55 protein-coding genes (2 of these 55 only partly in view) are annotated in these 55916 nt (G+C 61.2%); 39 read left to right on the top strand and 16 right to left on the bottom strand.

What is annotated here, in order from left to right; translation table 11 throughout:
* Positions 1–109 carry the 3' portion of an antibiotic biosynthesis monooxygenase family protein gene (locus ACZZ0Q_RS10115; RefSeq protein WP_122495584.1) on the top strand. It extends 242 nt beyond the left edge of the window, so the window shows 109 of its 351 coding nt (coding positions 243–351); its start codon lies beyond the left edge, outside the window; its stop codon occupies positions 107–109.
* Here the strand turns inward: ACZZ0Q_RS10115 and ACZZ0Q_RS10120 are convergent.
* Positions 88–1029 carry a LysR family transcriptional regulator gene (locus tag ACZZ0Q_RS10120; protein ID WP_463539107.1) on the bottom strand — a complete coding sequence of 314 codons (942 nt, stop codon included), beginning with the start codon at positions 1027–1029 and terminating at the stop codon, positions 88–90. The two genes, ACZZ0Q_RS10115 and ACZZ0Q_RS10120, sit on opposite strands and share 22 nt — an antisense overlap.
* 382 nt (positions 1030–1411) lie before the next feature.
* Between ACZZ0Q_RS10120 and ACZZ0Q_RS10125 the strand changes: the two genes are divergently transcribed.
* The 13 genes from ACZZ0Q_RS10125 (at position 1412) to ACZZ0Q_RS10185 (ending at position 18372) form a co-directional block, all read left to right on the top strand.
* Positions 1412–3823, top strand: coding sequence for a TonB-dependent receptor (locus ACZZ0Q_RS10125; protein WP_463560527.1), 2412 nt, complete (start codon positions 1412–1414; stop codon positions 3821–3823).
* A 47-nt stretch (positions 3824–3870) separates the two neighbouring features.
* The gene (locus ACZZ0Q_RS10130) at positions 3871–4779 is read left to right on the top strand and encodes a TauD/TfdA dioxygenase family protein (RefSeq protein WP_463560529.1); all 909 of its coding nucleotides are present in this window, start codon (positions 3871–3873) and stop codon (positions 4777–4779) included.
* A gap of 55 nt (positions 4780–4834) precedes the next feature.
* Positions 4835–5728, top strand: a complete 894-nt coding sequence (locus tag ACZZ0Q_RS10135) for a TauD/TfdA dioxygenase family protein (RefSeq protein ID WP_463560531.1) — start codon at positions 4835–4837, stop codon at positions 5726–5728.
* Between the two features lie 636 nt (positions 5729–6364).
* On the top strand, positions 6365–7756 hold the full coding sequence (locus tag ACZZ0Q_RS10140; RefSeq protein ID WP_463560533.1) for a diaminobutyrate--2-oxoglutarate transaminase: 1392 nt from the start codon (positions 6365–6367) through the stop codon (positions 7754–7756).
* On the top strand, positions 7753–8751 hold the full coding sequence (locus ACZZ0Q_RS10145) for a TauD/TfdA family dioxygenase (protein WP_463539106.1): 999 nt from the start codon (positions 7753–7755) through the stop codon (positions 8749–8751). The genes ACZZ0Q_RS10140 and ACZZ0Q_RS10145 overlap by 4 nt, the downstream gene beginning before the upstream one ends.
* A 186-nt stretch (positions 8752–8937) precedes the next feature.
* Positions 8938–9909: a serine O-acetyltransferase EpsC gene (gene epsC / locus ACZZ0Q_RS10150; RefSeq protein ID WP_463539105.1), complete on the top strand. Its 972-nt coding sequence runs from the start codon at positions 8938–8940 to the stop codon at positions 9907–9909.
* Between the two features lie 369 nt (positions 9910–10278).
* On the top strand, positions 10279–11547 hold the full coding sequence (locus tag ACZZ0Q_RS10155) for a D-mannose isomerase (protein WP_463539104.1): 1269 nt from the start codon (positions 10279–10281) through the stop codon (positions 11545–11547).
* 126 nt (positions 11548–11673) lie between these two features.
* Entirely contained in the window at positions 11674–12966 is a 1293-nt protein-coding gene (locus ACZZ0Q_RS10160) for an ABC transporter substrate-binding protein (protein WP_463560535.1), read from the top strand.
* A gap of 132 nt (positions 12967–13098) precedes the next feature.
* Positions 13099–14007: a carbohydrate ABC transporter permease gene (locus ACZZ0Q_RS10165; RefSeq protein ID WP_122495602.1), complete on the top strand. Its 909-nt coding sequence runs from the start codon at positions 13099–13101 to the stop codon at positions 14005–14007.
* Between the two features lie 19 nt (positions 14008–14026).
* Positions 14027–14872 carry a carbohydrate ABC transporter permease gene (locus ACZZ0Q_RS10170; protein WP_463542197.1) on the top strand — a complete coding sequence of 282 codons (846 nt, stop codon included), beginning with the start codon at positions 14027–14029 and terminating at the stop codon, positions 14870–14872.
* A gap of 3 nt (positions 14873–14875) precedes the next feature.
* Entirely contained in the window at positions 14876–16039 is a 1164-nt protein-coding gene (locus tag ACZZ0Q_RS10175; protein WP_463382901.1) for an ABC transporter ATP-binding protein, read from the top strand.
* A 178-nt stretch (positions 16040–16217) separates the two neighbouring features.
* Positions 16218–17438 (top strand): carbohydrate porin, encoded by a 1221-nt coding sequence (locus ACZZ0Q_RS10180; RefSeq protein WP_463561011.1) that lies wholly within the window; start codon positions 16218–16220, stop codon positions 17436–17438.
* Positions 17439–17523: 85 nt separating this feature from the next.
* A complete protein-coding gene (locus ACZZ0Q_RS10185; RefSeq protein ID WP_463542196.1) occupies positions 17524–18372 on the top strand; it encodes a D-hexose-6-phosphate mutarotase in 849 nt (282 codons plus the stop codon).
* Positions 18373–18469: 97 nt separating this feature from the next.
* Here ACZZ0Q_RS10185 and ACZZ0Q_RS10190 read toward each other — a convergent pair whose 3' ends face one another.
* Positions 18470–19330: a MurR/RpiR family transcriptional regulator gene (locus ACZZ0Q_RS10190; protein ID WP_271194876.1), complete on the bottom strand. Its 861-nt coding sequence runs from the start codon at positions 19328–19330 to the stop codon at positions 18470–18472.
* 209 nt (positions 19331–19539) lie between these two features.
* Here ACZZ0Q_RS10190 and zwf point away from each other — a divergent pair, with 209 nt between their 5' ends.
* The 3 genes from zwf to ACZZ0Q_RS10205 are packed head-to-tail and all read left to right on the top strand — an operon-like array spanning position 19540 to position 22385.
* Positions 19540–21009, top strand: coding sequence for a glucose-6-phosphate dehydrogenase (gene zwf / locus ACZZ0Q_RS10195; protein WP_463539103.1), 1470 nt, complete (start codon positions 19540–19542; stop codon positions 21007–21009).
* Positions 20996–21712, top strand: coding sequence for a 6-phosphogluconolactonase (gene pgl / locus ACZZ0Q_RS10200; protein WP_463539102.1), 717 nt, complete (start codon positions 20996–20998; stop codon positions 21710–21712). The genes zwf and pgl overlap by 14 nt, the downstream gene beginning before the upstream one ends.
* A 1-nt stretch (position 21713) precedes the next feature.
* The gene (locus tag ACZZ0Q_RS10205) at positions 21714–22385 is read left to right on the top strand and encodes a bifunctional 4-hydroxy-2-oxoglutarate aldolase/2-dehydro-3-deoxy-phosphogluconate aldolase (protein ID WP_463539101.1); all 672 of its coding nucleotides are present in this window, start codon (positions 21714–21716) and stop codon (positions 22383–22385) included.
* A gap of 83 nt (positions 22386–22468) precedes the next feature.
* On the opposite strand, the gene ACZZ0Q_RS10210 is transcribed toward ACZZ0Q_RS10205, so the two are convergent.
* The 6 genes from ACZZ0Q_RS10210 to ACZZ0Q_RS10235 all read right to left on the bottom strand — a co-directional run bounded on the left by ACZZ0Q_RS10210 (position 22469) and on the right by ACZZ0Q_RS10235 (position 26962).
* The gene (locus tag ACZZ0Q_RS10210) at positions 22469–23812 is read right to left on the bottom strand and encodes a sensor histidine kinase (RefSeq protein WP_463539100.1); all 1344 of its coding nucleotides are present in this window, start codon (positions 23810–23812) and stop codon (positions 22469–22471) included.
* 427 nt (positions 23813–24239) lie between these two features.
* The gene (locus ACZZ0Q_RS10215) at positions 24240–24677 is read right to left on the bottom strand and encodes a Spy/CpxP family protein refolding chaperone (protein WP_463539099.1); all 438 of its coding nucleotides are present in this window, start codon (positions 24675–24677) and stop codon (positions 24240–24242) included.
* 219 nt (positions 24678–24896) lie between these two features.
* Entirely contained in the window at positions 24897–25574 is a 678-nt protein-coding gene (locus ACZZ0Q_RS10220) for a response regulator transcription factor (protein WP_122453640.1), read from the bottom strand.
* A gap of 28 nt (positions 25575–25602) precedes the next feature.
* On the bottom strand, positions 25603–26016 hold the full coding sequence (locus ACZZ0Q_RS10225) for a hypothetical protein (protein WP_463539098.1): 414 nt from the start codon (positions 26014–26016) through the stop codon (positions 25603–25605).
* Positions 26017–26058: 42 nt separating this feature from the next.
* On the bottom strand, positions 26059–26358 hold the full coding sequence (locus ACZZ0Q_RS10230) for a YciI family protein (protein WP_122453642.1): 300 nt from the start codon (positions 26356–26358) through the stop codon (positions 26059–26061).
* A 1-nt stretch (position 26359) separates the two neighbouring features.
* Positions 26360–26962 (bottom strand): septation protein A, encoded by a 603-nt coding sequence (locus tag ACZZ0Q_RS10235; RefSeq protein WP_463539097.1) that lies wholly within the window; start codon positions 26960–26962, stop codon positions 26360–26362.
* 164 nt (positions 26963–27126) lie between these two features.
* Here ACZZ0Q_RS10235 and ACZZ0Q_RS10240 point away from each other — a divergent pair, with 164 nt between their 5' ends.
* The 6 genes from ACZZ0Q_RS10240 to ACZZ0Q_RS10265 all read left to right on the top strand — a co-directional run bounded on the left by ACZZ0Q_RS10240 (position 27127) and on the right by ACZZ0Q_RS10265 (position 31933).
* Positions 27127–27990 (top strand): PHP domain-containing protein, encoded by an 864-nt coding sequence (locus ACZZ0Q_RS10240; protein ID WP_463539096.1) that lies wholly within the window; start codon positions 27127–27129, stop codon positions 27988–27990.
* Positions 27991–28018: 28 nt separating this feature from the next.
* Entirely contained in the window at positions 28019–28648 is a 630-nt protein-coding gene (locus ACZZ0Q_RS10245; protein ID WP_463539095.1) for an L-threonylcarbamoyladenylate synthase, read from the top strand.
* A gap of 20 nt (positions 28649–28668) precedes the next feature.
* Positions 28669–29898 carry a tryptophan--tRNA ligase gene (locus tag ACZZ0Q_RS10250; RefSeq protein WP_463539094.1) on the top strand — a complete coding sequence of 410 codons (1230 nt, stop codon included), beginning with the start codon at positions 28669–28671 and terminating at the stop codon, positions 29896–29898.
* A 157-nt stretch (positions 29899–30055) separates the two neighbouring features.
* Entirely contained in the window at positions 30056–30754 is a 699-nt protein-coding gene (locus ACZZ0Q_RS10255; RefSeq protein ID WP_163016684.1) for a segregation and condensation protein A, read from the top strand.
* A gap of 13 nt (positions 30755–30767) precedes the next feature.
* Positions 30768–31727: an SMC-Scp complex subunit ScpB gene (scpB, locus tag ACZZ0Q_RS10260; protein WP_463539093.1), complete on the top strand. Its 960-nt coding sequence runs from the start codon at positions 30768–30770 to the stop codon at positions 31725–31727.
* Between the two features lie 11 nt (positions 31728–31738).
* On the top strand, positions 31739–31933 hold the full coding sequence (locus ACZZ0Q_RS10265; RefSeq protein WP_463539092.1) for a DUF1289 domain-containing protein: 195 nt from the start codon (positions 31739–31741) through the stop codon (positions 31931–31933).
* A 151-nt stretch (positions 31934–32084) separates the two neighbouring features.
* Here ACZZ0Q_RS10265 and ACZZ0Q_RS10270 read toward each other — a convergent pair whose 3' ends face one another.
* Both ACZZ0Q_RS10270 and ACZZ0Q_RS10275 read right to left on the bottom strand, forming a co-directional pair.
* A complete protein-coding gene (locus ACZZ0Q_RS10270) occupies positions 32085–32708 on the bottom strand; it encodes a hypothetical protein (protein ID WP_463539091.1) in 624 nt (207 codons plus the stop codon).
* 255 nt (positions 32709–32963) lie between these two features.
* Positions 32964–33164: a hypothetical protein gene (locus ACZZ0Q_RS10275; protein WP_463539090.1), complete on the bottom strand. Its 201-nt coding sequence runs from the start codon at positions 33162–33164 to the stop codon at positions 32964–32966.
* Positions 33165–33329: 165 nt separating this feature from the next.
* Here ACZZ0Q_RS10275 and ACZZ0Q_RS10280 point away from each other — a divergent pair, with 165 nt between their 5' ends.
* The 7 genes from ACZZ0Q_RS10280 (at position 33330) to ACZZ0Q_RS10310 (ending at position 40228) form a co-directional block, all read left to right on the top strand.
* Positions 33330–33836: a PaaI family thioesterase gene (locus tag ACZZ0Q_RS10280; protein ID WP_122453830.1), complete on the top strand. Its 507-nt coding sequence runs from the start codon at positions 33330–33332 to the stop codon at positions 33834–33836.
* The gene (locus tag ACZZ0Q_RS10285; protein WP_463539089.1) at positions 33833–34294 is read left to right on the top strand and encodes a PaaI family thioesterase; all 462 of its coding nucleotides are present in this window, start codon (positions 33833–33835) and stop codon (positions 34292–34294) included. Before ACZZ0Q_RS10280 ends, ACZZ0Q_RS10285 begins: the two co-directional genes overlap by 4 nt.
* 54 nt (positions 34295–34348) lie before the next feature.
* Positions 34349–35608 (top strand): MFS transporter, encoded by a 1260-nt coding sequence (locus ACZZ0Q_RS10290; protein ID WP_463539088.1) that lies wholly within the window; start codon positions 34349–34351, stop codon positions 35606–35608.
* 345 nt (positions 35609–35953) lie between these two features.
* Positions 35954–37852, top strand: coding sequence for a molecular chaperone HtpG (gene htpG / locus ACZZ0Q_RS10295; RefSeq protein WP_463539087.1), 1899 nt, complete (start codon positions 35954–35956; stop codon positions 37850–37852).
* A 201-nt stretch (positions 37853–38053) separates the two neighbouring features.
* On the top strand, positions 38054–38776 hold the full coding sequence (locus ACZZ0Q_RS10300; protein WP_463539086.1) for a dienelactone hydrolase family protein: 723 nt from the start codon (positions 38054–38056) through the stop codon (positions 38774–38776).
* Between the two features lie 112 nt (positions 38777–38888).
* On the top strand, positions 38889–39035 hold the full coding sequence (locus tag ACZZ0Q_RS10305) for a hypothetical protein (RefSeq protein ID WP_163016638.1): 147 nt from the start codon (positions 38889–38891) through the stop codon (positions 39033–39035).
* Positions 39036–39139: 104 nt separating this feature from the next.
* A complete protein-coding gene (locus ACZZ0Q_RS10310; RefSeq protein ID WP_463542195.1) occupies positions 39140–40228 on the top strand; it encodes an ABC transporter substrate-binding protein in 1089 nt (362 codons plus the stop codon).
* An 8-nt stretch (positions 40229–40236) separates the two neighbouring features.
* On the opposite strand, the gene ACZZ0Q_RS10315 is transcribed toward ACZZ0Q_RS10310, so the two are convergent.
* Positions 40237–40458: a DUF2970 domain-containing protein gene (locus ACZZ0Q_RS10315; RefSeq protein ID WP_463539085.1), complete on the bottom strand. Its 222-nt coding sequence runs from the start codon at positions 40456–40458 to the stop codon at positions 40237–40239.
* 138 nt (positions 40459–40596) lie between these two features.
* On the opposite strand from ACZZ0Q_RS10315, the gene ACZZ0Q_RS10320 reads away from it, so the two are divergent.
* A complete protein-coding gene (locus ACZZ0Q_RS10320) occupies positions 40597–40899 on the top strand; it encodes a DUF1883 domain-containing protein (protein ID WP_122453656.1) in 303 nt (100 codons plus the stop codon).
* 47 nt (positions 40900–40946) lie between these two features.
* Here the strand turns inward: ACZZ0Q_RS10320 and ACZZ0Q_RS10325 are convergent, their stop codons facing one another.
* The gene (locus ACZZ0Q_RS10325) at positions 40947–42401 is read right to left on the bottom strand and encodes a TrkH family potassium uptake protein (RefSeq protein WP_122495642.1); all 1455 of its coding nucleotides are present in this window, start codon (positions 42399–42401) and stop codon (positions 40947–40949) included.
* Between the two features lie 173 nt (positions 42402–42574).
* Here ACZZ0Q_RS10325 and ACZZ0Q_RS10330 point away from each other — a divergent pair, with 173 nt between their 5' ends.
* Complete coding sequence (locus ACZZ0Q_RS10330; protein WP_122495644.1) at positions 42575–43123, top strand: nitroreductase family protein; 549 nt, start codon at positions 42575–42577, stop codon at positions 43121–43123.
* A 138-nt stretch (positions 43124–43261) separates the two neighbouring features.
* The gene (gene rluB / locus ACZZ0Q_RS10335) at positions 43262–44488 is read left to right on the top strand and encodes a 23S rRNA pseudouridine(2605) synthase RluB (protein ID WP_463539084.1); all 1227 of its coding nucleotides are present in this window, start codon (positions 43262–43264) and stop codon (positions 44486–44488) included.
* Positions 44489–44702: 214 nt separating this feature from the next.
* Here rluB and fabB read toward each other — a convergent pair whose 3' ends face one another.
* From fabB to ACZZ0Q_RS10350, 3 genes are all read right to left on the bottom strand, one after another.
* On the bottom strand, positions 44703–45923 hold the full coding sequence (gene fabB / locus ACZZ0Q_RS10340) for a beta-ketoacyl-ACP synthase I (protein WP_463382883.1): 1221 nt from the start codon (positions 45921–45923) through the stop codon (positions 44703–44705).
* Between the two features lie 11 nt (positions 45924–45934).
* Positions 45935–46450, bottom strand: coding sequence for a 3-hydroxyacyl-[acyl-carrier-protein] dehydratase FabA (fabA, locus tag ACZZ0Q_RS10345; protein WP_122453141.1), 516 nt, complete (start codon positions 46448–46450; stop codon positions 45935–45937).
* Between the two features lie 306 nt (positions 46451–46756).
* On the bottom strand, positions 46757–48688 hold the full coding sequence (locus tag ACZZ0Q_RS10350; RefSeq protein ID WP_463560537.1) for a response regulator: 1932 nt from the start codon (positions 48686–48688) through the stop codon (positions 46757–46759).
* Between the two features lie 275 nt (positions 48689–48963).
* On the opposite strand from ACZZ0Q_RS10350, the gene ACZZ0Q_RS10355 reads away from it, so the two are divergent.
* From ACZZ0Q_RS10355 to sixA, 3 genes are read left to right on the top strand one after another with little or no spacing between them, the layout of a single operon-like run.
* Complete coding sequence (locus ACZZ0Q_RS10355) at positions 48964–50001, top strand: NAD(P)H-dependent glycerol-3-phosphate dehydrogenase (protein ID WP_463539083.1); 1038 nt, start codon at positions 48964–48966, stop codon at positions 49999–50001.
* 22 nt (positions 50002–50023) lie between these two features.
* On the top strand, positions 50024–50374 hold the full coding sequence (locus ACZZ0Q_RS10360; protein ID WP_463539082.1) for a DUF4389 domain-containing protein: 351 nt from the start codon (positions 50024–50026) through the stop codon (positions 50372–50374).
* Positions 50374–50832 (top strand): phosphohistidine phosphatase SixA, encoded by a 459-nt coding sequence (sixA, locus tag ACZZ0Q_RS10365; RefSeq protein WP_463539081.1) that lies wholly within the window; start codon positions 50374–50376, stop codon positions 50830–50832. Before ACZZ0Q_RS10360 ends, sixA begins: the two co-directional genes overlap by 1 nt.
* Positions 50833–50947: 115 nt before the next feature.
* Here the strand turns inward: sixA and ACZZ0Q_RS10370 are convergent, their stop codons facing one another.
* Complete coding sequence (locus tag ACZZ0Q_RS10370) at positions 50948–51700, bottom strand: DUF2242 domain-containing protein (protein WP_463539080.1); 753 nt, start codon at positions 51698–51700, stop codon at positions 50948–50950.
* 283 nt (positions 51701–51983) lie between these two features.
* On the opposite strand from ACZZ0Q_RS10370, the gene ACZZ0Q_RS10375 reads away from it, so the two are divergent.
* The 3 genes from ACZZ0Q_RS10375 to ACZZ0Q_RS10385 all read left to right on the top strand — a co-directional run.
* Positions 51984–53651, top strand: a complete 1668-nt coding sequence (locus ACZZ0Q_RS10375) for an AMP-binding protein (RefSeq protein ID WP_463539079.1) — start codon at positions 51984–51986, stop codon at positions 53649–53651.
* 15 nt (positions 53652–53666) lie between these two features.
* Entirely contained in the window at positions 53667–54110 is a 444-nt protein-coding gene (locus tag ACZZ0Q_RS10380) for a hotdog fold thioesterase (RefSeq protein WP_463539078.1), read from the top strand.
* A gap of 1029 nt (positions 54111–55139) precedes the next feature.
* Positions 55140–55916, top strand: partial view of an alpha/beta fold hydrolase gene (locus tag ACZZ0Q_RS10385; RefSeq protein ID WP_463560539.1) — the 5' portion only. 24 nt of this gene lie beyond the right edge of the window; the window shows 777 of its 801 coding nt (coding positions 1–777); its start codon is at positions 55140–55142; the stop codon falls past the right edge of the window.

Consider the following 55916-nt stretch of genomic DNA (forward strand, 5'->3'; position numbering starts at 1 on the left):
CTTGATCGGTGAGTACCTGGTTCGGGAAATCGACCTGCACACCTTCAGCGGCGCCGTGGCAAATGTGGATGCCATTACCGCCAGCCCTCACGCACAGGCGTTTGCCTGAAAACGCGGCGCCTGGCCCAGCTCGGCGTCAACGTCCACCAGCATGGCGATCATTGCCCGCGCCGCTGCTGAAAGCCGATAACCGGCGCGGCTGACCACGCCGCAGCGTGCTTGCAGGCTGTCGATATCGGTCGGCAGGTTGCGCCAGTACAGGGGCAGCAGTTCGCCCCGTTGCAACTCCTGTTGAAAAGCCTCCTCGGTGCCAATGCCGATGGCATCGGTGTGCCGCACGATCTGCACCAGCGCCGGAATATGCTCGCAGGTGACACTGGGGGCGAAGTCACTGCGCCCGCTCAGGTTGGCGATGAACTTGCGCGCACCGGCGGGAATTTTCGGCGAAGCCAGCGGGTAGTCGAACATGTCATTGGTCGACAGGCTTTCCTTGGCCAGCAACGGATGCCCCGGCCGGCAAAAGAACATGCCCCGGCGCGGGGTAATGGCTTGCGTCTGAAAATTCGGGTCGGCTTCGAACTGGGTGATGTCGGCGATGAAAAATTCAATTTCATCACGCGCCAGGCTGCGCCCGAGTTTCTCCCAGTTATCCACCTCGAACCCCAGGTTCACGCGCGGGTATTGCTGAAGAAACCGCGCCACCGCCGACGGCACCAGCTGCACGGCCGGCGCCGGGCCGCAGCCGAAGCGCAGCTCGCCAGCGTCGAGCTTGGTCATCTGGTCAATTTCACTGCTCAGGTTCGCTGCGCCTTGCACCAGGCGCAGCGCGTGTTGCAGCACCACTTGGCCCTCGGGCGTGGGGCGCAGGTCTTTATTGCCTCGGTCCACCAGGGCGCAGCCGAATTCCTGCTCCAGGCCTTGAATGCTGCGGCTGAACGCCGGTTGCGTAATGCCGATGGCATCGGCTGCGCGCACAAAACTGCGGTGCTCCAGTAGGGCTATGAAATAGCGCAGTTGTCTGAGATCCATATGCTTTCCTGGCATCGAAAAAATAAGTCGAAGGCATTTGCTGCTGTATGGGTGCTGGTTTTAAATGCAGGCTCTTATTCCGTCAACAAAGCATGTTTGTATTGGTTAGAACATAAACGAATATGAATATGGCGACGCGCACAAGGGGAGCCGCATGGCCACACAGCACCGCAATTCGCTTGATCACCGTTCGCGTCTAGCCCGCGACGACCGCGCCGCTCGCCTGTGCATGTGTTGCCAGGCCTGAAGAACCGGCAGACGTAGGCTTCGCGCCCCGCGTACTCGCCCCGACAACCCAGCCAATTTTTCGAGCACCGCGATTGCGCGGTGGGGGATCGTTTTGCCCGCTGTTCGGGCAAACGAGCAAATAAGGATGTGCACGATGCGTTCGACCAGTCACCCGTTTACCCAGCGCCTGGCGCGGCCCCTGAACCTGAGCCGCTTGGCCACGCCGGACTATGTCTTGACCCTGATGTTGGCCCTCAGCAGTGCCGGCGCCTGGGCCAGCGAAACCGTAGACACCGCCGCCAGCGAGGAGGGCGCTGCTGCCACGGCGACTGCCGGCAAAACCGCAAAAAGCGAGACGGCGTTGCAGAAAGTCACCGTCACCGCCCGACGCCGCGAAGAAGACGCGCAAGACGTGCCCACGCCGATCACCACCCTCAGCGGCGCGACTCTGGAAACCCAGCGCATCTACCGCGTGCAGGATCTGCAGCAAGTGCTGCCCAGCGTCAACGTCGCCTTTATTCATGCGCGCCAATCCAGCGTGGCGGTGCGCGGCATCGGCAATAACCCGGCCAGTGACGGCCTGGAAGGCAGCGCCGGCATTTACCTCGACAACGTCTACCTAGGCCGCCCCGGCATGGCCGTGTTCGACATGCTCGACATCGAACAAATCGAACTGCTGCGCGGCCCGCAAGGCACCTTGTTTGGCAAGAACACCACGGCGGGTGTGCTCAATATCAGCACGAAAAAACCCACCTTCAGCCCCGAGCGCACGGTGGAAGTGTCGGGCGGCGAGAACGGCTATTTCCAGGGTAAGGGCACCGTATCCGGCGGCCTGACCGACACCCTGGCCGGGCGCCTCTCGGCCTACCGCACCCGCGACGATGGCTACACCCACAACATTTATAACGGCGACGACCTCAACGGCGGCGAGCGTCAGGGCGTGCGCGGCCAGCTGCTGTTTCAGCCCAATGATGACTTCAGCCTGCGCTGGATCAACGACTATAACGAGGAGGATTCCAGCACCGGCACCATGGTCGTCTACGGCGCACCGGCGCTATACCGCAGCCGCGCGGCGCTGGTCGGCGCCTCGCCGGTGTACGACCGTGATCGCCAGGTGGTGAATATCAATGGTCGGCAAAACGTTAGCGTGCACCAGGGCGGCAGTTCGGTAGAGGCGAACTGGAACCTCAATGGCGGATACACGCTGACCTCGGTAAGTGCCTACCGCTACTGGCACTTCACCCCGGCCAACGACGAAAGCCTCGACGTGTCGGCCATCAACAACACCGGCGTGGAAGTGCACGACCGTCAGTTCTCGCAGGAATTTCGCCTGGCTTCGCCCACCGGTGGCTTCTTCGATTACGTGGTCGGTGCCTACGTTTTCAATTCGAACCTGGGCAACAAAACCTTCACCGACTACGGCCCCGATGCCGACCGTTTCCTGCTACCAAGCCCGCAAAACAGCTTGGGCGCGCTGAACAACGTGTCGACCAAAGCCAACGGCAAAGTGGTCACCGACAGCTACGCGCTGTTCGGCCAAGGCACCTTCCACCTCACCGACCGCCTGGACTTCACCGCCGGGTTACGCGGCACCTATGAAGAGAAACAAGCCAAGGTCGAACGTTTCGCACCAGAGGGCGGGGCGCCTGTTACGGGCGCCGGGCTGACCGTGCGCAACCGTCAATTGGGCGCCTACGACTCTGGCGACCTGAGCCTGCACAACGCGTCGCCATCGGGGCTGCTGAGCCTGAGCTACAAGTTCAGCGACGAAGTGTTGGGCTACGCCAGCCTGTCCCATGGCGAGAAATCCGGCGGTGTGAACCTGGCCGTCGCCAGCGCGCCAACGGCTGGCGCTGACTCCTTGCTGGTCGGCCCTGAGCGCGCCAACGATGCCGAGTTGGGCTTCAAAAGCACATTGCTGGACCGGCGACTGTTGCTGAACGCCAACCTGTTCTGGACCGGCATCCACGGCTACCAGGCCACCACGCTGTATCAACCGGCCGGCAGCACCAACCTCGTACAAGTGCTCGCCAACGCCGGCAGCGTGCGCAGCCGTGGCGTGGAATTCGAAGCCACGGCGCTGCTTACACGCGGCCTGACGGTGAACGTCAACGGCTCGTACAACGACGTCACCTACCTGTCTTTCGAAAACGCCCCGTGCCCTGGCGAAGTGTCCACGGCACCCGGTGCGCCAGCCACCTGCGACCTCACCGGCGAGCCCGTGGTCGGCGCCTCGAAGTGGATCGGCAACATCAACGGCGAATACAAATGGCAAACCGACGGCGGCTTCGAACCGTACGTCAACGCCAGCTATTCGTACCGCTCCGAAGCCGAAGGCACGCTGGACAACTCCGACCTCTCGCGGATCGACGGCTACGGCCTGGTCAACCTTTCAACCGGGGTGCGAACCGACCTCGGCGACGGCCAGCTCGACGCCTCCTTGTGGCTGAAAAACGCCACCGACAAAGAGTATTACCTGAGCGCCTTTGCCTACCTGAACGGCGCCTACACCGCGTCGGTGGGTCAGCCGCGCACAGCCGGCGTGACCCTGCGTTACGACTTTTAACCCCGAGCCTGCCCTTAAAAAACCAAGCCGAAAGCGAGGAACCACCCATGAGCAATGCAGCACTGGCCACTCCCCTGAGCAACACCCTGCACCTGGACATCCGCCGCGTGGCCGGCCGAATCGGCGCCGAAATTCGCGGCGTGACGTTGTCTGCCGACTTGGATGCCGACACCGTTGCCGCCATCCAGCAAGCGCTGGTCGAACACAAAGTCATCTTCTTCCGTGGCCAGACTCATCTTGACGACGCCAGCCAGGAAGCCTTCGCCAAACTGCTCGGCGAACCCGTGGCACACCCGACCGTGCCGGTGGTGGACGGCACCCATTACTTGCTCGAACTGGACTCCGCCAAAGGCGCGCGCGCCAGCTCGTGGCACACCGACGTCACCTTCGTCGACGCCTACCCGAAAGCCTCGATTCTGCGTTCCGTGGTAGTGCCCGAATACGGCGGCGACACCACCTGGGCCAACACCGCCACCGCCTACGAACACTTGCCGAGCGAGCTGAAAGAGCTGGCCGACAAACTGGTGGCCATCCACAGCAACGAATACGACTACGCCGCCATCAAGCCCAACGCTCAGGTCGAAGCGGCCGAGCACTACCGCAAGGTGTTCACCTCCACCGTCTACGAAACCGAGCACCCAGTGGTGCGCGTGCACCCGGTCAGCGGCGAGCGCAGCTTGTTGCTCGGGCATTTCGTCAAACGCATCAAAGGCTACAGCGCGCCAGACTCGGCGCACCTGTTCAACCTGTTGCAAAGCCACGTCACGCGCTTGGAAAACACCGTGCGCTGGACCTGGCAAGTGGGCGACGTGGCCATCTGGGACAACCGCTCCACCCAGCACTACGCCGTCGACGACTACGGCAACCAGTCGCGCATCGTGCGCCGCGTGACCCTGCACGGCGAAGTGCCCTACGGCGTTAACGGTCAGCGCAGCCACACCACCACAAAAGCCTGAGCCCATTCCTGGCCCGTCGAGCGTGGCGGGCCTTTTCACCTGGAGAAATTGCACCATGAGCCACGCCGCCACCGCGTTGCGCCACACCGAACCCGCCTTCGCCATCGTGCCGCTGCACGACGCCCCGCTGGGCGCCGAAGTGCACGGCCTCGACGCCCGCCAACCCTTGACCGCCGAACAGGTGCTGGCATTGAAACAAGCCCTGCGCGACCACCACATTCTGATCTTCAAAAACCAGCAACTGGACGACCCGCAGTACCTGCACTTCACCAGCTACTTCGGCTCGGTATTCCAGCCGCCGGCCGATATTCCCGTACTGTCCTCCGGCGCCGACGGCAAAGCGCCGGCCATCGTTCGCGTCGCCAATACCGAGGGGGGCGAACTGGGCAACTTCGCCTTGCCCGCCCACAGCGACCACCAATGGACGCCCACGCCGTCTGCCGGCTCGTTGCTCTACGCCCTGGAAGTGCCCAGCACAGGCGGGGAGACCAGCTGGACCAACCTGGCCCTGGCCTATGAAACATTGCCGGAAGCCACCAAAGCCGAGATCGAAGGCCTGCGCCTGATCAACTACAACCCCTTCGTACGCCTGAAAAGCGGTGGCTACGGCGGCACGTTCGTCACCTATCGAACGCCCGACATCGAACCCATCCAAGGCACCGAGCATCCGCTGGTGCGCGTGCACCCCGACAGCGGCAAAAAACTGCTTTTTCTCAGCGTGCACACTGAAGTGGAAATCCCCGGCTACAACCCCGAAAAAGGCCAAGAACTGATCGCTCGCCTGCGCCAACACCTGCAAAATTCCAAGCTCTACTACACCCACAAATGGCAAGTCGGCGACATCGTCTACTGGGACAACCAAGCCACCCTGCATGCCCGCAACGCCTTTGACGCTAAAGAGCGGCGTAACCTTAAACGGATCAGCTTGGCGGGGAGTCGGCCGTTCTGAGATTGGTGTTTGCAGGAATCGCGGCTAAAGCCGCTCCCACAGGTCTGATGCGATCTGTGGGAGCGGCCGGGCGGCGATCCGCTTTAGCCGCGATGTTTTTGATCTCGCTTTACAGGCTTTTGATTGTGATCTGGCTTGTGATCTACCCGCCTCATTCATCGCAGGCCGAATGGAGTCGACGTGTAGGGGGTTGAGCGGCCGGGAGCCGCGAAAGGCGTGTCGGGCCAAGGATGGCCCGTCTCGCCGTGCCCCCGGAGCGGCGACGGAGGGAGGGGACCTGGAGCACAGCGGAAGGCCAAGGTAGGGGCAGCGTTTTTGGTTCCTTTTTTGGCGACTGAAAAAAGGGACTCGCGCGTAAGGCGCGAAACAAAAACGTTCAGCACACGCGGTAATGAATACCTGCGCACTTCACACCGGTGTACGGCTTGAGACTCTGGATCCCCGCGTGCGCGAGGATGACGGAGGTTTTTTTCGAGTGATGGGTCAGGTCAGAACACCTCCCCACATTCCCCCCAGCGGAAAACCCTTTCCGCCTAAATTTCCCCCCCCACCCACACGTCCCTTCTTCCAACAGCCACCGAACGCGCGGGCGCGCCTTTGGTTGCGTCGCTGCCTACCCTCGGAGTTCCACACCCCATGCAAGTCGCCGCCTCGCGTGTCACCGCCCCGGAAGAAGCGCTTTACCACTTCGAAGAAAGCCCCCTGCTGGCGCGGCAAAAGCGCCAGGAATCCAACGCCCGTAGCTACCCGCGGCGCATCCCACTGGCGCTCAAACGCGCCCGTGGCATCTACGTGGAAGACGTCGAAGGCCGCACCTTTATCGACTGCCTCGCCGGCGCCGGCACCCTGGCGCTCGGCCACAACCACCCGGTCGTGATCGACGCCATTCGCCAGGTGCTCAACGACGAACTGCCGCTGCATACCCTCGACCTGACCACGCCGGTCAAAGACCAGTTTGTGCAAGACCTCTTCGCCGTGCTGCCCGAGGCCCTGGCTCGCGAGGCGAAAATCCAGTTCTGCGGCCCCACCGGCACCGACGCGGTGGAGGCCGCGCTGAAGCTGGTGCGCACGGCTACCGGTCGCAGCGGCATTCTGTCGTTCCAAGGCGGCTACCACGGCATGAGCCTCGGCGCGCTGAATCTGATGGGCAACCACGGCCCTAAAAAACCACTGGGGGCGGTGCTCGGCAATGGCGTGCAGTTTTTACCGTATCCCTACGACTACCGTTGCCCGTTTGGTCTGGGCGGCGAGCAGGGCGTGCAGGTCAATCTCCATTACCTGGAAAACCTGCTCAACGATCCCGAAGGCGGCGTGCTGTTGCCGGCTGCCGTCATTGTTGAAGTGGTGCAAGGCGAGGGCGGTGTGATTCCTGCCGACATTGCTTGGCTACAAGGCCTGCGACGGATCACCGAACAAGCCGGCATCGCCCTGATCGTTGATGAAATTCAAAGCGGCTTTGCCCGCACCGGAAAGATGTTCGCCTTCGAGCACGCCGGCATCCTTCCCGATGTGGTGGTGCTGTCCAAAGCCATTGGCGGCAGCCTGCCGCTGGCGGTTGTGGTGTATCGCGAGTGGCTCGACACCTGGGCGCCCGGCGCGCACGCCGGCACCTTTCGGGGCAATCAAATGGCGATGGCGGCCGGTTCCGCCGTGCTGCGCTATCTGCGCGAACACGATATCGCCAGCCACGCCACGGCCATGGGCGAACGCCTGACCGAGCATTTGCGCACGCTGCAACGGGACTATCCGCAGATGGGCGACATTCGAGGGCGCGGGCTGATGCTCGGCGTTGAGCTGGTGGACCCGCGCGGCGCCGTCGATAACCTCGGCCATCCGCCCGCATTCACAGCGCTGGCTTCGCGGGTGCAAGCGGAATGCCTCAAACGCGGGCTGATTCTGGAACTTGGCGGGCGGCACGGCAGCGTGGTGCGGTTTCTGCCGCCGCTAATTATCAGCGCCGAACAGATCGATGAAGTGGCCGCACGCTTCGCCCGCGCGTTCGCCGCTGCCGTGGACGCGCTGGCATGAACGCCATTGCCCAGGCGCTGACGATCAGGCCGCTGCTCAGCGGCGGCGGTGCGCTGCCACTGCTGATTCAAGCGCCCGCGCCGGGCTTGGATTTGCTGGAAATGCTTGGGCAAATCAGACCGCTGGTGGACAGCCATTTGCTCAAGGCGGGCGGCATTCTTTTTCGCGGTTTCGAGGCGGGCGAGCCCGAGCGCTTCCGTGCCTTCGCGGCCGGTTTTGGCCACGACTTGCTCAACTACGAATTTGGCTCCACACCACGCAGCAACGTGACGCAGGGCGTGTACACCTCCACCGAATACCCGGCGCATCAACGCATTCCGCTGCATAACGAGCAGGCTTACACCCGCGAATGGCCGATGAAGATTTGGTTCTACAGCATGATCGCCGCCGAGACGGGCGGCGAGACGCCGATTGCCGACAGCCGTGAAATCTTCCGACGCATTCCCCAGCGTATTCACGAACGCTTCAATCGCCACGGCCTGATGTACGTGCGCAACTTCGGCAATGGCCTCGACGTGCCGTGGGAGCAAGTGTTCAACAGCGACGACCCGGCCGTGGTCGAAGCCTATTGCGCGCGCCATGGCATCACCTGTGAGTGGAAAGACGACGGCGAACTGCGCACCCGCCAGATTTGCCAAGCCGTGGCGCGGCATCCGGTGACAGGGGAGGACGTGTGGTTTAACCAGGCGCATCTGTTCCACGTCTCCAACCTGGCGGCCGACATTCGCCAAAATCTGCTGGACATCGTTGATGAAGAAGACCTGCCGCGAAACGTCTACTACGGCGACGGCAGCCCCATCGAAGACAGCCTGCTCGACGAAATACGCAGCGTGCTGGACGGTTGCGCCATCAGCTTTCCCTGGCAAGCCGGCGATGTGCTGATGCTCGACAACATGCTCGCCGCCCACGCCCGCGCGACCTTCACCGGCAAACGCAAGGTGATCGTGGCGATGGCGCAGGGGCATGGCGCAGCGAACGACGATCCGCCCTTGTAGGAGCGAGCTTGCTCGCGAAGCTTTTAAAATCAAACGCTTCGCGAGCAAGCTCGCTCCTACGAAAATCAAAACGGCTGGTCCTTTCATTTGGTTCTATGCCTAAACGAATTAATTATTTAGGCGCCTTCCGAGCCGCGACTTAGAGTAGCCATCCCGTCTAATTCGGCCTCGTGCCTTGGGATTGCCATGTCTGAACAGCTCAACGCCGGCCTCGATAAGCTCACGCCAACCCCCACCGAGGCCGTCAGCCAACCGGTGAATTGGCAACTGGAGAAAATCGTCGGCGAACTGCATGCCGTGCGCGCCGAGTGGCGCAGTAGCACGGGCCGTTCGCGGGAGTTGGTGGGGCGCGAATTGCCGTCGCGGCAGGCCATGGCGAATATTCTCGAAGGGCTGATTGGTGCGCTGTTTCCCATGCGGCTGGGGCCGAGCAATCTGCGTCAGGAAAGCGAAGATTTCTACGTCGGCCACACCCTCGACAATGCCCTTAATTGCCTGCTGATTCAGGTGCGCCTGGAGCTCGCTTACGCGGCGCGCCAACGCGGCGAAGAGCCTAATGGCGAGGCGGCGGCAGTGGCCATCGTTCGGGATTTCGCCAGCGCCTTGCCTGGCATTCGCCGCTTGCTCGACAGCGATGTGATCGCCGCCTACCAAGGGGACCCAGCCGCCCGCAGCGTGGACGAAGTGCTGTTGTGCTACCCCGGCATTCTTGCCGTCATTCACCACCGCCTGGCGCACCATTTATACCGGGCCGGTTTGCCGCTGCTGGCGCGTATCAGTGCCGAGCTGGCGCACTCGGCGACCGGCATCGACATTCACCCCGGCGCGCAGATTGGCCATAGCTTTTTTATCGACCACGGCACCGGTGTGGTGATTGGCGAAACGGCCATCATCGGCAACCACGTGCGTATTTACCAAGCCGTCACTCTGGGCGCCAAACGCTTCAGCGCCGACGAAAACGGCCAGTTGCACAAGGGCCAACCGCGCCATCCGATTGTGGAAGACGACGTGGTGATTTACGCCGGCGCCACCATTCTGGGGCGCATCACGTTGGGCAAAGGCTCGACCATCGGCGGCAACGTCTGGCTCACGCGCAGCGTGCCGGCCGGCAGCAACGTCAGCCAGGCCTCGGCGCAAAGCCAGCCGGCGGGTCAGTGATCCCGGTGCTAAACCCGTTAGCCGCGCTTTTGATGTTCTGGCGAGTCTGAAAGATTCTCGAAAGCAGGCGTTTGGCCCGGCCCTTTCCCCCAGCCCCTCTCCCTTAAGCGGGCGAGGGGAGCCCAGCGAGTCGCCGCTCAGTTCCCCTCTCCCCTTGGGGAGAGGGGCTAGGGGAGAGGGTGCGCCGGACGCCGTTATCGAAACCCTGTACAACTACCGAACCCGTCTCAAATCCCTTCACCGCCTCTAGTCCGGGCATTTGTCACAGACCCGTGACACTTTTCTTGGCACCGAATCGAAAATTCCCGCTCATACGCTGCGTAGAATTTGGCGCACCTCAACGCCAATCCACTTACACAGGGAACGCCCATGACCGGCGACCGCATCGACGCGAATTTTTCCAGCTGGCTGCATGCCCCCGCGCACCACGTTTGGTTGCAAACCGAGGGCCTGCGCTTGTTGAGTTTTGCCAAGGCCGCTCGGGTTGAGCAGGGCTTTGCCAACCTCAATGCGCAGGGCCGTTTGCCCGCCGATGCGGTGGCCGAAACCATGAACACGGCGCGCATGACCCACAGTTTCGCCATGGCTCATGTGCAGGGCATTCCCGGTTGCCTGGAGTTGGTTGAGCACGGCGTCGCCGCGTTGCTCGGGCCGTTGCGCGATGCCGAGCATGGCGGCTGGTTTGCGGTGGCTGAACACCGCGACGGCAACACTGGCAAAGCCGCTTATTTGCATGCGTTCGTGGCGTTGGCCGCCAGTTCGGCGCTGCAAGCGGGCGCTGCGGGTGCCGGGCAGTTGTTGGCGCAGGCGGTGCAGATAATTGATGAATATTTCTGGAGCGAGGAGGAGGGCGCGCTACGCGAATCCTTCGCTCGCGACTGGACCGACGAAGAAGCGTATCGCGGTGCCAACAGCAATATGCACGGCACTGAAGCATTCCTCGCCCTGGCCGACGCCACCGGCGAAACCCGCTGGCTAGAGCGCGCGCTGCGGATGGTTGAGCGACTGATTCATGGCCACGCGGCCGACAACGGCTACGGCGTCATCGAACATTTCGACCGCCAATGGCAGCCGCAACTGGATTACAACCTGGCCAATCCAGCCGATGGTTTTCGCCCATACGGCACCACGCCCGGCCATGCATTTGAATGGGCCCGGTTGGTGCTGCACCTGGAAGCTTCGCTGCAACGCGCCAACTACGCAGCGCCCGATTGGCTGCTGCATGACGCCGTTGGGTTGTTCGATGCGGCCTGCCGCTACGCCTGGAATGTCGATGGTGCGCCGGGGTTGGTCTATACGCTGGATTGGCAAAACAAGCCCGTGGTGCGCCCCCGTTTGCATTGGGTGCATGCCGAGGCGAGTGCCACCGCAGCGGCGTTGCTCAAGCGCACGGGCGAGCAGCGTTATGAAGTCTGGTACCGGCGGTTCTGGGATTTTATCGAGGCTTATTTCATCGACCGCGAGCAAGGCAGCTGGCACCACGAACTGGATGTTCACAACGTGCCGTCGGCCACTATTTGGGCCGGAAAACCGGATTTGTATCACGCGTATCAGGCTGTTTGCCTGCCGCAAATTGGCCTGGCGCCGAGCCTCACAGCCGCGCTGGCCGAGCTCTCCATCGTATTTCCACGAACCTAAAAGTTTTGTCACGGAGCTGTGACATTTACGCGTCCCTTCGTTACCTCAGGAGCTAAAACGCTTGATTAGAATCCATCGCAACGCAAGCTTCCGACTTGCCTGTATAACAACAAGAAGGTACTTCAGATGAACGCGATCAACCGACTCGCCGCTGTTATTTCCCTCGCCTCCCTATTCCCCCTCAGCGCCCTTGCCGCCGATGCCCCTACAGAGTCCAAAGGCACTGTAGAAGTGGTGCACTGGTGGACGTCTGGCGGTGAAGCCAAAGCCATCGACGTGCTGCGCAAGCTGGTGGAAAAAGACGGCTACACCTGGAAAGACAGTGCCGTGGCCGGGGGTGGTGGTGCTGCTGCCATGACCGTGCTGAAAACCCGCGCCGTTTCCGGCAACCCACCTTCCGCCGCCCAGATCAAAGGCCCTGACCTGCAAGACTGGGGCGCCCTCGGTTTGCTGACCGAGCTGGACGATGTGTCCAAGGCCAATAACTGGGACAAACTGCTGTCCAAAACCGTCGCCGACACGATGAAGTACGACGATCACTACGTGGCCGTACCGGTGAACATCCACCGCGTTAACTGGCTGTGGATCAACCCTGTCGCGATGAAAAAAGCCGGCATCGACAAGGCGCCGACCACCCTCGACGAACTCTTCGCCGCTGCTGAAAAATTCAAGGCCGCCGGTTTCATTCCGTTGGCTCACGGTGGTCAACCGTGGCAAGACAGCACCGTTTTTGAAGACCTGGTGCTGAGCATCATGGGTGCTGACGGCTACACCAAAGCGTTCATTGACCAGGACGAAGACACCCTCACCAGCGCCAAAATGACCGAAGTGTTCAAAGCCCTGAAGAAACTCCAGGGCTACATGGACCCGGACGGCACCGGCCAGGACTGGAACCTGGAAGCGGCCAAGGTCATCAACGGCAAAGCCGGCATGCAAATCATGGGTGACTGGGCCAAGAGCGAGTGGAGCGCGGCAGGCAAGAAAGCCGGCACCGATTTCGAATGTGTTCCGTTCCCAGGTACGCAAGGCAGCTTCACCTACAACATCGACTCGCTGGCCATGTTCAAACTCTCGGCGAAGAACAACACGCCGGGCAACATCGCTGCGCAGAACGAAGTGGCGAAGATCATCCTCGAGCCTGAATTCCAGTACGTGTTCAACCAGAACAAGGGTTCGATCCCGGTGCGTGACGACCTGGATATGAGCAAGTTCGACAGCTGTGGCCAGGCCGCCATGGCCGACTTCAAGGCCGCCGACAAAGCCGGCACCCTGAAGCCAAGCATGGCCCACAACATGGCGACCTCCCTGGCGGTACAAGGGGCGATCTTCGATGTGGTGACCAACTTCATGAGCGACAAAAACGCCGACCCAACCAAGGCCGGTGCGCAGATGGCTTCGGCTATCAAGGCCGCTATGTAAGTGCTTGACCGCTGCCGGTTCGCCGGCAGCTTTACCTCCAACGCTCTGCTGCCTCGGCAGCCCCTCGACAACGGCCACGCCTGCGTCGCGGGGAGCGTTTGGACTGAATTTCTCTAAAACTGGGTTATGCCGATGAGCACCGTGGCGGTATTTAACAAGGCCTCACCGTTCGACACCTTGCAACGCTGGCTTCCGAAACTGGTCGTCGCGCCGAGCATGTTGCTGATTCTGGTGGGCTTCTACGGATACATCCTCTGGACGTTCATTCTGTCCTTTACCAATTCCAGCTTCATGCCGAGCTACAAGTGGGTCGGCGTGCAGCAATACGTGCGCCTGCTCGACAACGACCGCTGGTGGGTTGCGAGTAAAAACCTGGTGCTGTTTGGCGGCATGTTTATCGCCATCAGCCTGATACTCGGCGTGTTCCTCGCGGTGCTGCTGGACCAGCGCATTCGCAAAGAAGGCTTCATTCGCACCATTTACCTGTACCCGATGGCGCTCTCGATGATCGTCACCGGTACCGCCTGGAAATGGCTGCTGAACCCAGGCCTGGGCCTGGACAAAATGCTCCGCGACTGGGGCTGGGAAGGCTTCCGCCTCGACTGGCTGGTGGATCAGGAACGCGTGGTGTACTGCCTGGTGATCGCCGCCGTGTGGCAGGCCTCCGGCTTTGTCATGGCGATGTTCCTCGCCGGTTTGCGCGGCGTAGACCAATCGATCATTCGTGCGGCTCAGGTCGACGGCGCCAGCCTGCCAACCATCTACCTGCGCATCGTGTTGCCGAGCCTGCGGCCGGTGTTCTTCAGCGCCTTCATGATTCTGGCGCACATCTCGATCAAGAGCTTCGACCTGGTGGCGGCCATGACCGCAGGCGGTCCTGGTTACTCGTCCGACCTGCCGGCGATGTTCATGTATTCCTTCACCTTCAGCCGCGGCCAGATGGGCATCGGTTCAGCCAGCGCCATGCTGATGCTGGGCGCGATCCTGACCATTCTGGTGCCGTACCTGTACTCCGAGCTGCGGAACAAACGCCATGACTGATTCCATTGCTGTAAGCCCAATGGCCCGCCCGTACGGTAAGTCTTCGTTCAGCTTCAGCCGCCTGGCGATTTACGTCACCTTGTTCGGTGCTGCCGCCGTGTACTTGGTGCCGCTGGTGGTCATGCTGTTGACCAGTTTCAAAAGCCCCGACGACATTCGCACCGGCAACCTGCTGAGCTGGCCGCAAATGATCGACGGCATCGGCTGGATCAAGGCCTGGGACATCGTCGGCGGTTACTTCTGGAACTCGGTAAAAATCACCGTGCCAGCGGTGCTGATCTCGACCTTTATCGGTGCCATGAACGGTTACGTGCTGTCGATGTGGCGCTTTCGCGGGTCGCAGTTGTTCTTCGGTCTGTTGCTGTTCGGCTGCTTCCTGCCGTTCCAGACCGTGTTGCTGCCAGCCTCGTTCACACTCGGCAAACTCGGCCTGGCCAACACCACCACCGGCCTGGTGCTGATTCACGTGGTCTACGGCATGGCCTTTACCACGCTGTTCTTCCGCAACTTCTACGTGGCGATCCCCGATGCCCTGGTCAAGGCTGCGCGCCTGGACGGCGCCGGCTTCTTCACCATCTTCGGGCGGATTCTGCTGCCCATGTCGGTGCCAATCATCATGGTCTGCCTCATCTGGCAGTTCACTCAGATCTGGAACGACTTTCTCTTTGGTGTGGTGTTCGCCAGTGGCGACGCTCAACCGATCACGGTGGCCCTCAACAACCTGGTGAACACCAGCACCGGGGCCAAGGAATACAACGTAGACATGGCGGCGGCGATGATCGCCGGCCTGCCAACGCTGCTGGTCTACATCGTCGCGGGCAAGTACTTCCTGCGTGGACTCACGGCCGGCGCGGTCAAGGGGTGAAACATGGCAACTCTCGAACTTAAAAACGTCAAGAAAACCTACGGCAGCGGCTTGCCGGACACCCTCAAAGACATCGAACTGAAGATCGAGTCCGGCGAGTTTCTGATTTTGGTGGGCCCGTCTGGCTGCGGTAAGTCGACCCTGATGAACTGCATCGCCGGCCTGGAAAATATCACCGGTGGCGAGATTCTCGTCGACGGCGCTGACATCAGCGGCATGAGCCCGAAAGACCGTGACATTGCCATGGTGTTTCAGTCGTACGCCCTGTATCCAACCATGAACGTGCGCGAGAACATCGCGTTCGGGTTGAAGATGCGCAAGATGAGCGCGGCGGCCATCGAAGAAGAAGTGTCCCGCGTGGCCAAGCTGCTGCAAATCGAACACCTGCTGGCGCGCAAACCAGGCCAGCTTTCCGGCGGCCAGCAACAGCGTGTGGCCATGGGCCGGGCACTGGCACGGCGGCCGAAGATTTACCTGTTCGACGAACCGCTGTCGAACCTCGACGCCAAGCTGCGCGTTGAGATGCGCACCGAAATCAAGCTGATGCACCAGCGCCTGAAAACCACGACTGTTTACGTCACCCACGACCAGATTGAAGCCATGACCCTGGGCGACAAAGTGGCGGTGATGAAAGATGGCGTGGTGCAGCAATTCGGCACCCCGCAACAGATTTACAACGACCCGGCCAACCTGTTCGTGGCGAGCTTTATTGGTTCGCCACCCATGAACTTCATTCCCCTGCGCCTGCAACGTCGCGACGGTCGCCTGCTGGCGCTGCTGGATTCCGGCCAGGCGCGTTGCGAGCTGCCGCTGGCCATGCAGGACGAAGGTCTGGAAAACCGCGAAGTGATTTTGGGCATTCGCCCCGAGCAGATTTGCCTGGCTGCGGCCGGCTCCAGCCTGCCGAGCATCTTGTCCGAAGTGGAAGTGATCGAGCCGACCGGCCCCGACACCCTGGTGTTCGTCAACCTCAACCAAACCAAAGTCTGCTGCCGCCTGGCACCGGACATGGCGCCGCGCGTGGGCGACACCCTGGAACTGCAATTCGACCCGGACAAAGTGCTGCTGTTCGACGCCAAGAGCGGAGAGCGCCTGGGGCTGCTGGGAAAGTCGCAACCTGCTGAGAAAGCAGGGCGTGTGACGCGCTTGATCCCGCGCGAAGGCTAAGCGCATCGCGGCTAAAGCCGCTCCTGCAAGCCGTGTAGGAGCGGCTTTAGCCGCGATAGGACAAACACCGATTTAAGCAGTACCCCCACCGCAAGGCGGGGCCATTGATATGTACCGACGCGCAACCGTTATCCGAAGCGCAACAACAATAAAAATGAGTGGAGTGGATATGAGCACAATGAAGAAGAGTCTCTGGGCACTGCCGTGCGCCCTGGTGGTGTTTCCCTGGTCGGTCCAGGCCCTGGAGTTCAGCGGGTATACCCGTAACGGTATTGGCACCTCGGTAAACAGCTCCGGCCAGCAGTGCTTCCAACTGCAAGGCGCGAAATCCAAATACCGGTTGGGTAACGAATGCGAGCAGTACACCGAGCTTGATCTGCGCCAAGACCTGTTCTCGTTGGACGACGGCTCGGTACTGAGCGTCGAGGGCATGGCTCAGCTCTATAACCAATACGACAAAACCCCGAAATACACCGGCGACTACGGCTTTGCCCGCGCCAACCAGATCTACGCCGAGTGGAGCAACATGCCCGCGCTCAATGGCGGTTCGTTCTGGGCTGGCCGTCGTTTCTACAAACGAAACGACATTCATATCTCCGACTTCTACTACTGGAACCAGAGCGCCACCGGTTTCGGTTTTGACGAAGTGCAAATCGGGGACCTGAAGTACAGCTACGTGTTCTCGCGCAAAGACAACTATGACCAGAAGCCGTACGTGAATCGTCACGACTTCAACGTCGACGGCTTCAACACCAACCCTAACGGCACCGTGCAAGTGGGCGTCAGCTACATCGACAAACCCAGCAACAACGACACTGAAAAACACAGCGGTTACTCGGTGACCGTGCAGCACAAACAAAAAGACTTTCTGGGCGGCGTCAACACCTTCGCCCTGCAATACGGTGAAGGTCCGGGCACTGGCCTGGGTTACACCGGCGACACCACCCTGGACAGCAGCGCCAAGAACTGGCGTGCGGTGGAATTCTTCGACTGGCAGATCACCAAGCACTTCGGCGGCCAATTCGAAGTCGTGTACGAAAAAGACAAACGCGAAGACGGTCAGGACCAGAACTGGCTCTCCGTTGGCGTGCGTCCGGTGTATGCAATTACCGACACCTTCAAGTTCGTCACCGAACTGGGCCGCGATCAGGTTGAAGCCCCTGGCGGTACGCGCAAGCTGACCAAATTCACCATCGCCCCGACCTGGTCGCCGATGGGTCCGGGCTTCACCACCCGTCCTGAATTCCGCTTGTACTACACCTACGCAAGCTGGAACGAAGCAGCCCAACGCTCGGCCAGCATGGTCGCAGCGGGTTCGGCACTGTCTGACACCGGCGCCTTTGGCACCGATCTGCACGGCTCCAACTTTGGTGCGCAAGTCGAATACTGGTGGAAGTGATGCCTGAGCGCGGTCGATGAGCCGAAAGACAGTCAGGCCTATCGTGCCGCGCCCGGAACTTGTGGCGGCCAGCGAGCAGATGCGTATAGAGGACAACCCTCTGCACGCGCTGCTGGCTGACGCCGGCAAGCCCCTTTTCAGTTGGACGCGCCATCAGGAACGCGACCTTTTTCTAATCAGCCATCCCACCTGCGAGGCGGTCTTCAGCCGGCAGGGCGGGCAGCTGCTGCATTTCCAACCGCGCGGCCAACGGCCTTGGCTGTGGTGCGCCGCGCGCTGGCCCAAACACGGCGCCATTCGCGGCGGCGTGCCGGTGTGCTGGCCGTGGTTTAGTCGTCACCCGACCGAAAGCGGTTGGCCGTCCCATGGCTGGGCGCGGCTTAGCGATTGGGAGTTAATCAGCCACGAAGCCGACGCCACTGGCGTGCGCCTGCATTGGCGGTTGGACTTGTGCGAGTGGCAAGTGGAACTGTTTGCCGAACTGGGCGCCGAGCTGACATTGCGCCTGGTCACACAGCATCAAGACAGCGAACCGTGCCAGCTCAGCCATGCCTTGCACGGCTATTGGCGCGTGGGCGACATGGCCCAGGTGGCGCTGCGCGGGCTGGAGCGCGCGCACGGCTACGACCTGTTATTGCGCGACGACTTCCAGCAAAACAGCCCGCTGCGTTTGGACAATGGCTGTCACCGCGTGTACCGGCGGGCAGGGCGAATCGACCTGGATGATCAGCTGTGGCGGCGCCGGTTGCAGATCGACACCAGCGGCGGCGCCAACACCGTGGTCTGGCACCCGGGCGCGCGGCCGCTCGCCGATGTCGGCTGGCATGAAGCGCTGGGGTTTGTCTCGGTGCAGGCGGCGAGTTGTCGGGAAGACAGCGTGACGATTGGGCCGGGGGACGAGGCGGAGTTGCGGTTGCATGTTCGGGCGGTGTGAACTTCAAAAGCATCGCGGCTAAAGCCGCTCCCACACATTGCACGACCTGTAGGAGCGGCTTCAGCCGCGATTGGCGCAACGCCGATCTATAAATGAACTACCCCGGATCATCCTCATTCGGATACCGGCTGGCATTCAAACTCTCTTTGATCTTGCGCAAATGCGGCTGGAAATCCACGCCTCGGCGCAGGGTTACGCCGGTGGCGAGCACGTCGAGCACGGTGAGCTGGATGATGCGCGAGGTCATTGGCATGTAAATGTCGGTGTCTTCGGGCAGTGGAATGTCCAGGCTGAGCGTGCTGGTTTTGGCCAGCGGCGAATTGGCGGCGGTCAGGCTCAACACCGAGGCGCCGTTTTCACGAGCAACCCGCGCCACTTCCACCAGCTCGCGGGTGCGGCCGGTGTAGGAAATGATCACGAACAAATCGCCGGTATGGGCCACCGAGGCGAGCATGCGTTGCATCAGCACGTCGGCATGGGCGGTTACCGCGAGGTTGAAGCGGAAGAATTTGTGTTGCGCATCCAGCGCTACGGAGGCGGAGGCGCCGAGGCCGAAGAAATTGATTTGCCGGGCCTGAATGAGCAGGTCCACGGCGCGGCTGATTTTCTGCGGGTCGAGCTGGCGGCAAGCGCTGTCGAGCGAGGCGATGGCACTGCCGAAAATCTTCTGGGTATAGGCTTCGGGCACATCGTCGGCTTCCACCGCGCGGCTCACATATGCCGCGCCGCTGGCCAGGCTTTGCGCCAACTGCATTTTCAACTCGGGGTAACCGCTGACGCCAAACGAGCGGCAGAAGCGATTCACCGTCGGCTCGCTCACCTGGGCTTCCTGGGCCAGGGTGGCGATGCTGAAACGGGTGGCCTGTTGCGGACTGCGCAGAATGGCTTCCGCCACTTTACGTTCGGCTTTGTTCAGCTCGGCCAGTCGGCTTTGGATCTGCTCCAACAGGTTACGCACGCGTTCCATCTAGTGTCCTCGGTGATCAGCCAAATGCAGCCGCTACGCTTGAGGCGTGGGCAGGGCGGCCTATCCTAACTGTGAGGCCCTGCAAACGGCCACTGTCGACAGTGAGATGGGCAAAATGTTGTTTTGTTTACAACATTTAAGCTTGATTTCAGCCGGTTAACGCGGTATTTCTTCCAATACTTGATAAAAGAACAAATATCATGCCCGTGATCACTGCAAAACCCTGCACCCTTATCCTGTTCGGCGCTCTGGGCGACCTGGCGTTGCGCAAACTCTTTCCCGCCCTGTATCAGCTCGATCGCGCCGGTTTGCTGCACGCCGACACGCGCATCATCTGTCTGGCTCGGGACCAAGGCGAACCCGCTACCCACCTGGCGTTTATCGATGACTGGATGCACCGCTACATCCCGGTCATGGACCTGGACGGCGAAGTGCTCGAGCGTTTCCGCCAGCGCCTGCGTTACATCACCATGGAATTCGCCCAGCCGGAGGACTACGCCTCGCTGGTGAACGAAGTGGGCGATGCCGACACGCTGATCGCCTATTTCGCCACGCCGGCGTTCGTGTACGGCGCGATCTGCGCCAACCTCGCCGCTTGCGGTCTGGCCGAGAAAACCCGCGTGGTGCTGGAAAAGCCCATCGGCCACAACCTGGAGTCGTCGCGCGCCATCAACGATGCCGTCGCCGCGCATTTCCCGGAAAGCCAGATCTACCGCATCGACCATTACCTGGGCAAAGAGACGGTGCAAAACCTCATTGCCCTGCGTTTTGCCAACAGCCTGTTCGAAACCCAGTGGAACCAGCACCACATTTCCCACGTGGAAATCACCGTGGCCGAAGTGGTGGGCATTGAAGGGCGCTGGGGTTACTTCGATCAGGCCGGGCAACTGCGCGACATGATTCAGAACCACCTGCTGCAACTGCTCTGCCTGATCGCCATGGACCCGCCCAGCGACCTGTCGGCCGACAGCATCCGCGATGAGAAGGTAAAAGTGCTCAAAGCGCTGGCGCCGATCACCCCGGAACACCTCAGCCGCCAAGTGGTACGCGGCCAATACGTGGCCGGCAGCAGCGCCGGCAAGCCGGTGCCGGGCTACCTCGAAGAAGATAACGCCAACCTGCAGAGCGACACCGAAACCTACGTGGCGGTGCGCGCGGAAATTCGCAACTGGCGCTGGTCTGGTGTGCCGTTCTACCTGCGCACCGGCAAGCGCATGCCGCAGAAACTGTCGCAGATCGTTATCCATTTCAAAGAGTCGTCGCACTACATCTTCGCCCCGGAACAGCGGCCGCTGGTGAGCAACCGCCTGATCATCCGTCTGCAACCGGACGAAGGCATTTCCCTGCAAGTGATGACCAAAGATCAGGGCCTCGATAAAGGCATGCAACTGCGCAGCGGCCCGTTGCAGCTCAACTTCTCCGAAACCTACAAGGCAGCACGTATTCCCGATGCCTACGAACGGCTGTTGCTGGAAGTGACCCAGGGCAACCAGTACCTGTTCGTGCGCAAAGACGAGGTCGAACACGCTTGGCTGTGGTGCGACCAGTTAATCGCCGGCTGGAAACAGCTCGGCGACCCACCCAAGCCATATGCGGCCGGGTCCTGGGGACCCATGGCGGCCATGGCGCTGATTACCCGTGATGGGAGGTCCTGGTATGGCGATCTCTGAAATGAAATTTCCCGCTGGTGTGCACGCGTTTAGCCAGGCATCGGCCAGTCAGCACGCACACGACCTGGCCTACGCAGTGGCCGAGTCCCTGAGTACGGCGTTGCGTGAACGCGATTTCGTCAGTTTGGTGGTGTCCGGCGGGCGCAGTCCGGCGGCGTTTCTCGACGCGCTGAGCACGCAAAAGCTGGACTGGGCACGCGTTGTCGTCAGCCTTGCTGACGAGCGCTGGGTGCCCACCGAACACAGCGACAGCAACGAAGCGTTGGTAAAACGCCACTTGCTGCGCGGCGATGCGGCGCGTGCACATTTCATCGGCTTGTACCGCAGCCCGGCGTCGCTCGACGCTTCGGTGGCCGGCGCCGAACTCGCGCTCAGCGAACTGCCGCAACCGATTGACGTACTGGTGTTGGGCATGGGCGACGACGGCCACACCGCCTCGCTATTTCCCAACAGCCCATTGCTGGCCTCGGCCCTCAGCGCCGATTGCCCGCAGCGCTGCCTGCCGATGCTGGCGCCGACCGTGCCGCATCAACGCATCACCCTGACGCTGCCGATACTGCGTTCGGCGCGCTCGATATTTCTTGCCCTGCAAGGCCCGGCCAAGCTGGACACCTTGCAAACCGCATTGGCGGGCGATGACGTTCACGCCATGCCAATCCGTGCCTTCCTGCGCTCGCCGCTGTCCATTTACTGGTGCCCCTGACATGACACTTCTCAACAGCGTGACCCCGAGCATGGATGAAAAAACCACGCAAATTGATGCGATCTGCCGTCAGGCGCGCATCCTTCCCGTGGTGACCATCGACAACGAAGCGCAGATTTTGCCCATGGCCGACGCGCTGGCCGAAGGCGGGTTGCGCACCCTGGAAATCACCCTGCGCTCGGAACACGGCCTCACCGCCATTCGCCTGCTGCGCAAGGAACGCCCGGACCTGTGCATCGGCGCTGGCACCATTCTCGACACGCAGATGTTCAAGGCGGCGGAGGAGGCGGGCGCACAATTTATCGTCAGCCCTGGCTGCACCGCCGAGCTGCTGCGCTTTGCCGTCGACAGCCCGGTGCCGTTCCTGCCGGGGGCGGGCGGGGCGTCGGATTTGATGCTGGGTTATGCCATGGGCTATCGGCGCTTCAAGCTATTCCCAGCCGAAGCCTGCGGCGGTATTCCGGCCTTGAAAGCCTTGGGCGGGCCGTTTAACCAAGTGCGGTTTTGCCCCACCGGCGGCGTGAAGCCCGACAACCTGTTGGCTTATATGGCTGTGCCGAACGTGATGTGCGTCGGTGGCAGCTGGATGCTCGACAGCGCGTGGACCAGAGCGGGCGATTGGGCGCGGGTGACGCAGGTGAGTAAGGATGCGTTGGCGTTGTTGGAAGGCTGAAGAATTGGGTTTGCTTCATCGCGGCTAAAGCGGAGTGCCGCCCAGCCGCTCCCACAGGTTTTAGAGTTCCTGTGGGAGCGGCTTTAGCCGCGATGCTTTTGCCCCACCGAATGGACCACTGGCAACACCAAGCTCGCCACAAACCCACCCTCGGCATGATTGGCCAACTCCAGCGTGCCGCCATGCCGTTCCGCCGCACGACGGGCAATCGCCAAACCCAAACCATGCCCCGGTGCACTTTGCTCCGGCGCGCGGAAAAACGGTTCCCCCAGCCGTGCCACATGTTCCGGCAGCACGCCCGGTCCGTGGTCACGCACGCTCAACCGTACCAGCTCACCCTCGCGCTCGGCTCGTAGCTCAATGGCGTGCCCGGTCGGATTAAAACGCAGGGCGTTGCGCAGCAGATTATCCAGTGCGCGTTCGAGCATGTCTGGCCAGCCGGCCAGGGCCAGGCCCGGTTCAACCTCAACCGTCACCGTTTGCTCGGCCTCGTTGAGCTGTGCTTCTTCCTGGCGATTTTTCAGCAGCGCGGCGACGTCCACTGGCTGCGCAGCACCGAGGTTGGCGTCCATGCGCGCCAGCGCCAGAATTTCGCTGATCAACGCTTCCAGCCGATCACACTCGCGCTCCAGGCGCGGCCACAGCTTCGCCCGTTCCTCCGGCCCGGCGCGTTCGGCCAGCGCCAAGGCAATGCGCAAACGCGCCAGGGGCGAGCGCAGCTCATGGGACACATCGCGCAGCAACTGACGCTGGCTGCTGATCAAATCTTGCAGGCGCTCGCCCATGCGATTGAAGTCGCCGGCCAGCACACCGAACTCATCACGCCGATTCGCCAACCGCGCCAGCGTGTGTTGCTGATACGCCGCCTGACCGAGGTCATGCACCGCACCGCGCAGTTGGCCCAGCGGCCGGGTGATCGACAGCGTCAACAGCAGGCTCAACGCGGTCAGCACCACCAACGCGATGAACAAGGCACTCAACGGCCAGAGCAGGCTGCCGCGGTGCCAATTGTCCAGTTCCGGGTGCGGGATGCGGTAGATGAATAGATATGTTTCGCCGCTGGGGCTGGTGTAGTCGGTGGTTATCCGCCGCCACGGCAGGCGGCGCGGGTCGTCGTGTTGGCGCTTCTCAAAAGCGGCGGCGCGGCGCGGGAAAGTGCCTTGAATCAGCACGTTGCCGTTGTCGTCGAGCACTTGGGTGTCGATATGAAAATCGCGCTTGCGCTGCTCTAGGTAATCCTGCGCCGCCTGCTGGCCCTCACTCTCATAAATCCGCACCCAGTCTTCCGGCACGCCTTGCAGCGCGGGGTGCTGGCTGAGAATCCAGGCGTCCTGATTCAACACCCGACCCAGCAGCATCGACAGGCCGGCTACCAGCACGATGGCTAGCCAGAAACTGGCGAAGATTCGCCAAAAGAGTGAGCGCACGTGGACTCCTGTTTAACGGATAAAACCCAGCCGAGGAGGGCTCGGTTGGGTTGGGGTGTGGGCGGTTAATGTTAGGGGCAGATGGTTGACGGTTTGAAGCCTGTACCACGTTCAAAATTCTGGTTACCGAATCGTCGGACCGCTGCGTGCTTAGATATGGCGGCGGCTTCTGCCACACCATCCGTCATCCTCGCGCAGGCGGCGGTCCGACGATTCGGGATCCAGGCTTTCGAGCCGTGCGCAGAACTGCGTCAAATCCGAAACTCTGGATCCCCGCGTTCGCGAGGATGACGGAGGTTGTTGTCGCGTCCACGTCATCCCCGCGCAGGCGGCGGTCCGACGATTCGGGATCCAGAGTCTCAAACCATCCGCAAATCCGGAAACGACTCAACTAACCATCAACCCGCCCCCGAACTCAAACCATCCCTTACTGCACCTTCCCCTGCTTAGCCTTCCAAGCCTGAAACTCCTGCCATTCCGCCCGGCGAGCTTCCATTTTCTTTTGCTTTTCATCAAACGCCTTCTGCTGTTCAGGATTAAGCAGTGCGCGAATCTTGCCGTTGGTGGCCTCACGCTTGGCTTTGATTTCGTCGTGCATGGCTTTCTTGTCGGCATCGGACAGCTTGTCGAGGTAACGCTTGGTCACTTCGTCACGGCTGTGCATTTGCTCGCCCATGATGTCGCCAATGGCTTTGCGTTGTTCTTTGCTCAAGTCCAGGTCACGGAACATGCCCGGGCCGCGGTGTTCGCCGCGTGGGCCGCCGTCCATCATGTGGCGTGGGCCTTCTTCGCCCGGTGACGGCATGGCCATGGCCATTGTCGGCAGGGCAGCGGCGAACAGAGCGGCGATGAGGGTCTTGCGCATGAGGTATCTCCTTGTCTGCAAACCGGCGTATTTGCCGGATGTGCCCAGTCTAGGGAGCGCAAGGTCAGGCGCGGTCAGGGGTGGGTAAAGCTTAGGTAAAGGCGATGGCTCAGGTTACTTACATACAACCTGGCAACTGTAGGAGCGACTTCAGTCGCGATGCTTTTCAGGTTCAGACAGCATCGCGGCCGAACCCACCCCCACACCGGGCGCAACAGCTCACGCGCTGTAGTAATACCCGCGACTGCGCAGCGCCAGAATGCGCGGGCGGCCGTCGGTGTGGGGGCCGATTTTCTTGCGCAGATTGCTCACGTGCATGTCCAGGCTGCGGTCGTACAGGGTGAGCTTGCGGCCCAGGGCCAACTGCGCGAGTTCCTGTTTGTCGACCGGCTCGCCAGGCTGGCGCAGCAGGGCTTCGAGCAGGCGGCTTTCGGACACGGTGAGCACCACGTCATGCCCGGCAATCGTCACCGAACCGCGCACCGGGCTGAATACCAAGTCGCCCAGTTCCAGCTGGCTGGGCGTGGCCACCGGCACGCTGCGGCGCATGACGGCGCGCAGGCGGGCAGTGAGTTCGCGGGGGTCGCAGGGTTTGGCCAGGTAATCGTCAGCGCCCAATTCCAGACCAAGAATGCGGTCCAGCGGTTCGCCTCGGGCCGAGAGCATCACCACGGGCAAATCCGGGTGTTCGCTGCGCAGTTGCTTGAGCAATTCCAAACCGCTGCCGTCAGGCAGCATCACGTCGAGCACCACGGCGGCGGGCGACTCGGTCATTAATGCCGAGCGCGCGCTGCGACCGTCGTGGCAAGCGCGTACTTGAAAGCCTTCCTGGCCCAGCCAGCTGCTCAGCAGCTCGCACAGTTCCACGTCATCGTCGATCAGTAGGAGAGTTGACATAGGCGGCGTTTAACTCGGATCAGGCGGTTCAGTTGGTCCATTCGCGACGGGTTTTACGTCCGCCACGCAACAAGGCGCCGCACAACAAGGCCACCAGCGTGACCGCCGCGCCCACGGCAAACCAGGTTTGTTCTTCGCTGAATAGCGGTGCTTGCTGACTGGCCTGGGCTTGCTTGAGCTGCAATTTCAGGCGCTGGTTTTCCTGGCGCAGGCGGCTGACCAGCGCGCTTTCCCGCGACTCGGCGCTGCCTTGCATTTCAGTGGTCATCTCGCTGCGCAACCGTTCGCTTTCGGCCAGACGTTGCTCAAGGCTGTCGACCTGGCCCTGTAACTGCACCTGTTCATTAACCGCCGGCGCCTGGGCGGGTGCGGCTTCTTCGGCGTTGGCGTTGGCAATCAACAACGATGCAGCGAACAACAGGAACACAGGGCCTTGGCGCATCGACTTTCCTTAGTAACGTTGAGGGCAACGGTTGCCTGGGGGTTAGGGCAATACCAGCTTGAAGGGTTTGACGATTACGTTGGCGTACACGCCAGCGGCGCTGTACGGGTCGGCGTCGGCCCAGCTTTGCGCGGCGATCAGCGACTCGAACTCGGCCACCACCAAACTACCGCTGAAACCGGCGGCGCCGGGGTCGGTGCTGTCTACCGCCGGGTGCGGGCCGGCCAGTACCAGGCGGCCTTCGGTTTTCAGTTGTTCCAGGCGCGCCAGGTGAGCGGGGCGGGCGGCCAGGCGTTTTTCCAGGGAGTTGGCTACGTCGGTGGAGATGATCGCGTAGAGCATGTCAGTCCTTAGTCTTGGGAGCGGCGGCGTCAGCGTCGCCATCGTGGATATGGCGGGCCAGGAAAATGCCCTGGCCGATCAGGAACAGCACGGTCATGGCCAGGCTGCCGAATACTTTGAAGTCCACCCAAATGCTCGGGAAGGTAAAGGCGACAAACAGGTTAGCCGAGCCGCTGACGATAAAAAACACGATCCAGGCGATGTTCAGGCGCACCCAAATCGGCTCCGGCAGGCTCACGGCGTGGCCCATCATGCGTTGAATCAGCGGCTTGTCACCGATGAAATGGCTGCCCAGGAATGCCAGCGCGAACAGCCAGCTCACCACCGGCGCTTTCCATTTCAGAAAGGTTTCGCTGTGAAAGGCCAGCGTCAGGCTGCCGAATACCAGGCAAGCAATCAGCGTCAGCCATTGGCTTTTCTCAAGGCGGCGTTGAACGATAAAGAAAATGCCGTAAACCACCACGGAACTGGCGATCAACACGGCGGTGGCACTGAAAATACCGCCTAGCATGTAGGTATGACCGAAGAGGTCGATGGCGCGGGGTTCAAGCTTGAAAACAACGAAAAACAGGATGAGCGGGATGAAGTCGAGGAATTGTTTCACAGTGGCAAGCCAGAAGCTGGATGTGCCGGCATAATAACAAACCCAAACCGTAGAGCTAGGCGCAGGGGCGCAGACTTTGTGCCGCCGCGCGGTTTTTTTCGTACTAACTGTTTGCCGCCTGCGCGATCTACAGCAAACAGTGCCCATACCCGAGAAGCTGATTGATGACCGTAGACCTGCACTGCCATAGCACCGCTTCCGACGGCGCCCTCGCGCCCGCCGTGGTGGTCGCCCGCGCCCATGAGCGCGGCGTGCGGGTTCTGGCCCTGACCGACCACGACACCCTCGAAGGCCTGGACGAAGCCCGCGCCGCCGCCACTGAGTTAAATATGCAATTGGTCAACGGCATCGAGCTGTCGTGCACCTGGGGCGGCGCGACTATTCATGTGCTCGGTTACGGTTTTGCCGCTGATGCTCCTGCGCTGGTTCAAGCCATTTCCGACCTGCACAGCGGCCGCTGGTTGCGCGCCGAAGAAATCGACCGGCGCCTGGCCCTCAAAGGCATGCCCGGCGCTCTGGACGGTGCCCGCGCCATTCAGCAAGAACTCGGCGACAGCGGCAACGCCCCGGCGCGCCCGCACTTCGCAGACTTCCTGGTGCGCGCCGGCTATGTCAAAGACCGCGGCGAAGCGTTCCGCAAGTGGCTGGGCTCGGGCAAGCTCGGCGACGTCAAACAGCACTGGCCAACGCTCGAACAAGCCGTCGGCACCCTGCGCGAAGCCGGCGCCTGGGTCAGCCTGGCCCATGCCTGGCAATACGACTTTACCCGCAGCAAACGCCGTAAGCTGGTGATCGACTTCGTCGCCGCTGGCGGTCAGGCGCTGGAAGTGGTGAACGGTATGCAGCCCGCCGAGCAGATCGGCGGCCTGGCAATTCTTGCCCGTGAATTTGGTCTGCTGGCCAGCGTCGGCAGTGACTTCCACGCGCCGGGAGACTGGTCGGAACTGGGCATGTACCGTCCGTTGCCCGACGACCTCGCGCCTTTGTGGTTGCGGTTCGATCATGTCCAACACGCTGCTGCCGGCTGAACTGCCGGCCTTTGATAAGAGAGCTCCCGTGAGTCAATTTTTCCAGGTGCACCCGGAAAACCCGCAAGCGCGGCTGATTAAGCAAGCGGTCGAAATCATTAAGGCCGGCGGCGTGGTCGTGTATCCCACCGACTCGTCGTACGCCGTTGGCTGCCACATCGGCGACAAAACCGCCGTTGAGCGCATCCGCCGCCTGCGCCAGCTCGACGACAAACACAACTTCACCCTGGTCTGCCGCGACCTGTCGCAGTTGGGCCTGTTCGCCAAGGTCGACACCGGCGCTTTCCGCCTGCTCAAAGGCCACACGCCGGGGCCGTACACCTTCATTCTTAACGCCACCCGCGAAGTGCCACGCATGCTGCTGCACCCCAAGCGCCGCACCATCGGCCTGCGCGTGCCAAGCCATCCCATCGCCCAGGCGCTGCTGGAAGAACTCGGTGAGCCGCTGATGAGCACTAGCCTGATCTTGCCGGGCGAAAAAGAGCCCATGAGCGACCCCTACGAAATGCGCCAGATCCTCGAACATCAGGTCGACCTGATCATCGACGGCGGCTTCGGCGGGCTGGAAGCTTCCACCGTGGTGAGCCTGGTCGACGACGAAGTGGTGCTGGTACGCGTCGGCTGTGGCGACCCCACGCCCTTCGAGGCCGATGCCTGAATGCCGACGGAAACTGTCGCTTGAGCGTGATCGATGCCCAACGCCGCGTACTGTCTGGCATGCGTCCCAGCGGCCGGCTGCACCTGGGCCACTACCACGGCGTATTGAAAAACTGGGTGAAGCTGCAGCACGAGTACGAGTGCTTTTTCTGCATTGTCGACTGGCACGCGCTGACGACGGACTACGACGAAGTCGGCCAGATCGCCGAGCACGTCAACGACATGGCCGTCGACTGGCTGGCCGCTGGCGTCAGCCCCAGCTCGGCGAACATGTTTATTCAATCGCAAGTGCCCGAACACGCCGAACTGCACGTATTGCTCTCGATGATTTGCCCGCTGAGCTGGCTTGAGCGCGTGCCGTCTTATAAAGAGCAGCAAGACCAACTGCACCACAAAGACCTCGGCACCTACGGCTTCCTCGGCTACCCGCTGCTGCAAGCCGCCGACATTCTGCTGTACCGCGCCGGCCTGGTGCCGGTGGGCGCCGACCAGTTGCCCCACGTCGAATTCGCCCGCGAGGTGGCGCGGCGCTTCAACCATTTATATGGCCGCGAGCCCGGCTTTGAAGCCAAAGCCGAAGCCGCCATCCTGCGGCTCGGCAAAAAAACCGCCAAGCTCTACAACAGTTTGCGCAAGGCCTACCAGGAACAGGGCGACAGCGAAGCCCTGGACACCGCCCGCGCGCTGCTCAAAGAAGTGCAAAGCATCACCTTCGGCGACAAAGAGCGCCTGTACGGCTACCTCGAAGGCGGCGGCAAAGTGCTGCTGCCCGAACCCCAGGCGTTGCTCAGCGCGGCGCCGCGAATGACTGGGCTGGACGGCGGGAAAATGGCCACCTCCCATTTCAAGGGCGCCAGCAGCAACGCCATTTTCCTGCGCGATACCCCGGCGGAAATCGAAGACAAACTGCGGCGCATGCCCACCGATCCTGCGCGCGTGCACCGCGACGACCCCGGCGAACCCACGCGCTGCCCGGTATGGCAGTTGCACGAGATTTACTCCGACGAGCCTACCCAATACTGGGCTCAACAGGGCTGCCGCAGCGCCGGCATTGGCTGCCTCGACTGCAAAGGCCCGGTAATCGAAGCCGTTAAAGTCGAACTGAAACCGCTGCAACTGCGCGCACTGGACTACCAGGACAGCCCCGAGCTGGTGCGCAATATTCTCGCCGAAGGTGCCGAGCGCGCCCGCGACGAAGCCCGCGAAACTCTGGTAGAAGTACGCGCCGCCATGGGTTTGAATTACCGTTAACCCGCCGCCTTCAGTACGCGTTAAGGAATTTATGCAGGACACCACCCCCAGCGAAGTCGACAGCCAGGCCGGCGCCCAGCAAGAGCTGCCCTTCGCCCTGGTCTACGGCAAAGCGGTCACCGAAATGCCGGTGGACCTGTACATTCCGCCCGACGCCCTGGAAGTGTTCCTCGAAGCCTTCGAAGGCCCGCTCGACCTGCTGCTGTACCTGATCCGCAAACAGAACATCGACGTGCTGGACATTCCCGTGGCTGAAATCACCCGGCAATACATGGGCTACGTCGAGCTCATGCAGTCCGTACGCCTGGAGCTGGCCGCCGAATACCTGGTGATGGCCGCCATGCTCGCCGAAATCAAATCGCGCATGCTGCTGCCGCGCTCCAGCGAAGCCGAGGAAGAAGAAGACGACCCGCGCGCCGAGCTGATCCGCCGTCTGCAAGAATACGAACGCTACAAAGCCGCCGCCGAAGGCATCGACCAACTCACCCGCGTAGGTCGCGACCTCACCGTGCCACGCCTCGACGCCCCCGAAGCGCGCGCACGCAAACTGCTGCCCGACGTCAGCCTGGAAGAATTGCTGCTGTCCATGGCCGAAGTGCTGCGCCGCGCCGACATGTTCGAAAGCCACCAAGTCACCCGCGAAGCGCTGTCTACCCGCGAGCGCATGAGCGAAGTGCTGGAACGCCTCAAAGGCGCCGGCTTCGTGCCCTTCGTGAGCCTGTTCCTGGCCGAGGAAGGCAAGCTGGGCGTGGTCGTGACCTTTATGGCCGTGCTGGAATTGATCAAAGAACAACTGGTCGAGCTGGTACAGAACGAGGCCTTCGGGCCCATCCACGTACGCGCGCGCGCCGAATGAAACCGAGCCAAGCATGAACCTCAACGAACCCAAAGAACTGGCCTCCCTGCTCGAAGCGTTTTTGCTCGCCAGCGGCAAACCGCAGTCCCTGGAGCGCCTGTACGAACTGTTCGAAGAAGCCGAACGGCCAGAACCTGCCGTGTTCAAAAAAGCCCTCACGCTCCTGGAAAAATCCTGCTCGGGCCGCGCCTTTGAGCTCAAGGAAGTGGCCACCGGCTACCGCCTGCAAGTGCGCGAAATCTACGCGCCGTGGGTCGGCCGCCTGTGGGAAGAGCGCCCGCAACGCTATTCGCGCGCCATGCTCGAAACCCTGGCGTTGGTCGCCTACCGCCAACCCATTACCCGTGGCGAAATCGAAGACATCCGCGGCGTGGCCGTGAATAGCCAAATCGTCAAAACCCTGCTCGAACGTGAATGGATTCGTGTCGTCGGCTACCGCGACGTACCCGGCAAGCCTGCCATGTTCGCCACCACCAAACAGTTCCTCGACCACTTCAACCTGAAAAACCTCGACGAACTGCCGCCACTCGCTGCCCTGCGCGAACTCGAACCCGAACCCATGCTCGGCTTCGACACCGACGACCTGCCTGTACCCGAAGGCCTGCAAGCCCGCGCCGACATGGCCGGCGAAGGCGAAGAGGGCGCGGCACCGGCGCCGAGCGAAGAGAAAAGCTTCGGCAGCCTGCTGGCCGAACTGGACTCGATGGAACAAGGTTTGAAAACCGACTTCGACGATTTGCCCGACGACTACGACCCACCGGTACCCGAAAGCCTGCAAGCGCGCGCCGATATGGCCCTGGCTGAAGACGACGAAAACGAAGAGCCCATGTCGGCGGAAGAGGCGCTGGAAGTGCTGCGCCATAAAGTCGCCACGCAGGTGGTAACGCCGCCGGCGCCAGAGCCTGAAGAAGAGAGCGAAGAAGAAGCGCTGGCACGCGCCATCCGAGAAGAGCAGGAATATTCCCGAGACTGAGTGATTACCGAATGGGCGATACCAAGAATCCTTGCATCAGTGTGTGCGAATTCGAAGAGCGGATTTGTATTGGCTGTGGGCGCAGTAGGGATGAAATCAAAGCTTGGAAGAAAATGGACAAGCCTGAAAAACGCGACGTGCTGGCCGAAGCGCAGTTGCGCTTGAAGGCCATGGGCGGGAAAGTCAAAAAGAAGAAAAAACGCTAAGTACCGTTTGCAGGAATCGCGGCTAAAGCCGCTACAGACTTCTGTGGGAGCGGCTTTAGCCGCGATGCTTTTGATCCGAAAAAGCATCGAGGCTAAAGCCTCTCCTACAGGGCTAGAGGTGATTTTCGCAAGCGGCTTCCGGCTCTTTCCTTCACGAATCCAGATTCAACACGTCCTGCATCCGCTCGCCAATAAACCCGCGCAACCACGCCGCGTGAAACTCCACCTCCTCAAGTGGCATGTGCCAGCCAAACTGATGCGTTATCCATTTGCCGTTCGCGCCTTTGAAGCTCAGGTGGAAATGCCCATGCCTGTCGTAACTGGCCATTACGTACGGCGTGACGCTGTGGATGTCTGCAAAAGGCACACACCATTCAACCGGCTTGCGCAGCGGCCGCCGCACTGTGGCGTGTAGCACCTGCTGCGGGCCGTCGAACGTAAGCCTCAGCACTTTCTGCGACGAAGCGCCCCAGCGCAGCAATCCGGCCGCCAGCAGTGCCGTGCCCAGTAACGGCACCAAAAGCGTCGGATCCGTGAGGCTTTGTGCATACGAAAGCGGAATACCCTTCGCCGCTTCGACGGCGGTGATCAATAGCAGGGCCACGCCGTATACCGGCAACGTGACCACCAATACAACGATGAACGCGAGCGTCGCCGCGCCGTTGGCGGCGCCGATGTCCGGGCCTTCGTCGGCAATCCAGATGTCCGGGTGCACGGGCGGGGTGGCCGGCGTAGAGGGCGAGGGGAGCAGGCGCGCAGAGCGTTGGCGTTTCATGGGATTGAGTTCTGAAAGAGGCTGGGCGAACGGTAGCAGCATTGGAGCAATGGCAGTGTGCTCGAGTAAACCTTGCGTCACCCCCGCGAAGGCGGGGGTCTAGATTTTTGGATGGGGCGGGGAATGTTGCCCTCACCCCAGCCCTCTCCCGCGAGCGGGAGAGGGGGCCGATTTATGTATGGCCCGGCGATGCGCTGAATTTCAGGCATAAAAAAACCGGAGCTTGTGGCTCCGGTTTTTGTCACGGGGAAGCGATTACTTGGTGGCTTCGTCGTGTGCTTCTTCAGCTTTTTGCTCGATGGCCTGGCCAGTTTTGTTGGCGGCGTCTTGTGCGGATTCGGCGGAGTCTTGGGCCGATTCGCGGGCGGATTCCATTTTGTCTTCTGGGGTATTGTCGCAGGCGGCCAGGGTTATGGTGGCGGCAAGCAGCAGGGCGTAGGCAATTGGGTTTTTCATGGGCTCGGGTCCTTTTTCGCTTTATTGGGGCGATTTTTCTCATCGCTGCGTTTTTGGAGCGTGACCTGCTGCGCGAAGTTCCAACCAAAATGGCTGCCTGGCTTCAAACCTAAGTCGGGACAGGTATGATGCGGCCCTTATGGATCAATGAGATAGGCCTTGAACATGAGCAATAGCCTGATTCTAGAGCGCGCTCAGCGCTTTCTCTCGGCGTTGCGCCACTGTCAGGTGTTGGGGCTGACCGTGCATGCCATCGACAGCGAGCGCCTGACGCTGCGTTTGCCGTATAGCCGCCAAATTATCGGCAACCCGGAAACCGGCGTGATTCACGGTGGCGCCATCACCACGCTGATGGACACCACCTGCGGCATTTCCACCATTTGCGTGCTGCCGGACTTTGAAATCTGCCCGACGCTGGACCTGCGCATCGATTACATGCGCCCCGCCGAGCCCAATAAAGACGTGTTCGGCGTGGCCGAGTGCTATCGCGTTACGCCCAATATCATTTTCACTCGCGGCTACGCCTATCAAGACGACCCCTCGCAGCCCATCGCCAATGTGGTCGGCACCTTTATGCGCATGGGCAAGGGCCCGCAGGGCGACACGGCATTGAAAAGCTCGGCGCTCAAGCCTGAGCAACTGAAGGGCGCGATTGATGGAGGTCAGGCATGAGCGAGAACACTTTGCCGCCGCTAGACCTGAGCCAGGTGGTGCAGGCCGCGCACGAGAGCAATAACTACGACGAGCTGCTGGAGCTCACGCCGTACGCCAAGCTGCTGGGCATTGAATGCCTGCGCCTGGGCGATGACATGGTGTTCCGCATTCCGGCGAACAAAGACAGCATCGGCAACCCGATTCTGCCGGCCATTCACGGCGGTGTGATCGCAGGCTTTATGGAGCACAGCGCCATGCTGCATTTGCTGATGTTCATGGGCACGCCACACTTTCCGAAAATCATCGACTTCTCGATAGATTACCTACGCGCCGGTCACTATCGTGACACCTTCGCCTCGTGCCAGGTGTGGCGCCAGGGCCGGCGCGTGGCGAACGTGGCGATTACCGCCTGGCAAACCACGCGCAGCGAACCGATTGCCACGGCGCGCGCGCACTTCAAAGTGGATGAGCCATAACCGCGCCGTTACTGAAGCTGATTGCGTGCGGGCCAACTGGATAAGGATGTGTAGATGGATGCGTTGCTGATCCTCGGCGGGTTGCTGCTGATTCTGGTCGGTTTGGTGTGGTTGGTGATTCTGGCGTTCGACGTCAGTTTGCTGTGGGGCTTGGGTAGCCTGTTGCCGCCGCTGACGCTGGCCTTCGTGCTGCGCCATTGGCGCGTGGCGCGCAAGGCGGTGATGCTCAGCGGGCTGGGCTTTATTCCGTTGATCGTGGGGCTCACGCTGCTCGCCAATCACGATACGCAACGCTTGCAGGCAATTCTCAGCCTGGACTGGGCCCGAACTCCGGTGCAGGCGCCGGCGGAGTTGGCGATTCACCTGCGCGGCAGCCTCAACGGCCAACCGTTCGCACCGCAGCAGGGCGAGTTGATCGACGGCGTGCTGACCTTGCGCGAAGGCGAAGACATTTTCGCCCGCCGCGAAGTGACCATTCGCCTGCCCGAGCTGGCCAAAGCCGGCAACAGCCCGGTGCGCGTCGACGTGTTGCCGCAAGACAGCGGCAATCTTCCCGAAGTGCAATTGAGCTGGCTGCTGCCGGAACAGGAACTGCCTGAAGCGCGGCGCTTGAACCATTCCTACACACTGCATCTGAAGCTGGAACCGCAAGGGCCGAACAAGCTGGCCGGCGACTTCCACTTGGTGTTGCCGCCGCAATTCAAAACCACCTTGAGCGGCACGGTAGAGCTGTTTACCGACCACCTGCGCTATGCGAACAACAAGGTCGACATCCGCTACGACTCGCGCGAAACGCTGGAATACGTGATCAGCGATTATCTGAAACGCCGTTACAGCACCCAGCGCGTTGAGTTGGGCATTCTGCCCGTGGTGAATTTCCCGGCTTCGACCATGAGCCTGGAAGTGGATGCGCGCATTGATGGGCAGGCGCAGCAATTGCCCATCGCCCTGCGCAAGAGCCCGACCCTCGGCTGGCTGGTGGTGGGTGACCGTTATCAGCTGGAAGAAAAGCCCAAAACCAACGCCGCTGAACCTGTCGAAAAACCCGCCGTGGCCGGCGCTGTTGCTGCGCCTGCCAGCTCGTTGGATCGGCGCGTGCGGTTCAGTCTGGAGCGCTTGCAGAGCAACCCGAGCCGCTACCAGAACCTGCAAATGCGCATCCTCACCGAGCGCGGCAGCATGGTGGAGGGGAGGTTTAATGGCATCGATACCGACGGGCAAATTGTGGTGCAACGCAACTTGAAGGGGCAGGGCGGCGCCAGCTTTTCGGTGGTGCCGGCGCAGATTACGTCGATTGAGTTGTTGGAGCCGTAGGGAGGGCGATTGCGCCATCTTCGGGCAGCCATTTTCGCGGTAATGACGGTGTCCTCCCCACAACCACCGTCATCCTCGCGAACGCGGGGATCCAGAGTCTAAAGTCATACACCCAGCCCAAAACCATCGCGGCTAAAGCCGCTCCTACAGGTAAGGCGAAACCTCCAGCCACGGCTTTCCAACACTCCGTCAATCGTGGCGAGTTCGGAAACCTGTAGGAGCGGCTTTAGCCGCGATAGCCCCAACACCGCCTCCAACCTAACCACTTGAAATCCAAGTCGTTGCCCCCATCTGTTGGTCATCGCCGGTTTACGGCTTGTGCCATCTGCTTGGAGTTAAACGACCATGAGTGTGGAAACTCAAAAAGAAACCCTGGGCTTCCAGACCGAGGTGAAGCAACTGCTGCACCTCATGATCCATTCGCTGTATTCCAACAAGGGAATCTTCCTTCGCGAGTTGATCTCTAACGCCTCCGACGCCGCCGACAAGCTGCGCTTCGAAGCGCTGGCCAATCCGGCGCTGCTCGAGGGCGGCGATGCGCTGCGTATTCGGGTCAGCTTCGATAAGGCCGCCAACACCGTGACCCTCGAGGACAACGGTATCGGCATGAGCCGCGAAGACGCCATCACCCACCTGGGCACCATTGCCAAGTCCGGCACCGCCGACTTTATGAAGCAGTTGTCCGGTGATGCGAAGAAAGATTCGCACCTGATCGGCCAGTTCGGTGTGGGTTTCTATTCGGCGTTTATCGTCGCCGACCAGGTTGAAGTGTTCAGCCGTCGCGCCGGCGCACCGGCCAGCGAAGGCGTGCACTGGACGTCCAAAGGCGAGGGCGAGTTTGAAGTTGCCACCGTTGAGAAAGCCGAACGCGGCACCCGCATTGTTCTGCACCTGAAGGCCGCCGAAAACGAGTTCGCCGATGGCTGGCGCCTGCGCAACATCATCAAGAAATACTCCGACCACATCGCCCTGCCGATTGAGTTGCCCAAAGAGCAGGAGGGTGAAGCCGCGCCTGCAGAAATTGAATGGGAAACCGTCAACCGCGCCAGCGCGCTGTGGACTCGTCCGCGCACCGAGGTGAAGGACGAGGAGTACCAAGAGTTCTACAAACACGTCGCCCACGACTTCGAGAACCCGCTTAGCTGGAGCCATAACAAGGTCGAAGGCAAGCTGGAATACACCTCGCTGCTTTACGTGCCGGGCCGCGCACCGTTTGACCTGTACCACCGCGAAGCGCCGAAGGGCTTGAAGCTGTATGTGCAGCGCGTGTTTGTGATGGACCAGGCCGACGAGTTCCTGCCGCTGTACCTGCGCTTTGTGAAGGGCGTGGTCGACTCCAACGACCTGTCGCTGAACGTGTCGCGCGAAATTCTGCAGAAAGACCCGATCATCGACTCCATGAAGTCGGCGCTGACCAAGCGCGTGCTGGACATGCTCGAGAAGCTGGCGAAAAACGAGCCTGAGCAATACAAGGGCTTCTGGAAAAACTTTGGTCAGGTGATCAAAGAAGGTCCGGCCGAAGACTTCGCCAACAAAGAGAAAATCGCCGGCCTGCTGCGTTTTGCTTCTACCAGCGATGACAGCGGCGAGCAGAGCGTTGGCCTGGCCGACTACCTCACCCGCGTGAAGGAAAGCCAAGACAAGATTTACTACCTCACCGGCGAAAGCTACGCCCAGGTGAAAAACAGCCCGCACCTCGAAGTGTTCCGCAAGAAAGGCATCGAAGTGCTGCTGCTCACCGACCGTATCGATGAGTGGCTGATGAGCTACCTCACCGATTTTGACGGCAAACAATTCGTCGACGTGGCTCGCGGCGACCTCGACTTGGGCAGCCTGGATTCGGAAGAAGACAAGAAAACCCAGGAAGAAGCGGCCAAGGCCAAAGAAGGCTTGGTTGAACGCCTGAAAGCCGCGCTGGGCAGCCAGGTGAGCGAAGTGCGCGTTTCCCACCGCCTGACCGACTCGCCCGCCATTCTGGCCATCGGTGAACAGGACCTGGGGCTGCAAATGCGCCAGATTCTGGAAGCGAGCGGGCAGAAAGTGCCGGATTCAAAGCCCATCTTTGAATTCAACCCGGCGCACCCGTTGATCGAGAAGCTCGACAACGAGCAAAGCGAAGAGCGGTTTGGCGACCTGTCGCACATCCTCTTCGACCAGGCGGCGCTCGCCGCTGGCGACAGCTTGAAAGACCCGGCCGCGTATGTGCGCCGGCTGAACAAGCTGCTTGTCGAGCTGTCGGTTTAACCACTGGCGCTAAAACAAAACCCGCTTCGGCGGGTTTTGTTTTTTAAGACTCGACACAGCACAAACACACTCCCTGTAGGAGCGGCTTCAGCCGCGATTTGCGATCTGCCATCGTTCACCGTTTCCAGGGATCGCGACTAAAGTCGCTCCTACAGAAATCCTCACAAATCCCACACCGAATCCGGAACCAAGGAGCCAAGAATGACTAACTTCAGCGTTATCCCCGTGCCTTACACCATCGACGGCCACGCTTATGAAGGCCAACTGGTGTTCGATGCCAGCGTCACCAACTCGCGCCCCGGCCTGCTGCTGGCGCCGAATTGGATGGGCGTGACCGACGGTGCCGTCGAGCTGGCGAAAAAAGTCGCCGGCACGGAATACGTGGTGCTGGTTGCGGACATCTACGGCGCCGAAGTCCGCCCCAACGGCCACGAACAAGCGGCCGCCGCCATGATGCCGCTGAAAAACGACCGGACTCTGCTGCGCACCCGTATGCAAGCCAGCCTGACAACCCTGCAAAGCCAAACCCACGCGCCCGTGGCAGCCGACAAGCTGGCGGTGTTCGGCTTCTGTTTCGGCGGCTGCTGCGCCCTGGAGCTGGCCCGCGACGGCGCGCCGGTGAAAGCGGCGGTGTCGTTTCATGGCACCCTCGACACGCCGAATCGGGACGATGCGAAAAACATTCAAGGCAAGGTGCTGGTGCTACACGGCGCGGCCGACCCATTGGTGCCGAAAGAGCAATTGCCAGCGTTCGAGGCCGAGATGGACGCCGCTGGCGTGGACTGGCAGTTGGTCAGCTACGGCGGCGCGGTGCATTCGTTCACCGACCCCGGCGCCGATAACCTGCCGATGATGAAGTACAACCCCACCGTGTCGGCGCGGGCGTTCCACACCATGGCGTACCTGTTGAAAGAAGTGTTGTAAGCGCCTTGCGCATCGCGGTTCACGCCGCGATGCGCGGCTAATTTGTCTGTGCGCCAGAGGTGGTCTTAACTGCAAAGCGGACCATCCCAAAACCACAACAACAGGGCCAGCCATGACCGACCATTCTCACGTCCACGACGAACACGCCAACCACGAACCCTTCGAAAACACCCGCGACAGCGTGGTAGACGCCTGGGCCATCCTCATTCTTATTGCGCTGGCGGTGTCTACTGCGGTGTTCTGGGTGAGTCACCAGTAAGAACTTGTCGACAAGCCTTGTAAGCATTTGCTGACAAGTGGTGACAGATAGCCACTACACAACTGCGTATACTGCGCGGCTGGGTCAAGCATGAGTGCATGAAGTTGAAGCGGTTGGTGCGCGCCGTCGTAGCGGTAGTGGGATTACTCGCATGGAATTGCGTCAACGCAGCTAGCGTGGTGTTTCTTAATCCGGGAAAAACCGGTGAGGAATTCTGGGACGGCTACGTCAAGTTCATGCAGGCCGCTGCTGGCGATCTGGGCATGCAATTAACCGTGCTCGACGCCCAGCGCGACCGCGACCAGATGCTTGAGCAAGCACGCGATGTGCTGCAGGGCGACCACAAGCCCGACTACCTGCTATTTATCAACGAACAATATGCCGCCCCGGAAATTCTGCGCCTGGCCAAGGATTCCGGCGTGAAGCTGTTTGCCGTCAGCAATACCCTGACGGCCGACCAGCAGCGCGTGATCGGCAGTAGCCGCGAAACCTACCCAAACTGGATCGGCAGCCTGGTGCCCAACGACGCCGAGGCCGGCTACATGTTGGCCACCAGCCTGATCCAGCGTGCCCGCGAGCGGCACCCGGACGGCCCGTTGGAAATGTTGGCGTTCGGTGGAATCAAGCAAACGCCGTCCAGCCAGTTGCGTGAGCGCGGGCTGAAAAAAGCCCTGGCCGAAAACCCCGACGTTCGCCTGCGGGTGCTGGCTTACGGCGAATGGCAGCGCCAACGGGCGTACGACCAGGCGCGCACGCTATTGCCGCGTTATCGCGGCATCAACATGGTGTGGGCGGCGAGCGATGAGATGGCCTTTGGTGCGATGCAGGCAGCTGAAGAGTCAGGTTTGGTGCCCGGTAAAGACATTCACTTCGCTGCCATCAATTCCAGCCTTGAAGCGTTGCAGGCGCGCATCGACGGGCGCCTGGAGGTGCTGGTCAGCGGCCAGTTCACCATTGGCGGCTGGGCGCTGGTGATGCTGCACGACTACGACAACGGCGTGGATTTCGCCAAGCACGGCGGCAAAGACCGCACGCTAACGATGTACGTCAGCCTCAACGAAACCCAGGCCGCGAATCTGGCGAAGCGGGTGGCTGGCACCGATAACTTCGGCGTCGATTTTCGCCGTTACACGCTGAAAAACCAGCCAACGCTGCGCGATTACACGTTCTCGCTGCGGCCGCTGCTGCAGTAAGGCGGCGACTAAGTGGTCGCCAGGTGCAGCACCAGTTTCACCAGCGCGAACAGCACCACCACGAACAGGCCGGTGAACAGCAGGCCGATAAAAATAAAGTGGCTGGGCTTGCCATGGCGGAAGTCGCGCGCGCGGTTCTTGCCGCTTTGTACGCCAAACGCGGCGGCCATTACGCTGTGGAACACTTGCCAGAGGGTTGGCGGTTTATCGTGGTCGTTGGGCTTGTCCATCGTGCGCTCCGTTGGTTCGCATCCCTTGTTGCAACCATAGTCGAAGATCGCCATCAGGCCCGCCGTCCGCCATACTAGCGGCCTCGATTTTTTGCCCTTTTACTTACGCTCGTTCTTGCAACGCCGTGCGGAGCCTTCATGAAGTACATACACCAGCGCGAACACCTCAACGAAGACGACATTGTCGTGATCGACTGCTCGCAAACCTGCAACATCCGCCTGATGAACGACGCCAACTTCCGCAGCTTCAAAAACGGCGGTCGGCACACTTACCACGGCGGCGCGTTCGACAAATTCCCCGCCAAAATCGTGGTGCCCAGCAGCGGCTTCTGGAACATCACCATCGACACTGTGTCGCGCAAAGCAATCAGCGTGACGCGCAAACCGACTCTCACGCACTCGATCAAAATCGTCCGTAAGTCGCCTTCGCAGTTGCGCTGAGCCTCGTAACGCTGCGCCGGGCCTTTGGGTTTCGGCGCAGGGCGGTATCAGTGCCGCCAGAACGCCGGAACGCACAGCACCAATACGGTGATGATTTCCAACCGTCCCAACAGCATGCCGAACGACAGCAGCCACTTGGCGCCGTCCGGCAGGCTGGCGAAGTTGCCCGCCGGGCCAATCACCTCGCCCAAGCCCGGGCCCACGCCCGACACGGTGCTGGCGGCGCCGGTGAGTGCCGTAATCCAGTCCAAGCCCATCAGCGACAGGCCCAGCGCCATAGCGCAGATGGTGATGGCGAAGAAAAACGAAAAAGTCAGAATCGAGCGCACCACGTCTTCGTCGAGGCGGTGGCCGTTGTAGTTCTGTTTGATTACCGCGCGCGGGTGAATCAGTTGGTGCAGGTTGGCGCGCAACAGAATGTAGGCCACCTGAAAGCGGAAAATCTTGATGCCGCCGGCCGTCGAGCCAGAGCAGCCGCCGATAAAGCCCAAGTAGAAAAAAATCATTAGTGAGAAGTTGCCCCACAGGCTGTAGTCGCCCAAGGCGAAGCCCGTGGTGGTGACCACTGACGTCACGTTCACGGCCACATGGCGCAGCGCTTCGTACCAGGGCAGATCAGTGGTCAGCCAGTACCAGAGCGTCATCACCAGCCAGGTGGTGAACAACAAGCCAAAAAAGCCCCGGACTTGTTCATCGCGCAGCAGCGCCCGGCGGTTACCGCGCAGGGTGGCGACGTAGAGGGCGAAGGGCAGGCTGCCGAGAATCATCAGCACCACCGCCACCCAGTGCACCGCCGGTTGTGGCCAGTGCGCCAGAGACTGGTCGGAGGTTGAAAACCCGCCGGTCGAAATCGCCGACATCGCATGGTTCAGCGCATCAAAAAAGCTCATGCCCGCCCACCACAGGGCGAGGGTGCCGAGCACGGTGATGCCGGTATACGCCAGGGCGATGTACTTGGCCACCATGTGCGAGCGCGGCATGACTTTCTCTGAGCGGTCGGACGATTCCGTCTGGAACAGGCGCATGCCGCCGATGCGCAGCAACGGCAGAATCGCCACGGCCATACCGATAAAACCGATGCCGCCGAGCCAGTGCAGCAGCGAGCGCCAGATCAGAATGCCCGGTGACATGCTGTCCAGCCCACTCAACACCGTGGAGCCGGTGGCGGTGATGCCAGACATGCTTTCAAAAAAGGAGTCGGTGTAGCTGATGTGTTGGGTCAGCAAGAACGGCAGCGCGGCGAAAATGCACACGGCAATCCAGCTGCTGACGGTGAGCATGTACATGTCGCGCGGGCGCAGGTGCACATGTTCGGGCTTGCCGGGTAGCACCAGGGCCAGACCGGCGAGAAAGGTGATCAAACTGGACCACAGGAAGGTGTTGATCTCCGCCGCGCGGTTGAAGATCAGCAGTGTCACCACGGGCACGACCATGCTGATGGCCAGGGTGATAAGGAAAATGCCGATGATGAAACCAATGGTGCGCAGCGTCGGTGAGACCATGCAGACAGGCTCTGGAAAGGACAGTCGCACATTCTAGCGATATCACGCCCGGCAAGGCGCGCGGTTTCTGCGCGAGCACGGTCTCAATGGCAAACAGCGGATAAATCCGCCCGGTTATTTTCCGTTTACCCCACTAGAATGCCCGCTGTACTTAATTCCAGGAGATGGTCCCCATGGATGCGCTCGACGCTCTGCTCAACCGTGTTTCCGCCCCCCGACTGACTGAACCTGCGCCGGATCAATTGCAGCGCCAAGTGCTGTTTCGCGCCGCATTGCGTGCGCCGGATCATGGCCAATTGCGCCCGTGGCGTTTCCTCACCGTGGAAGGCAGTGCGCGTAATCGCCTGGGCGAGTTGTTTGCCTCGGCGCTCGGTGCCGATGCGCCGCCCGAAGCCCTGGCCAAAGCTTTGGCCATGCCGCTGCGGGCGCCCTTGATGGTGATCGTGATCGCCCGTGTGCAGGAAAGCGCCAAAGTACCCGCTCAAGAACAAGTGCTGGCCGCAGGCTGCGCGACCCACGGCATTCTGCTCGCCGCTCACGCCCAGGGCATTGGTGCGGTGTGGCGCACCGGTGACATGGCGTACAACGCGCGGGTGGCCAAGGGCTTGGGCTTGGCTGACAACGAACAGATCATCGCCTTCCTGTATCTGGGCACGCCAGAACGGGAATTGCGCACACCGCAGGACCTGTCGATTGATGACTTCGTGCAGGCATGGCCGTAATCGGCGATGAAATAAAGGAAAGGCCTTACACCTGCGACATCCTGCGCTAGGCTTGAAAGGCGGCGCAGCGTATGATGCGCGCCCGCTGGCGAGTCCTCGCTGGCGGCGAATTGTTACCTACACCGGGAGGTGCCCAGAATGAGTGAGTCGGAAGAATACAGCCCAGCAGGGGAAAAACTGCAGAAAGTCCTGGCCCGTATTGGCATGGGTTCACGTCGCGACGTTGAAGCCTGGATTGCCGAAGGTCGGGTCAAGGTGAACGGCAATGTCGCCACCTTGGGTCAACGCGTTGACCTGCACGACGCCATCGCAGTCGATGGGCGTTTGCTCAAACGCGAAGAAGTCAGCGAAGAAACCCGCCGCGTGCTGATCTACAACAAGCCCGACGGCGAGATCTGCACCCGCGACGACCCGGAAGGGCGTCCCACCGTTTTCGACCGTTTGCCACGGCCCAAAGATGGCCGCTGGATCAACATTGGTCGCCTCGACATCAACACCACCGGCCTTTTGATGTTCACCACCGACGGTGAGCTGGCCAACCGTTTGATGCACCCCTCCTATCAGATGGACCGCGAGTATGCGGTGCGTGTGCGTGGCGAAGTGGACGAGGAAATGATCGAACGCCTGAAGACCGGCGTGATGCTCGAAGACGGCCCGGCGCGTTTCACCGACATTCAGGAAGCGCCTGGCGGTGAAGGCTTCAACCATTGGTACCACTGCGTGGTGATGGAAGGCCGTAACCGTGAGGTTCGCCGTTTGTGGGAATCTCAAGGGCTGGTGGTCAGCCGCTTGAAGCGCGTGCGTTTCGGTCCGGTGTTTCTCACCTCCGACCTGACCATGGGCCGCTGGCGTGAAATGAGCCAGAGCGAAGTGGACATTCTTGCCGCTGAAGTGGGCCTGGCGTCCGTGCAGCAGCAAGGCATGAAGCTCAAGACCAAAGAAAAACTCGACCGCTTGCAGCGCAAATCGGCCAAGCCGGTTGGCCGTGGCGAGCGTCCGCAGCGTACCTTGCGCCCAGCACTGGACGGCGGCCCTGAGCGTCCGGCCCGTGCACCGCGTGGGGAAGGTGCAGAGCGTCCGGCCCGTGCACCGCGTGGTGAAGGCGCTGAGCGTCCGGTTCGTACGCCTCGTTCGGAAAATGGCGAGCGTCCGCAACGTGGCGGTCCGCGTCCGGATTCCGCCCCGCGTGGTCGTGGTACGCCGGTAGCTGAGCGTCCAAGCGACACCAACAAAAAGCGTCCGGCCAAGCCGGTGCGTGTGGGTATCGAATTGGCCGACCGCCCAGCACGCAAGCCAGCGCCCAAGCGCGGCGGGCCGGCGAGCGGCGCCGGCCAGCGTCCGGGGTTTGGTCGTAAGCCAAAGTAAGCCTGAAGCCGCTCCCACAGACTAAACACGGTCTGTAGGAGCGGCTTAAGCCGCGATGCTTTTTGAATTACACGCATAAAAAAAACGGGGCCCACATTGTGAGCCCCGTTTTTTTATGCCTTCAACAGCATCGAGGCTGAATCCTCTCCCACAGTGAAATTCAACTGTTTTGGGAGAGGCTTCAGCCTCGATTTTGCGTGATCGCTAAATCAGATCACTTACCCGCCCAGCGCTTCATCACCAGCGTGGCGTTGGTGCCACCGAAGCCGAAGCTGTTGCTCATCACGTGGTTAAGCGTGACGTTTTCCTGGGTTTTGGTGGCGATTGGCATGTCAGCCACTTCCGGGTCCAGCTCGTCAACGTTGGCCGAGCCGGCAATGAAGTTGCCTTCCATCATCAGCATGCAGTAGATCGCTTCATGCACGCCGGCGGCGCCCAAGGAGTGACCAGACAAGCTTTTGGTCGAGCTGATTGGCGGCGCTTTGTCGCCAAACACTGCGCGCACGCCTTTGATTTCTGCCACATCGCCCACCGGCGTTGAAGTGCCGTGGGTGTTGAGGTAGTCAATCGGGCCGTCGACGGTGGACAGCGCCAGCTGCATGCAGCGGATTGCGCCTTCGCCGCTTGGGGCAACCATGTCGTAGCCGTCGGACGTGGCGCCGTAGCCGACGATTTCGGCGTAAATCTTGGCGCCGCGAGCCAGGGCGTGTTCCAGTTCCTCGACCACCACCATGCCGCCACCGCCAGCAATCACGAAGCCGTCACGCTTGGCGTCGTAAGCACGGGAGGCTTTTTCCGGGGTGTCGTTGTATTGGGTGGAGAGGGCGCCCATGGCGTCGAACAAGCAGCTTTGGCTCCAGTGTTCTTCTTCGCCACCGCCAGCAAACACCACGTCTTGCTTGCCCAACTGAATTTGCTCCATCGCCTGGCCAATGCAGTGCGCGCTGGTGGCGCAGGCCGAGGAGATCGAGAAGTTCACGCCTTTGATCTGGAACGGCGTGGCCAAACAGGCCGACACGGTGCTGCCCATGGTGCGGGTGACGCGGTACGGGCCAATGCGTTTAACGCCTTTTTCGCGCAGGGTGTCGATGGCTTCCATCTGGTTGATGGTGGAGGCGCCGCCGGAACCGGCGATCAGGCCGGTGCGCGGGTTGGAGATCTGTTCCGGGGTCAGGCCCGAATCTTTGATCGCCTGTTCCATCGACAAGTAAGCGTAGGCGGCAGCGTCGCCCATGAAGCGGAACACCTTGCGGTCGATCAGCTCTTCAAGGTTCAGGTCAACGGAGCCGGAAACGTGGCTGCGAAGCCCCATCTCGGCGTAGGACGGGTTGTGGCGGATACCGGCACGGCCAGCACGCAGGTTGGCGGAGACGGTGTCTTTATCATTGCCCAGGCACGAGACGATGCCCAAACCGGTGATCACGACGCGACGCATGCGGATAACCCTTAAAAATTATCAGTGGAAGTGAACAGGCCGACGCGCAAACCTTCGGCACTGTAGATCTCGCGACCATCAACACTCACGGTGCCGTCGGCAATTGCCAACACCAGGGAGCGGTTAATGGTGCGTTTGATATGAATGTTGTAGGTGACTTTTTTGGCGGTGGGCAGCACCTGGCCAAAAAATTTCACTTCGCCCGAACCCAGGGCGCGGCCGCGGCCGGGGTTGCCTTGCCAGCCGAGGTAGAAACCCACCAGCTGCCACATGGCGTCCAGACCCAGGCAGCCTGGCATCACCGGGTCGCCTTCGAAGTGGCAAGCGAAGAACCACAGGTCCGGGTTGATATCGAGTTCGGCAACCAACTCGCCTTTGCCGTATTTACCGCCGGTGTCGCTGATATGCGTGATGCGATCGACCATCAGCATGTTGGGGGCGGGCAGTTGCGCGTTACCTGGGCCGAATAGCTCGCCACGACTGCAGCGCAGCAAGTCTTCCCGAGTGTAAGCGTTCTGTTTGGACATGCGAGCTCCTCAATAATCCCCGTGCGGCAGGGCTAAGCGAATCATCTAGGCCGGTGCGAACGTTCACTGCATTGCCCGTTTTGTAGGGCGTTGTCGCGACCAGCGTAGTCATAGACTGTTGCGTTGAAATGAAAGTCACAGGCTCTGAGCACAGTTGTACACCGAATGTTCCGTGCGCCCTCAAGAGCCATGCCCCACACCGTGCCCGACGCACTCTACCACTGTCTGCGGCGGCTGGGTTTCACCCTGTTGAGCACAATGTTGTAACGCTATTACGAGTATGTGACAGCCCGGCATGTTCCGTTTTCAGGCATTGCTCTGGCTACTCGCCAAAGGTCGGGGTGCCACCCAGGCTTGCAAGATGCGTTGCAGGTCGGCGCGTTTGAACGGTTTGGCCAAGTAATCGTTCATGCCTGCTTGCAGGCAGGCTTCGCGATCGCCCTGCAGCGCGTTCGCAGTCAAGGCGATGATCGGCAAATCGGCCCGATCAACCAGGCGGCGAATCTGCCGGGTCGCTTCATAACCGTCCATTACCGGCAGCCGGCAATCCATCAGCACGGCGGCGAATTCATGGCGCTCGACGGTGCTTAGCGCCTGGGCCCCGTCGCCCACCAGGCTGACCTGATAACCCAAACTGCGCAGCATCGCTTCGATCACCGTCTGGTTCACCGGGTTGTCTTCCACCAGCAGCACTTTATGGCCGCTACCGGAGCTGGCGTCGTCCACGCTTTGCTCGGCGGGGCGTTCGCTTTGACGGGCGAACGGCAGCGGAATTTCCAGGGTGAACACCGAGCCGCTGCCTTCCTGGCTCTGCGCATTCAATGTGCCGCCCATGCGTTCGGCCAAGGTGCGCGCGATGGGCAGGCCGAGGCCCGTGCCGCCGTAGCGCCGCGAAATGGAAGTGTCGGCTTGCTGAAAAGCGTCAAACATATGCTCCAAGCGCTGCGCAGAAATGCCGATGCCGCTGTCATGCACCGCGCAGCTGAACCACAGCACTTCGTTGTCCAGCGCCTGCCAGCGCGTTTCGATGCGAATGCTGCCTTCCTCGGTGAACTTCAGCGCGTTGCCGAGCAGGTTCACCAGAATTTGCCGAATGCGGGTGGGGTCGCCTTTGACCACCAATTGCTCCAGCCCGGCTTGGGTGTCCAACTGCAACGTCAGGCCGCGCTGACTGGCGCTGTGCTGGAACACCTGGGCCGAACTCTGGATTAGCTCCAGCAGGTTGAAGGTGATGCGCTCCAACTCCAGCGCGCCGCGCTCGATGCGCGAGAAGTCGAGAATGTCGTTGATGACCTTGAGCAAGTGCTCCGTAGACTCCGTCGCCAGCGCCGCGTATTCGGCCTGCTCGTCGGTCATTTCCGTGGTTTCCAGCAACTGCAACATGCCCAGCACGCCGTTCATGGGCGTGCGCAATTCGTGGCTCATCATCGCCAGGAAGTCTGACTTGGCGCGGTTGGCCTGCTCCGATTCTTCTCGCGCCTTCACCAGTTGAGCGATGCTTTGCTGCTGCTCGGTGCTGGCTTGTTCCAACGCGCTGGCGAGGTTGTTGATGTGCCGCGCGAGGCCGCCCAGCTCGTTGTCGTCAACCTCCGGCAGGGCGGTGCGGTAGTTGCCGGCCTGAATCGCCTTCACCGCATCGGCCATGGTGCTGATCGGCTGCGACAGTCGCCGCGCCAGGCGCCGCGCCACCAGAAAGGTCAGCAGCAGGGCGAACAGAGCGAGCACAGTGGCCTTGAGCAGAATGGTCTGCTGCTGGCTATTAAACGCATCGTTGGACATGCCCACCACCACGCGGCCGAGGTAGTCGTTGTCGAGGTGATTGCCGCCCGCGCTGGCGGCGTAGGACATGTCTTTGCTCAGCGCCAGCCGCTGCAAATGAATGGGTGCGTGGAAAATTTCGACCTGCGTGGCGCTTTTGTCTTGGGGGGAGGCTTGTTCTTCGTAGGCGAGAATATTGTCTTGCCGGTCGCGCACTTCAATAAAGCGCACATGGGGCGTATCGAGCGTGGCCTTGAGCAGGGTGTTGAGCACTTGGATATTGCCGGCAATCACGCCGTATTCGGTCGCGGGCGCCAGCTGGTTGGCGATCAGTTGGCCGGTGTGGTTCAGCTCCTGACGCAGGTCTTGCAAGCGCACGAAGGTAAAAAAACCGGTCAGCAACAGCGTCAGCAGCAGGGCAGGGCCTACGCTGATCAGCTGTGTGCGGGTGTGGATGTCCCAGCCTCGGCGAAGGTTCATGGGATCAAAATTCTCCTTTCAAAACGCTGCGCTCGCGACGTTCGACGTTCTCTGCCGCAGCTAAGAACCGTACCGATGCCTGGTGCTGCGGGGCGCTCTTCGAAAGCCGGCAAGTCTACCTGTTCAAAGCGTGGTCGGCGCAGCGGCTTTTGCGCAGCGTTAGCGGTTTTTACTCGCGGCCAGTGCAAGGGTAGCGTGCAACACTGGCCGCGGCCCGGTTGCTCCGTAATAATGCCGGCAGCCCGCCACGCACGATGGCTCACTACGGATTGGTTATGACAGATCAGCACTCCATCGCAGTACCCGCCATTGCCGTTCTGGGCGGCGGCAGCTTTGGCACCGCCATCGCCAACTTATTGGCCGAGAACGGCAACCCGGTGCACCAATGGATGCGCGACCCCGAGCAGGCCGAGGCCATTCGCACCAACCGTGAAAATCCGCGTTACCTCAAAGGCGTGAAAATTCACCCGAACGTGGCGCCCGGCACCGACCTCGCCGCCACGCTCAGCGCCTGCCAACTGGTGTTCGTCGCCTTGCCGTCCAGCGCCCTTCGTACCGTGTTGCAGCCGTTTGCCGAGGTACTGGCCGGAAAAATGCTGGTCAGCCTGACCAAAGGCATCGAGGCGCAGAGCTTCAAGCTGATGAGCCAGATCATCGAAGAAATCGCCCCACAGGCGCGCATTGGCGTGTTGTCCGGGCCAAACCTGGCCAAGGAAATCGCCGGCCATGAGCTGACCGCAACGGTAGTGGCCAGCGAAGACGACGAACTCTGCCAGCGCGTGCAAGCCGCTTTGCACGGCCGCACCTTCCGCGTATACGCCAGCGGCGACCGTTTTGGCGTGGAGTTGGGCGGGGCGCTGAAAAACGTGTACGCCATCATCGCCGGCATGGCCGCTGCGCTGGAAATGGGCGAGAACACCAAGAGCATGTTGATTACCCGCGCCCTGGCGGAAATGACCCGCTTTGCCGTCAAGCTCGGCGCCAACCCTATGACCTTCCTGGGGCTGGCCGGCGTCGGCGACTTGATCGTCACCTGCTCGTCGCCGAAAAGCCGCAACTTCCAGGTTGGCTATGCCTTGGGCGAGGGCTTGAGCCTGGAAGATGCCGTCACCCGTTTGGGCGAAGTGGCCGAGGGCGTTAACACCCTGAAAGTGCTCAAAGTGAAGTCCGAAGAGCTGCAAACCTACATGCCGCTGGTGACCGGTTTGCACGCCATTCTCTTCGAGGGACGCACGCTGGCGCAGGTGATCGAGCGGCTGATGCTGGCCGAGCCGAAAACCGACGTCGACTTTATTTCCACTACCGGTTTCTGACCGTTTCTTGAAGGAACATGCCATGAGCGATCCCCTCAACAAGCACCTGGAGCGCGAGTCCATTGGCTTGCGCATCCTCTGGATGCTGGTGTTCACCCTGTGCTGGCAAGTGGCAGCGACGTTGTTGGGCTTCGTGGTCCTGCTGCAATTGGGCTACCGCCTGTTCTATGGCGCCCCGAATGCCACGTTGCTGGCCTTTGGCGACAGCGTTAGCCAGTACCTGGCGCAGATCGGCCGTTTCGGCACCTTCAACACCGAAGAAAAACCCTGGCCGTTCGCCGATTGGCCCACCGCCCGTGCGCCGGACGGTGAAGTAGCCCATAGCATTCCGCCAGCGCCGCACCCGGTACGCGACGAAGAGCCCAAACTCTGATGCGCCTGTGGTTATTGCGCCACGGTGAAGCCTTTCCCCAAGCCGCGACCGATGCCGAGCGACCCCTCACCCCGCGCGGTCGCGACGAAGTGCTGCGCAGCGCCGAGCACCTGAAAGGGCGCACCATCAGCGCCATTCTCGCCAGCCCGTACCTGCGCGCGCAGCAAACCGCCGACCTGGTTCGCAACGCCATCGCCTTTCGCGGCGCGGTGGGCACGGCGCCATGGGCTACGCCCGAAAGCAGCGTGCGCGACGCCTTGGCGTATCTGGATGAGCGGGAGGAAGGGGAGATTTTGCTGGTCAGCCACAACCCGTTTCTCGGCGAGCTGGCCGGGCTGTTGATTCACGGTCATCGCCAGGAACCGGTGGCCCTGCGCACCGCGAGCTTGGTAGAGCTGGAAGGGGATTTTGCAGCGGCCGGGCTGATGGAGCTGGTGTCGCTGAACCATCCGGAGTAGCGGCGCGGCTGTTGCCGTTCTGTAGGAGCGAGCTCTCTCGCGAACCGCGCCACCGCCTTAAGCCGATGTTTTCAGGGTTCGCCAGCAAGCTGGCTCCTACGGGCCGGAATCGACGTCAGGGCGTGGCGGCCGGCACTTCACTTTTAGGTTGCAGGATGATCATCGGCTCAAGCGGCGGCTCGTCCAGCGGTTCCACGGCTGGCGGGACAGCAGGTTCGGTCACCGGCATCACCTGTTCCTGAATAACCGGCGCCTCGGCAGGCGCGGCGGCCTGAGGTTCCGGAACGCCGAGCTGTTGCGGCACCGGAGCGGGCTCCGGGGCTGGCTCGGCCGCTTTCACTGGCGGCGGCAAAAACACCTCCACCAACGCGAAAAAACGCTCGTAAAACTTCGCCGACGACACCGTTTCGCTGGCCACTTTCACCAACGAATCATCCGTTGAGCCAATTGGCATCGACACCGAACCCAGCACGCCCACGCCCAGGCTGGCGGAGTTGTTGAGTTTCTTTAGGGCGTAACGGTCTTGCAGCGCGTTGGCGAACATCGTTGAGTGATGATCGGAAGCGCCGCCGTCGGTGCACACCACGTTAAAGGTGATTTCCAAATGGTCGTCGCCCGATTGCTGGAAGCTTTTGTGCCCACTGATTTGCTTCGGGTCGGCGCTGGTAATGATGTAGCCCTGGCTGAGCAGGGCCCGGCGCGCGGCTTCGCAGGAGGCGGCGTCGGTGCTGGCGTAGTTGCGCGAAAACGTGCCGGAGTCAGCGAAGTTTTCGTGCTCATAAACGGCTTTGTCTTTCGAAGAGCAGCCGGCAACACCTGCCAGCACCAGCGCCAACGCGGCGCACTGGATGGGGAAAAGTTTGAACATGAACGGTCCGGGCGATAAAAAAGCGTCGCCTATTGTGCCTCAGAAAAGTCCTACATGGTGCGCCAGGTGGTAAGCGCGGGCAGGGCGCTAAAAGGCCGCGTTTGGCTTGGCTACAGTTCTAAACATTTCTCCCCTTGCGCGATTCGCGTTTGCCATGGAATAGTCCAACCAAGCAAGTGCTTGGTTTTTCTTTGACTCACGGGTCGTGCTTCATCTTTAGCCCCGGTTCACACCCTGTAGTGCGCATGTTGTTTCCCCACAAAAATAATTAGGAGGAGGCCCTGTGACGAATGCTGCTGTGTTGCCCTTAGAGATTTTCTTCCAACGCGAAGCTCGCCATCCCGATAAACGCTACATGGTTCAGCCGTTACCAGGCGGCCAGGTGCTGGAACTGAGCTGGTCGGATGTCGGCGACCAGGCACGCCGCGCCGCCAATTGGCTGCGCGCCCAGGAGCTGCCGGCCGGCAGTCGCATTGCCTTGGTGTCAAAAAACTGCGCGCACTGGATCGTCACTGACCTGGCGATCTGGATGGCCGGGCACGTGTCGGTGCCGCTTTACCCCAACCTCACCGCCGACTCCGTGCGCCAGGTGCTGACCCATTCCGAAGCCGCGTTGGTATTTGTCGGCAAGCTCGACGACTGGGCGACCATGGCGCCGGGCATTCCCGAAGGCATCCGCACCATCGCCCTGCCGCTGCACCCCGAAGGCACCTTCGACGTGCAGTGGAGCGACCTGCAAGCCTGCACGCCGATCCGCGACAACCCGATCGGCGCCCACGACCAACTCGCCACCATCGTTTACACCTCCGGCACCACCGGCACCCCCAAAGGCGTGATGCACAACTTCGGCAACTTCGCCTTTGCTGCCGGCCACGGCACCGAGCTGTTCCAAGCCACCGAAGACGATCGCCTGCTCTCGTACCTGCCGCTGTGCCACGTGGCCGAGCGCATGTTCGTCGAGCTGAATTCCTTGTACGCCGGCGAAACGATCTTTTTTGCCGAAAGCCTCGACACTTTTCTCGTCGACCTACGCCGCGCACGCCCGACCTTGATATTCGGCGTGCCGCGCATCTGGACCAAATTCCAGATGGGCGTGTACAGCAAAATGCCCGCCGAGCGCCTGGATTTCCTGCTGAAAATTCCATTTATCGGCAAACGCGTCGGCCACAAGGTGCTCGCCGGCCTCGGCCTGGACGCCGTGCGTTACGCGCTTTCGGGCGCCGCGCCGGTTCCCGAAGCGTTGCTGCATTGGTACCAGCGCTTGGGTCTGGATGTGCTCGAGGTATACGGCATGACCGAAAACTGCGGCTACTCGCACATCTGCCGCAAAGGCAAAAACCGCCCCGGCTGGATCGGCCAGTCCAGCCCCGGCGTGGAAGTGCGCATTAGCGAACTGGGCGAAGTGCAAGTACGCAGTCCGGCGACCATGCAGGGCTACTACAAAGACCCCGAACGCACCGCCGAAACCATCACCGAAGATGGCTTTCTGCGCACCGGCGACAAAGGAGAGCAAGACAGCGAGCACTACCTGCGCCTGACCGGTCGCATCAAAGAAATCTTCAAAACCAGCAAAGGCAAATACGTCGCCCCGGCACCCATCGAAAACTTGCTGGCCGTGCACCCGCGAATCGAGCAGGTCTGTGTCGTCGGCGATGGCATGCCGCAGCCGATGGCGCTGTGCGTACTGTCTGACGTGGGCCGTGAAGAAGCCCTGAACGGCTCGCGACCGGCGCTTGAAGGCAGCTTCAAAACGCTACTGGCCGACGTCAACGCCGCGCTCGACAAGCACGAACAACTCAGCGGTTTGGTGTTGCTTAAAGAAGTGTGGGCCGTGGACAACGGCTTCCTCACACCCACGCTGAAAATCAAACGCAGCGTGGTCGAAGACGCCTACGCGGCGCGCTTTGCCGAATGGTCCGGGCGACGCGAAGCGCTGGTTTGGCACGACTGACAAAAAGGAACCGGCATGAGCCTGTGGCGCAGTACCCCCGATTTGCAGGCCCTGAACAGCCTGCGCAAAAACACCATCAACGAGGCGCTGGACATCCGTTTCGACGCCTTCGATGACGAGTCGATCACCGCGAGCATCGTGGTCGACTCCCGCACCCACCAACCCTATGGCCTGCTGCACGGCGGCGCCTCGGTGGTGCTTGCCGAAACCCTCGGCAGCACCGCCAGTTACCTGTGCATCGACAGTTCCAAATTCTATTGCGTAGGCCTGGAAGTGAACGCCAACCACTTGCGCGGCGTGCGCAGCGGGCGCGTTACGGCCGTGGCGCGGCCCATTCACTTGGGGCGTACGACCCATGTTTGGGATATTCGGTTGACGGATGAGCAGGGGAAGCCGAGCTGTATTTCGCGGCTGACCATGGCGATTGTGCCGTTGGGGGATATGCCGCCGCCGGTGTGAACGGTTAACAGCATCGCGGCTAAAGCCGCTCCCACAGGTTCCATCGACCCTGTGGGAGTGGCTTCAGTCGCGAGGTTTTTGAACTGCTTCTACCGCTGTTGCTGTTGCTCAGTTTTTGATCTATCGCTTTTGATCTATCGCTTTTGATCTATCGCTTTTGATCTATCGCCTTTGATCTACCTCGCGAGGTTCATCGCAGGCCGAGTGGAGTCGTTGCGTAGGGGGTTGAGCGGCCGGGAGCCGCGAGAGGCGTGTCGGGCTATGGATGGCCCGTCTCGCCGTGCCCCCGGAGTGGCGACGGAGCGAGGGAAGTCGGAGCGCAGCGTAGACCCAAGGTAGGAGCTAGACCTTTTGGTTACTTTTAGGGCAATGCTAAAAGTGACTCGCGCGTAAGGCGCGAAACAAAATGCCGCGCAAACGTGGTAATGAAGAGTTCCTCTGGTTTAAACGCAAGGTCAAATCGTGAAGTCGGACGCAGGTATTCATTACCGCGTGCGCTGAACGTTTCTGTTTCGCGCCTTACGCGCGAGTCACTTTTGTCATTGCCGGTATGCCGGACCACCCAAAAGTAACCAAAAAGTCTAGTTCCTACCTTGGCCTTACGCTGCGCTCCAGGTTCCCTCGCTCCGTCGTTACTCCGGGGGCACGGCGAGACGGGCCGTCCCTGGCCCGATGCGCCTCTCGCGGCTCCCGGCCGCTCAAACCCCCTACGCAACGACTCCACTCGGCCTGCGATAAACGGTGCGGGGCAGATCACAAGCAAGATCAAAAGCGGTGACGCAAGATCAACAGCGGTGAAGCAAGATCAAAAACTCGCGGCTAAAGCGCAATGCCGTCCAGCCGCTCCTACAGAAGCTCGCATCCAGTAGGAGCGGCTTTAGCCGCGATGCTCTTTGATGTCCCGGGCGCACGATTTCTCGCGCCCATACGCCCTGGCCGTATCGCCATCATTCCCGGCACTTACAGTCATTGCCGCGCCGCCACCGCTTACGGACAATCGCCACAGGTTTGTCCTGGAAGCTTCCCTGTATGCCGCAATCGGTTTTTTTCGCCCATGCCAACGGTTTCCCGTCAGCCACGTACGGCAAGCTGTTCGCCGCGCTGGCGCCGGAATACGAGGTCTCGCATTTGCCGCAACACGGCCATGACCCGCGTTTTCCGGTGAATGACAACTGGGGCAACCTCGTCGACGAGCTGGTGCATCACCTGCGCGAACGGCCAGAGCCGGTGTGGGGGGTGGGGCATTCCCTGGGTGGCGTGTTGCATTACCACGCGGCGTTGCGTCATCCCGAGTTGTATCGCGGGGTGGTGATGCTCGATTCGCCGGTGCTTACGCTGGCTGACCGCATCGTTATCCGCGCGGCCAAGCGTTTTGGTTTTATCGATCGCATTACCCCGGCCGGTCGCACGCTCGGGCGCCGCGAGGAGTTCAGCGATATCGCCGAGGCGCGCGATTATTTCTCGGCCAAGTCGCTGTTTCTCCGGTTCGATCCGGACTGCCTCGACGCTTACGTGCAGCACGGCCTGCAAGCCAATGGCGAAGGCCTGCGACTGTTGTTCGACCCGGCCACCGAAATCAGCATTTATCGCAGCGTTCCGCACAGCAATCCTGGGCGGCCGCAGCAGTTGCAGGTGCCGTTGGCGATGGTGCGTGGCCGCCACAGCCGCGTGGTGTTGCCTCATCACACCCGCTCGATCCGGCGTTTGCCGCATTGCCAGTACCTGACGCTGCCGGGCGGGCACATGTTTCCGCTGGAGCGTCCGCAAGCAACCGCCGAGTTGCTCAAAACCCTGTTCGATCGCTGG

Source organism: Pseudomonas sp. AC070, from assembly GCF_979258635.1.

What these genes read in the sequence shown, in the direction of transcription:
- ACZZ0Q_RS10300 (WP_463539086.1), top strand. Translation starts at nt 38,054, where the DNA reads ATGACTAACTTCAGCGTTATCCCCGTGCCTTACACCATCGACGGCCAC.
- ACZZ0Q_RS10170 (WP_463542197.1), top strand. Translation starts at nt 14,027, where the DNA reads ATGGCCCGCCCGTACGGTAAGTCTTCGTTCAGCTTCAGCCGCCTGGCG.
- ACZZ0Q_RS10220 (WP_122453640.1), bottom strand. Translation starts at nt 25,574, where the DNA reads ATGTCAACTCTCCTACTGATCGACGATGACGTGGAACTGTGCGAGCTG.
- ACZZ0Q_RS10155 (WP_463539104.1), top strand. Translation starts at nt 10,279, where the DNA reads ATGACCGGCGACCGCATCGACGCGAATTTTTCCAGCTGGCTGCATGCC.
- ACZZ0Q_RS10140 (WP_463560533.1), top strand. Translation starts at nt 6,365, where the DNA reads ATGCAAGTCGCCGCCTCGCGTGTCACCGCCCCGGAAGAAGCGCTTTAC.
- ACZZ0Q_RS10160 (WP_463560535.1), top strand. Translation starts at nt 11,674, where the DNA reads ATGAACGCGATCAACCGACTCGCCGCTGTTATTTCCCTCGCCTCCCTA.
- fabA (WP_122453141.1), bottom strand. Translation starts at nt 46,450, where the DNA reads ATGTCCAAACAGAACGCTTACACTCGGGAAGACTTGCTGCGCTGCAGT.
- ACZZ0Q_RS10175 (WP_463382901.1), top strand. Translation starts at nt 14,876, where the DNA reads ATGGCAACTCTCGAACTTAAAAACGTCAAGAAAACCTACGGCAGCGGC.
- ACZZ0Q_RS10180 (WP_463561011.1), top strand. Translation starts at nt 16,218, where the DNA reads ATGAAGAAGAGTCTCTGGGCACTGCCGTGCGCCCTGGTGGTGTTTCCC.
- htpG (WP_463539087.1), top strand. Translation starts at nt 35,954, where the DNA reads ATGAGTGTGGAAACTCAAAAAGAAACCCTGGGCTTCCAGACCGAGGTG.
- ACZZ0Q_RS10285 (WP_463539089.1), top strand. Translation starts at nt 33,833, where the DNA reads ATGAGCGAGAACACTTTGCCGCCGCTAGACCTGAGCCAGGTGGTGCAG.
- ACZZ0Q_RS10215 (WP_463539099.1), bottom strand. Translation starts at nt 24,677, where the DNA reads ATGCGCAAGACCCTCATCGCCGCTCTGTTCGCCGCTGCCCTGCCGACA.
- ACZZ0Q_RS10330 (WP_122495644.1), top strand. Translation starts at nt 42,575, where the DNA reads ATGGATGCGCTCGACGCTCTGCTCAACCGTGTTTCCGCCCCCCGACTG.
- ACZZ0Q_RS10355 (WP_463539083.1), top strand. Translation starts at nt 48,964, where the DNA reads ATGACAGATCAGCACTCCATCGCAGTACCCGCCATTGCCGTTCTGGGC.
- ACZZ0Q_RS10370 (WP_463539080.1), bottom strand. Translation starts at nt 51,700, where the DNA reads ATGTTCAAACTTTTCCCCATCCAGTGCGCCGCGTTGGCGCTGGTGCTG.
- sixA (WP_463539081.1), top strand. Translation starts at nt 50,374, where the DNA reads ATGCGCCTGTGGTTATTGCGCCACGGTGAAGCCTTTCCCCAAGCCGCG.
- scpB (WP_463539093.1), top strand. Translation starts at nt 30,768, where the DNA reads ATGAACCTCAACGAACCCAAAGAACTGGCCTCCCTGCTCGAAGCGTTT.
- zwf (WP_463539103.1), top strand. Translation starts at nt 19,540, where the DNA reads ATGCCCGTGATCACTGCAAAACCCTGCACCCTTATCCTGTTCGGCGCT.
- ACZZ0Q_RS10360 (WP_463539082.1), top strand. Translation starts at nt 50,024, where the DNA reads ATGAGCGATCCCCTCAACAAGCACCTGGAGCGCGAGTCCATTGGCTTG.
- ACZZ0Q_RS10280 (WP_122453830.1), top strand. Translation starts at nt 33,330, where the DNA reads ATGAGCAATAGCCTGATTCTAGAGCGCGCTCAGCGCTTTCTCTCGGCG.
- ACZZ0Q_RS10315 (WP_463539085.1), bottom strand. Translation starts at nt 40,458, where the DNA reads ATGGACAAGCCCAACGACCACGATAAACCGCCAACCCTCTGGCAAGTG.
- ACZZ0Q_RS10320 (WP_122453656.1), top strand. Translation starts at nt 40,597, where the DNA reads ATGAAGTACATACACCAGCGCGAACACCTCAACGAAGACGACATTGTC.
- ACZZ0Q_RS10270 (WP_463539091.1), bottom strand. Translation starts at nt 32,708, where the DNA reads ATGAAACGCCAACGCTCTGCGCGCCTGCTCCCCTCGCCCTCTACGCCG.
- ACZZ0Q_RS10350 (WP_463560537.1), bottom strand. Translation starts at nt 48,688, where the DNA reads ATGAACCTTCGCCGAGGCTGGGACATCCACACCCGCACACAGCTGATC.
- fabB (WP_463382883.1), bottom strand. Translation starts at nt 45,923, where the DNA reads ATGCGTCGCGTCGTGATCACCGGTTTGGGCATCGTCTCGTGCCTGGGC.
- ACZZ0Q_RS10165 (WP_122495602.1), top strand. Translation starts at nt 13,099, where the DNA reads ATGAGCACCGTGGCGGTATTTAACAAGGCCTCACCGTTCGACACCTTG.
- ACZZ0Q_RS10125 (WP_463560527.1), top strand. Translation starts at nt 1,412, where the DNA reads ATGCGTTCGACCAGTCACCCGTTTACCCAGCGCCTGGCGCGGCCCCTG.
- ACZZ0Q_RS10240 (WP_463539096.1), top strand. Translation starts at nt 27,127, where the DNA reads ATGACCGTAGACCTGCACTGCCATAGCACCGCTTCCGACGGCGCCCTC.
- ACZZ0Q_RS10135 (WP_463560531.1), top strand. Translation starts at nt 4,835, where the DNA reads ATGAGCCACGCCGCCACCGCGTTGCGCCACACCGAACCCGCCTTCGCC.
- ACZZ0Q_RS10290 (WP_463539088.1), top strand. Translation starts at nt 34,349, where the DNA reads ATGGATGCGTTGCTGATCCTCGGCGGGTTGCTGCTGATTCTGGTCGGT.
- ACZZ0Q_RS10205 (WP_463539101.1), top strand. Translation starts at nt 21,714, where the DNA reads ATGACACTTCTCAACAGCGTGACCCCGAGCATGGATGAAAAAACCACG.
- ACZZ0Q_RS10380 (WP_463539078.1), top strand. Translation starts at nt 53,667, where the DNA reads ATGAGCCTGTGGCGCAGTACCCCCGATTTGCAGGCCCTGAACAGCCTG.
- ACZZ0Q_RS10145 (WP_463539106.1), top strand. Translation starts at nt 7,753, where the DNA reads ATGAACGCCATTGCCCAGGCGCTGACGATCAGGCCGCTGCTCAGCGGC.
- epsC (WP_463539105.1), top strand. Translation starts at nt 8,938, where the DNA reads ATGTCTGAACAGCTCAACGCCGGCCTCGATAAGCTCACGCCAACCCCC.
- ACZZ0Q_RS10305 (WP_163016638.1), top strand. Translation starts at nt 38,889, where the DNA reads ATGACCGACCATTCTCACGTCCACGACGAACACGCCAACCACGAACCC.
- ACZZ0Q_RS10325 (WP_122495642.1), bottom strand. Translation starts at nt 42,401, where the DNA reads ATGGTCTCACCGACGCTGCGCACCATTGGTTTCATCATCGGCATTTTC.
- ACZZ0Q_RS10225 (WP_463539098.1), bottom strand. Translation starts at nt 26,016, where the DNA reads ATGCGCCAAGGCCCTGTGTTCCTGTTGTTCGCTGCATCGTTGTTGATT.
- ACZZ0Q_RS10130 (WP_463560529.1), top strand. Translation starts at nt 3,871, where the DNA reads ATGAGCAATGCAGCACTGGCCACTCCCCTGAGCAACACCCTGCACCTG.
- ACZZ0Q_RS10265 (WP_463539092.1), top strand. Translation starts at nt 31,739, where the DNA reads ATGGGCGATACCAAGAATCCTTGCATCAGTGTGTGCGAATTCGAAGAG.
- pgl (WP_463539102.1), top strand. Translation starts at nt 20,996, where the DNA reads ATGGCGATCTCTGAAATGAAATTTCCCGCTGGTGTGCACGCGTTTAGC.
- ACZZ0Q_RS10275 (WP_463539090.1), bottom strand. Translation starts at nt 33,164, where the DNA reads ATGAAAAACCCAATTGCCTACGCCCTGCTGCTTGCCGCCACCATAACC.
- rluB (WP_463539084.1), top strand. Translation starts at nt 43,262, where the DNA reads ATGAGTGAGTCGGAAGAATACAGCCCAGCAGGGGAAAAACTGCAGAAA.
- ACZZ0Q_RS10230 (WP_122453642.1), bottom strand. Translation starts at nt 26,358, where the DNA reads ATGCTCTACGCGATCATCTCCACCGACGTAGCCAACTCCCTGGAAAAA.
- ACZZ0Q_RS10120 (WP_463539107.1), bottom strand. Translation starts at nt 1,029, where the DNA reads ATGGATCTCAGACAACTGCGCTATTTCATAGCCCTACTGGAGCACCGC.